This window comes from Streptomyces sp. NPDC031100 (assembly GCF_055570785.1).
This window is the reverse complement of the sequence record NZ_JBVIGN010000007.1, coordinates 219688-274817: the sequence shown is the minus strand read 5'-3', so window position 1 is coordinate 274817 and position 55130 is coordinate 219688. Positions and strand designations below refer to the sequence as shown.

Annotated in this window: 53 protein-coding genes, 5 pseudogenes and 1 riboswitch (1 of these 59 running past the window's edge); of the genes and pseudogenes, 30 read left to right on the top strand and 28 right to left on the bottom strand. The window is 72.0% G+C overall.

Annotated features, from left to right (window positions below; all coding sequences use genetic code 11):
- The 3 genes from ACZ5DS_RS21610 to qcrB form a co-directional block, all read left to right on the top strand.
- Nucleotides 1-451, top strand: the end of a protein-coding gene (locus ACZ5DS_RS21610; RefSeq protein WP_468240907.1) for a SpoIIE family protein phosphatase. 1997 nt of this gene lie to the left of the window's left edge; the window shows 451 of its 2448 coding nt (coding positions 1998-2448); its start codon lies off the left edge, out of view; its stop codon occupies nt 449-451.
- Nucleotides 452-532: 81 nt separating this feature from the next.
- On the top strand, nt 533-805 hold the full coding sequence (locus ACZ5DS_RS21605; RefSeq protein WP_468240904.1) for a hypothetical protein: 273 nt from the start codon (nt 533-535) through the stop codon (nt 803-805).
- On the top strand, nt 802-2295 hold the full coding sequence (gene qcrB / locus ACZ5DS_RS21600; protein WP_468240902.1) for a cytochrome bc1 complex cytochrome b subunit: 1494 nt from the start codon (nt 802-804) through the stop codon (nt 2293-2295). Before ACZ5DS_RS21605 ends, qcrB begins: the two co-directional genes overlap by 4 nt.
- On the opposite strand, the gene ctaF is transcribed toward qcrB, so the two are convergent.
- The 4 genes and pseudogenes from ctaF to ACZ5DS_RS21580 all read right to left on the bottom strand — a co-directional run bounded on the left by ctaF (nt 2231) and on the right by ACZ5DS_RS21580 (nt 4670).
- On the bottom strand, nt 2231-2614 hold the full coding sequence (gene ctaF / locus ACZ5DS_RS21595; protein ID WP_468240900.1) for an aa3-type cytochrome oxidase subunit IV: 384 nt from the start codon (nt 2612-2614) through the stop codon (nt 2231-2233). The two genes, qcrB and ctaF, sit on opposite strands and share 65 nt — an antisense overlap.
- Nucleotides 2611-4275, bottom strand: coding sequence for an aa3-type cytochrome oxidase subunit I (gene ctaD / locus ACZ5DS_RS21590; RefSeq protein ID WP_468241276.1), 1665 nt, complete (start codon nt 4273-4275; stop codon nt 2611-2613). Before ctaD (ACZ5DS_RS21590) ends, ctaF begins: the two co-directional genes overlap by 4 nt.
- Nucleotides 4276-4425: 150 nt before the next feature.
- Nucleotides 4426-4575: pseudogene (locus ACZ5DS_RS21585) on the bottom strand (dTDP-glucose 4,6-dehydratase); the annotation flags it as partial.
- Complete coding sequence (locus ACZ5DS_RS21580) at nt 4503-4670, bottom strand: hypothetical protein (protein ID WP_468241304.1); 168 nt, start codon at nt 4668-4670, stop codon at nt 4503-4505. The gene ACZ5DS_RS21580 and the pseudogene ACZ5DS_RS21585, both read right to left, overlap by 73 nt.
- A gap of 35 nt (nt 4671-4705) precedes the next feature.
- On the opposite strand from ACZ5DS_RS21580, the pseudogene ACZ5DS_RS21575 reads away from it, so the two are divergent.
- A pseudogene (locus tag ACZ5DS_RS21575) lies at nt 4706-4899 on the top strand (dTDP-glucose 4,6-dehydratase); the annotation flags it as partial.
- Nucleotides 4900-4952: 53 nt separating this feature from the next.
- Here ACZ5DS_RS21575 and ACZ5DS_RS21570 read toward each other — a convergent pair.
- Nucleotides 4953-5537, bottom strand: a complete 585-nt coding sequence (locus ACZ5DS_RS21570) for a hydrolase (RefSeq protein WP_468240897.1) — start codon at nt 5535-5537, stop codon at nt 4953-4955.
- A gap of 100 nt (nt 5538-5637) precedes the next feature.
- Nucleotides 5638-6075: a MarR family winged helix-turn-helix transcriptional regulator gene (locus tag ACZ5DS_RS21565; RefSeq protein ID WP_468240895.1), complete on the bottom strand. Its 438-nt coding sequence runs from the start codon at nt 6073-6075 to the stop codon at nt 5638-5640.
- A 101-nt stretch (nt 6076-6176) separates the two neighbouring features.
- Between ACZ5DS_RS21565 and ACZ5DS_RS21560 the strand changes: the two genes are divergently transcribed.
- Nucleotides 6177-6677, top strand: coding sequence for a metallophosphoesterase family protein (locus tag ACZ5DS_RS21560; RefSeq protein ID WP_468240893.1), 501 nt, complete (start codon nt 6177-6179; stop codon nt 6675-6677).
- Between the two features lie 22 nt (nt 6678-6699).
- Nucleotides 6700-7293 carry a GNAT family N-acetyltransferase gene (locus ACZ5DS_RS21555; protein WP_468240890.1) on the top strand — a complete coding sequence of 198 codons (594 nt, stop codon included), beginning with the start codon at nt 6700-6702 and terminating at the stop codon, nt 7291-7293.
- 19 nt (nt 7294-7312) lie between these two features.
- On the opposite strand, the gene ACZ5DS_RS21550 is transcribed toward ACZ5DS_RS21555, so the two are convergent.
- From ACZ5DS_RS21550 to ACZ5DS_RS21520, 7 genes are all read right to left on the bottom strand, one after another.
- Nucleotides 7313-7948, bottom strand: a complete 636-nt coding sequence (locus tag ACZ5DS_RS21550) for an SRPBCC family protein (protein ID WP_468240888.1) — start codon at nt 7946-7948, stop codon at nt 7313-7315.
- A 16-nt stretch (nt 7949-7964) separates the two neighbouring features.
- Nucleotides 7965-9071 carry an XdhC family protein gene (locus ACZ5DS_RS21545; protein WP_468240885.1) on the bottom strand — a complete coding sequence of 369 codons (1107 nt, stop codon included), beginning with the start codon at nt 9069-9071 and terminating at the stop codon, nt 7965-7967.
- Entirely contained in the window at nt 9064-10200 is a 1137-nt protein-coding gene (locus ACZ5DS_RS21540) for a vWA domain-containing protein (RefSeq protein ID WP_468240882.1), read from the bottom strand. Before ACZ5DS_RS21540 ends, ACZ5DS_RS21545 begins: the two co-directional genes overlap by 8 nt.
- 74 nt (nt 10201-10274) lie before the next feature.
- Nucleotides 10275-11150, bottom strand: a complete 876-nt coding sequence (locus tag ACZ5DS_RS21535; RefSeq protein WP_468240879.1) for an AAA family ATPase — start codon at nt 11148-11150, stop codon at nt 10275-10277.
- A 15-nt stretch (nt 11151-11165) separates the two neighbouring features.
- The gene (locus ACZ5DS_RS21530) at nt 11166-12020 is read right to left on the bottom strand and encodes an FAD binding domain-containing protein (protein ID WP_468240876.1); all 855 of its coding nucleotides are present in this window, start codon (nt 12018-12020) and stop codon (nt 11166-11168) included.
- Complete coding sequence (locus tag ACZ5DS_RS21525; RefSeq protein WP_468240873.1) at nt 12017-14380, bottom strand: xanthine dehydrogenase family protein molybdopterin-binding subunit; 2364 nt, start codon at nt 14378-14380, stop codon at nt 12017-12019. Before ACZ5DS_RS21525 ends, ACZ5DS_RS21530 begins: the two co-directional genes overlap by 4 nt.
- A complete protein-coding gene (locus ACZ5DS_RS21520; protein ID WP_468240871.1) occupies nt 14377-14859 on the bottom strand; it encodes a (2Fe-2S)-binding protein in 483 nt (160 codons plus the stop codon). Before ACZ5DS_RS21520 ends, ACZ5DS_RS21525 begins: the two co-directional genes overlap by 4 nt.
- A gap of 250 nt (nt 14860-15109) precedes the next feature.
- On the opposite strand from ACZ5DS_RS21520, the gene ACZ5DS_RS21515 reads away from it, so the two are divergent.
- The gene (locus ACZ5DS_RS21515; RefSeq protein WP_468240868.1) at nt 15110-17110 is read left to right on the top strand and encodes a GTP-binding protein; all 2001 of its coding nucleotides are present in this window, start codon (nt 15110-15112) and stop codon (nt 17108-17110) included.
- An 82-nt stretch (nt 17111-17192) separates the two neighbouring features.
- Nucleotides 17193-19049 (top strand): cellulase family glycosylhydrolase, encoded by a 1857-nt coding sequence (locus ACZ5DS_RS21510; RefSeq protein ID WP_468240866.1) that lies wholly within the window; start codon nt 17193-17195, stop codon nt 19047-19049.
- Between the two features lie 55 nt (nt 19050-19104).
- Here the strand turns inward: ACZ5DS_RS21510 and ACZ5DS_RS21505 are convergent, their stop codons facing one another.
- The gene (locus tag ACZ5DS_RS21505) at nt 19105-20358 is read right to left on the bottom strand and encodes a YncE family protein (RefSeq protein ID WP_468240863.1); all 1254 of its coding nucleotides are present in this window, start codon (nt 20356-20358) and stop codon (nt 19105-19107) included.
- 139 nt (nt 20359-20497) lie between these two features.
- On the opposite strand from ACZ5DS_RS21505, the gene ACZ5DS_RS21500 reads away from it, so the two are divergent.
- Nucleotides 20498-21160 carry a TetR/AcrR family transcriptional regulator gene (locus ACZ5DS_RS21500; protein ID WP_468240861.1) on the top strand — a complete coding sequence of 221 codons (663 nt, stop codon included), beginning with the start codon at nt 20498-20500 and terminating at the stop codon, nt 21158-21160.
- Between the two features lie 156 nt (nt 21161-21316).
- Complete coding sequence (locus ACZ5DS_RS21495) at nt 21317-22342, top strand: alcohol dehydrogenase (protein WP_468240859.1); 1026 nt, start codon at nt 21317-21319, stop codon at nt 22340-22342.
- A gap of 3 nt (nt 22343-22345) precedes the next feature.
- Here the strand turns inward: ACZ5DS_RS21495 and ACZ5DS_RS21490 are convergent, their stop codons facing one another.
- Nucleotides 22346-23506, bottom strand: coding sequence for a glycosyltransferase (locus tag ACZ5DS_RS21490; protein WP_468241274.1), 1161 nt, complete (start codon nt 23504-23506; stop codon nt 22346-22348).
- 259 nt (nt 23507-23765) lie between these two features.
- Here ACZ5DS_RS21490 and ACZ5DS_RS21485 point away from each other — a divergent pair.
- Nucleotides 23766-24844 (top strand): annotated as a pseudogene (locus ACZ5DS_RS21485) (alpha-galactosidase); the annotation flags it as partial.
- A 147-nt stretch (nt 24845-24991) separates the two neighbouring features.
- On the opposite strand, the gene ACZ5DS_RS21480 reads toward ACZ5DS_RS21485, so the two are convergent.
- Entirely contained in the window at nt 24992-25759 is a 768-nt protein-coding gene (locus tag ACZ5DS_RS21480; RefSeq protein ID WP_468240856.1) for a MerR family transcriptional regulator, read from the bottom strand.
- 297 nt (nt 25760-26056) lie between these two features.
- Between ACZ5DS_RS21480 and tsaA the strand changes: the two genes are divergently transcribed.
- From tsaA to ACZ5DS_RS21465, 3 genes are read left to right on the top strand one after another with little or no spacing between them, the layout of a single operon-like run.
- Nucleotides 26057-26473, top strand: a complete 417-nt coding sequence (gene tsaA / locus ACZ5DS_RS21475) for a tRNA (N6-threonylcarbamoyladenosine(37)-N6)-methyltransferase TrmO (RefSeq protein WP_468240854.1) — start codon at nt 26057-26059, stop codon at nt 26471-26473.
- A gap of 57 nt (nt 26474-26530) precedes the next feature.
- On the top strand, nt 26531-27466 hold the full coding sequence (locus tag ACZ5DS_RS21470) for a class I SAM-dependent methyltransferase (RefSeq protein WP_468240851.1): 936 nt from the start codon (nt 26531-26533) through the stop codon (nt 27464-27466).
- The gene (locus ACZ5DS_RS21465; RefSeq protein WP_468240849.1) at nt 27463-27996 is read left to right on the top strand and encodes a hypothetical protein; all 534 of its coding nucleotides are present in this window, start codon (nt 27463-27465) and stop codon (nt 27994-27996) included. The genes ACZ5DS_RS21470 and ACZ5DS_RS21465 overlap by 4 nt, the downstream gene beginning before the upstream one ends.
- On the opposite strand, the gene ACZ5DS_RS21460 is transcribed toward ACZ5DS_RS21465, so the two are convergent.
- Both ACZ5DS_RS21460 and ctaD (ACZ5DS_RS21455) read right to left on the bottom strand, forming a co-directional pair.
- Nucleotides 27993-28328, bottom strand: a complete 336-nt coding sequence (locus ACZ5DS_RS21460) for a hypothetical protein (RefSeq protein WP_468240846.1) — start codon at nt 28326-28328, stop codon at nt 27993-27995. The genes ACZ5DS_RS21465 and ACZ5DS_RS21460 overlap by 4 nt on opposite strands.
- Nucleotides 28325-30016 carry an aa3-type cytochrome oxidase subunit I gene (gene ctaD, locus ACZ5DS_RS21455; RefSeq protein WP_468241273.1) on the bottom strand — a complete coding sequence of 564 codons (1692 nt, stop codon included), beginning with the start codon at nt 30014-30016 and terminating at the stop codon, nt 28325-28327. Before ctaD (ACZ5DS_RS21455) ends, ACZ5DS_RS21460 begins: the two co-directional genes overlap by 4 nt.
- A 49-nt stretch (nt 30017-30065) precedes the next feature.
- Here ctaD (ACZ5DS_RS21455) and ACZ5DS_RS21450 point away from each other — a divergent pair, with 49 nt between their 5' ends.
- Together ACZ5DS_RS21450 and ACZ5DS_RS21445 are read left to right on the top strand one after the other, a co-directional pair.
- Nucleotides 30066-30629 carry an RNA polymerase sigma factor gene (locus ACZ5DS_RS21450; RefSeq protein ID WP_468240843.1) on the top strand — a complete coding sequence of 188 codons (564 nt, stop codon included), beginning with the start codon at nt 30066-30068 and terminating at the stop codon, nt 30627-30629.
- A complete protein-coding gene (locus tag ACZ5DS_RS21445) occupies nt 30622-31599 on the top strand; it encodes a CU044_5270 family protein (protein ID WP_468240840.1) in 978 nt (325 codons plus the stop codon). The genes ACZ5DS_RS21450 and ACZ5DS_RS21445 overlap by 8 nt, the downstream gene beginning before the upstream one ends.
- Nucleotides 31600-31611: 12 nt before the next feature.
- On the opposite strand, the gene ACZ5DS_RS21440 is transcribed toward ACZ5DS_RS21445, so the two are convergent.
- The 3 genes from ACZ5DS_RS21440 to ACZ5DS_RS21430 all read right to left on the bottom strand — a co-directional run bounded on the left by ACZ5DS_RS21440 (nt 31612) and on the right by ACZ5DS_RS21430 (nt 33919).
- Nucleotides 31612-32460 carry a bifunctional 5,10-methylenetetrahydrofolate dehydrogenase/5,10-methenyltetrahydrofolate cyclohydrolase gene (locus ACZ5DS_RS21440; protein ID WP_468240837.1) on the bottom strand — a complete coding sequence of 283 codons (849 nt, stop codon included), beginning with the start codon at nt 32458-32460 and terminating at the stop codon, nt 31612-31614.
- A gap of 22 nt (nt 32461-32482) precedes the next feature.
- Nucleotides 32483-32563: riboswitch (ZMP/ZTP riboswitch) on the bottom strand.
- Nucleotides 32564-32641: 78 nt separating this feature from the next.
- Nucleotides 32642-33139, bottom strand: a complete 498-nt coding sequence (locus ACZ5DS_RS21435; protein ID WP_468240835.1) for a hypothetical protein — start codon at nt 33137-33139, stop codon at nt 32642-32644.
- A gap of 414 nt (nt 33140-33553) precedes the next feature.
- Nucleotides 33554-33919 carry a nuclear transport factor 2 family protein gene (locus ACZ5DS_RS21430; RefSeq protein ID WP_468240832.1) on the bottom strand — a complete coding sequence of 122 codons (366 nt, stop codon included), beginning with the start codon at nt 33917-33919 and terminating at the stop codon, nt 33554-33556.
- Nucleotides 33920-34155: 236 nt separating this feature from the next.
- Here ACZ5DS_RS21430 and ACZ5DS_RS21425 point away from each other — a divergent pair, with 236 nt between their 5' ends.
- The 6 genes from ACZ5DS_RS21425 (at nt 34156) to ACZ5DS_RS21400 (ending at nt 39006) form a co-directional block, all read left to right on the top strand.
- Nucleotides 34156-35244 (top strand): S-(hydroxymethyl)mycothiol dehydrogenase, encoded by a 1089-nt coding sequence (locus tag ACZ5DS_RS21425; RefSeq protein WP_468240829.1) that lies wholly within the window; start codon nt 34156-34158, stop codon nt 35242-35244.
- A complete protein-coding gene (locus ACZ5DS_RS21420; RefSeq protein WP_468240827.1) occupies nt 35244-35873 on the top strand; it encodes an MBL fold metallo-hydrolase in 630 nt (209 codons plus the stop codon). The genes ACZ5DS_RS21425 and ACZ5DS_RS21420 overlap by 1 nt, the downstream gene beginning before the upstream one ends.
- Nucleotides 35874-35901: 28 nt before the next feature.
- Nucleotides 35902-36270, top strand: a complete 369-nt coding sequence (locus tag ACZ5DS_RS21415) for a DUF4180 domain-containing protein (RefSeq protein WP_468240825.1) — start codon at nt 35902-35904, stop codon at nt 36268-36270.
- A 95-nt stretch (nt 36271-36365) separates the two neighbouring features.
- On the top strand, nt 36366-37280 hold the full coding sequence (locus tag ACZ5DS_RS21410; RefSeq protein ID WP_468240822.1) for an SDR family oxidoreductase: 915 nt from the start codon (nt 36366-36368) through the stop codon (nt 37278-37280).
- Nucleotides 37281-37311: 31 nt separating this feature from the next.
- Entirely contained in the window at nt 37312-38100 is a 789-nt protein-coding gene (locus ACZ5DS_RS21405; protein ID WP_468240819.1) for an SDR family NAD(P)-dependent oxidoreductase, read from the top strand.
- A 210-nt stretch (nt 38101-38310) separates the two neighbouring features.
- The gene (locus ACZ5DS_RS21400; protein WP_468240816.1) at nt 38311-39006 is read left to right on the top strand and encodes a L,D-transpeptidase family protein; all 696 of its coding nucleotides are present in this window, start codon (nt 38311-38313) and stop codon (nt 39004-39006) included.
- Nucleotides 39007-39041: 35 nt separating this feature from the next.
- On the opposite strand, the pseudogene ACZ5DS_RS21395 reads toward ACZ5DS_RS21400, so the two are convergent.
- Nucleotides 39042-39800: pseudogene (locus ACZ5DS_RS21395) on the bottom strand (Gfo/Idh/MocA family protein); the annotation flags it as partial.
- Between ACZ5DS_RS21395 and ACZ5DS_RS21390 the strand changes: the two are divergent.
- Both ACZ5DS_RS21390 and ACZ5DS_RS21385 read left to right on the top strand, forming a co-directional pair.
- Nucleotides 39792-40395: pseudogene (locus ACZ5DS_RS21390) on the top strand (ROK family protein); the annotation flags it as partial. The pseudogenes ACZ5DS_RS21395 and ACZ5DS_RS21390 overlap by 9 nt on opposite strands.
- Before the next feature lie 99 nt (nt 40396-40494).
- Nucleotides 40495-40680, top strand: coding sequence for a hypothetical protein (locus tag ACZ5DS_RS21385; protein ID WP_468240814.1), 186 nt, complete (start codon nt 40495-40497; stop codon nt 40678-40680).
- A 20-nt stretch (nt 40681-40700) separates the two neighbouring features.
- Here the strand turns inward: ACZ5DS_RS21385 and ACZ5DS_RS21380 are convergent, their stop codons facing one another.
- The 3 genes from ACZ5DS_RS21380 to ACZ5DS_RS21370 form a co-directional block, all read right to left on the bottom strand.
- A complete protein-coding gene (locus ACZ5DS_RS21380; RefSeq protein WP_468240811.1) occupies nt 40701-42086 on the bottom strand; it encodes a S1 family peptidase in 1386 nt (461 codons plus the stop codon).
- Nucleotides 42087-42315: 229 nt separating this feature from the next.
- On the bottom strand, nt 42316-43146 hold the full coding sequence (locus ACZ5DS_RS21375; protein ID WP_468240809.1) for an SAM-dependent methyltransferase: 831 nt from the start codon (nt 43144-43146) through the stop codon (nt 42316-42318).
- 52 nt (nt 43147-43198) lie between these two features.
- Nucleotides 43199-44224: a DUF3800 domain-containing protein gene (locus tag ACZ5DS_RS21370; RefSeq protein ID WP_468240806.1), complete on the bottom strand. Its 1026-nt coding sequence runs from the start codon at nt 44222-44224 to the stop codon at nt 43199-43201.
- Between the two features lie 24 nt (nt 44225-44248).
- Here ACZ5DS_RS21370 and ACZ5DS_RS21365 point away from each other — a divergent pair, with 24 nt between their 5' ends.
- Both ACZ5DS_RS21365 and ACZ5DS_RS21360 read left to right on the top strand, forming a co-directional pair.
- Complete coding sequence (locus tag ACZ5DS_RS21365) at nt 44249-45430, top strand: MalY/PatB family protein (protein ID WP_468240804.1); 1182 nt, start codon at nt 44249-44251, stop codon at nt 45428-45430.
- A 45-nt stretch (nt 45431-45475) separates the two neighbouring features.
- Nucleotides 45476-45862 (top strand): PPOX class F420-dependent oxidoreductase, encoded by a 387-nt coding sequence (locus tag ACZ5DS_RS21360; protein ID WP_468240801.1) that lies wholly within the window; start codon nt 45476-45478, stop codon nt 45860-45862.
- A gap of 54 nt (nt 45863-45916) precedes the next feature.
- Here ACZ5DS_RS21360 and ACZ5DS_RS21355 read toward each other — a convergent pair whose 3' ends face one another.
- On the bottom strand, nt 45917-48679 hold the full coding sequence (locus tag ACZ5DS_RS21355) for an alpha/beta hydrolase (protein WP_468240799.1): 2763 nt from the start codon (nt 48677-48679) through the stop codon (nt 45917-45919).
- Nucleotides 48680-49011: 332 nt separating this feature from the next.
- On the opposite strand from ACZ5DS_RS21355, the gene ACZ5DS_RS21350 reads away from it, so the two are divergent.
- Together ACZ5DS_RS21350 and ACZ5DS_RS21345 are read left to right on the top strand one after the other, a co-directional pair.
- A complete protein-coding gene (locus ACZ5DS_RS21350) occupies nt 49012-50124 on the top strand; it encodes a hypothetical protein (RefSeq protein ID WP_468240796.1) in 1113 nt (370 codons plus the stop codon).
- A 183-nt stretch (nt 50125-50307) separates the two neighbouring features.
- Nucleotides 50308-50592, top strand: coding sequence for a hypothetical protein (locus tag ACZ5DS_RS21345; protein WP_468240794.1), 285 nt, complete (start codon nt 50308-50310; stop codon nt 50590-50592).
- Nucleotides 50593-50704: 112 nt separating this feature from the next.
- On the opposite strand, the gene ACZ5DS_RS21340 is transcribed toward ACZ5DS_RS21345, so the two are convergent.
- Nucleotides 50705-51118 carry a Zn-ribbon domain-containing OB-fold protein gene (locus tag ACZ5DS_RS21340; protein WP_468240791.1) on the bottom strand — a complete coding sequence of 138 codons (414 nt, stop codon included), beginning with the start codon at nt 51116-51118 and terminating at the stop codon, nt 50705-50707.
- Nucleotides 51119-51344: 226 nt separating this feature from the next.
- Complete coding sequence (locus ACZ5DS_RS21335) at nt 51345-52163, bottom strand: TetR family transcriptional regulator (RefSeq protein ID WP_468240789.1); 819 nt, start codon at nt 52161-52163, stop codon at nt 51345-51347.
- Nucleotides 52164-52358: 195 nt separating this feature from the next.
- Between ACZ5DS_RS21335 and ACZ5DS_RS21330 the strand changes: the two genes are divergently transcribed.
- Together ACZ5DS_RS21330 and ACZ5DS_RS21325 are read left to right on the top strand one after the other, a co-directional pair.
- Nucleotides 52359-53456: a substrate-binding domain-containing protein gene (locus ACZ5DS_RS21330; protein WP_468240787.1), complete on the top strand. Its 1098-nt coding sequence runs from the start codon at nt 52359-52361 to the stop codon at nt 53454-53456.
- Between the two features lie 168 nt (nt 53457-53624).
- Nucleotides 53625-54932: an ABC transporter substrate-binding protein gene (locus tag ACZ5DS_RS21325; protein ID WP_468240784.1), complete on the top strand. Its 1308-nt coding sequence runs from the start codon at nt 53625-53627 to the stop codon at nt 54930-54932.
- The last annotated feature ends 198 nt before the right edge of the window (nt 54933-55130 follow it).

Below are 55130 nucleotides of genomic sequence, written 5' to 3'. Positions count from 1 at the left end.
GCTCACCGGCGCCCACCGCGGCGACGACGTCGCCCTGCTGCTGATGCGCTACGACGGCATGGCCGTACTCCCGCTGCGCGAGACCTGGACCGTGTGGCGGGTCCCCGAAGCCGTCGGGCACGCCCGCCGCTTCACCCGGCGCACGCTGCGCACCTGGGGCGTGACGCCCGACACCATGGACACCGCCCTCCTGGTCGTCTCCGAGCTGGTCACCAACGCCCTGGTGCACACCGACGGCCAGGTCCGCCTCGACATGAGCCTGGTCAACCACCGGCTGCGGCTCGCCGTCACCGACGCCTCGCCGCGCAGCCCGGTCAAGCCCACCAGCATCGGCTGGGAGGCCACCGGAGGCCGCGGCATCCTGCTGGTGGAGGCGGTCTCGGCGGCCTGGGGGACCGTGCCGGTCAGCGGCGGCAAACAGGTGTGGGCCGACGTCGTGCCCGACGGCTGACCCGCCACTCGGGTACCGGTCGAGGACGTCTCCGGCAGGTCGGAAGGGCCCGCCCGACCGCCGTGCCTAGGGTCGGTTGCCGTGGCACACACCTTCGAGGAACTCGTGGAGAAGCAGCGCGCGGCCGACGCGGCGCAGCGCACGGTCGAGGAACTGCGCGACACGTACGGGCCGCCTGCCGAGCGGGGGATGACGGGCGCCCAGTCGGGCACCTACGAGACGGCCCTGCGCGCCTGGCGGGACCTGGCGCGCGATCTGCAGACCGCGGTGAGCGAGTACGCACGGGAGACGGGCCGGCCGCGCGCGGAGGTGGAGGCCGAGGTGGAGCGGGCGGCGGCGCAGGAGGACACGTGAGCCGAGCCGGCCGCCGCGCCGAGCGGCTCGCGGACGCGGCGGACGCCCGGCTGCCCGTCCTGGAGGGCGGGCGGCTGCTGCGCAAGGCGTTCCCCGAGCACTGGTCCTTCCTGCTCGGCGAACTCGCCCTCTACAGCCTCCTCGTGCTGATCGTGACCGGGGTGTGGCTGACGTTCTTCTTCCAGCCGGAGATGCGCGAGGTCGTCTACGCCGGCTCCTACGCGCCGCTGCGCGGCGTGCCGATGTCCGCGGCCTTCGACTCCACCCTGCGCATCAGCTTCGACGTGCGCGGCGGACTGCTGATCCGGCAGGCCCACCACTGGGCCGCGCTCGTGTTCGTCGCCGCCATCGGCCTGCACATGCTGCGGATCTTCTTCACCGGCGCCTTCCGCCGACCTCGCGAGCTGAACTGGGCGATCGGGCTCACCCTGTTCGTCCTCGCGCTCGCCGAGGGCTTCGCCGGCTACTCGCTCCCCGACGACCTGCTCTCCGGCACCGGCCTGCGCATCGCCCAGGGCATCATGCTGTCCCTGCCGGTGGTCGGGACGTACGTGGCCTTCTTCGTCTTCGGCGGCCAGTACCCGGGCCACGACATCATCACCCGCCTCTACCCGATGCACATCCTGCTGCTCCCGGGCGCGCTCATCGCCCTGGTGACGGTGCATCTGACCCTGGTGTTCCACCTGAAGCACACCCAGTGGCGCGGCCCTCGCCGCAGCAACCGCAACGCCCTCGGCAAGCCGGCCTTCCCGCACTTCACCGCCCTCACCGCGGGGCTGGCCCTGGCCGTCTCCGGCGTGCTCGTGCTGCTGTCCGGCCTCGCGCAGATCAACCCGATCTGGAACTACGGCCCCTACCGCCCCGACGTGGTCTCCACCGGCTCCCAGCCCGACTGGTACGTCGGCTTCCTGGAGGGCGCGCTGCGGCTGGTACCGCCGTGGGAGACCAACCTCGTCGGACACACCCTCATGTGGAACGTGCTGCTCCCGGCCGTCGTCCTGCCCGGCCTGCTGTTCACCGTGCTGTACGCCTACCCGTTCGTGGAGCAGCGCCTGACGGGGGAGCGGGACCGTGAGCAGCACCTGTGCGACCGGCCGCGCGAACGCCCCGTCCGCACCGGCCTCGGCGTGGCGGGCACCGTCTTCTACGCCGTGCTGCTGCTGGCCGGCGGCAACGACATCATCGCCCAGACCTTCCGCATCTCCGTCAACGTGCTGACCTGGGCGCTGCGCGTCGCCCTCGTCGTGGCGCCCGTCCTCGCCTTCCTGCTGACCCGCTGGGTGTGCCGGGCGCTGGCCGCGGCCGAGTGCGATCGGCTCGCCGCGGGCGTGTCCACCGGCGAGATCCGCCAGAGCCTGACCGGCGGCTACGGCAGCGACCACGAGCCCGTCGCGACGTTCCGGCCCGGCGCGCCGCGCAGGCCGCTCACCGGTCCACGTACTGGAAGACCATCCCGAACACACCGCGGGCCAGAACACCCAGGCCGATGAGGAACAGCCACAGCCCGTAGACCACACCGGTCGCCGCCACCGCGAACCCGAGCGCGGTGACGACCGGCCACAGACTCTCGTCCGGGAAGAACGCCACCGGCCCCGCGCCGTCCGCCACTTCCGCGTCCTTGCGGTCCTGGGCCCGCGTCCCCCGGCGCCGGTACTGGATCAGACAGAAGAACGCGACCAGCGCCGCCATCCCGAACGCGACGACCAGCACGGTCGTGCCCGTGTCGTCCTGGGACCACACGCCGTACAGCGCGGCCGACGAGCCGAAGAACACCGCCACCCCGCCGAACAGCATCGCCTCGGCCTTCATCGCAGTCCCTCCGCCTCGGCGATCCGCACGACCTCCGGATGGTGCAGGTCGAAGGCCGGCGACTCCGACCGCACCCGGGGCAGCGCCAGGAAGTTGTGCCGCGGCGGGGGACAGGACGTCGCCCACTCCAGTCCGCGGCCCCACCCCCACGGGTCGTCCCGGGTGACCTTCGCGGCCGTGGTGGTCGTGCGCCAGACGTTGTAGAGGAACGGCAGCGTGGAGACGCCGAGCAGGAACGCCCCCGCCGAGGACAGCGTGTTGAGCAGGGTGAAACCGTCCGAGGGCAGATAGTCCGCGTACCGGCGGGGCATCCCCTCCTCGCCGAGCCAGTGCTGTACCAGGAAGGTCAGCTGGAACGCCGGGAACAGCAGCCAGAAGTGCACCTTGCCGAGCCGCTCGTCCAGCATCTTCCCGGTGATCTTCGGCCACCAGAAGTAGAACCCGGCGAACATCGCGAACACCACCGTGCCGAACAGCACGTAGTGCAGATGCGCCACGATGAAGTACGAGTCGGTCAGATGGAAGTCCAGCGGCGGCGAGGCGATCAGCACCCCGCTGAGCCCGCCCAGCAGGAAGGACACCAGGAACCCCAGCGACCATAGCATCGGCGTCTCGAACGAGACGGACCCGCGGACCATCGTCCCGATCCAGGCGAAGAACTTGATGCCCGTGGGCACCGCGATCAGGAACGACATGATCGAGAAGAACGGCAGCAGCACCGCACCCGTCGCGAACATGTGGTGCGCCCACACCACCGCCGACAGCATGGTGATCGCGATCGTCGCCCCGATCATCGGCAGATAGCCGAACAGCGGTTTGCGGGAGAACACCGGGATGATCTCCGAGATGATCCCGAAGAACGGCAGCGCCACGATGTACACCTCTGGATGCCCGAAGAACCAGAACAGGTGCTGCCACAGCAGCGCGCCGCCGTTCGTCGCGTCGAAGACGTGCGAGCCGAACTTCCGGTCCGACTCCAGCGCCAGCAGCGCGGCGGTGAGGTCGGGGAACGCGGGCAGGATCAGGATCGAGGTGAACAGCACGTTCCAGGTGAACATGGGCATCCGGAACATCGTCATGCCCGGCGCGCGCAGGCACAGGATCGTGGCGATGAAGTTGACCGCGCCCAGCGTCGTCGACACACCGGCCACCACCAGCCCCATCACCCACAGGTCACCGCCCGCGCCCGGGGAGAAGTAGGCGCTGTTCAGCGGCGCGTACGCGAACCAGCCGAACGCGGCCGCGCCGCCCGGCACCAGGAACCCGGACACCACCATCAGCCCGCCGAACAGGTACATCCAGTACGACAGCGCGTTCAGCCGCGGGAAGGCCACGTCCGGCGCGCCGATCTGCAGCGGCATCACGGCGTTCGTGAACCCGGCGAACATCGGCGTCGCGAACAGCAGCATCATGATCGTGCCGTGGATCGTGAAGAACTGGTTGTAGCCCTGCATGCTCAGGAACTGCAGCCCCGGCCGGGCCAGTTCGGCGCGCATACCGAGCGCGAGCAGCCCGGCCAGCAGGAAGAAGCAGAAGGCTGTGACCATGTAGAGCCGGCCGATCACCTTGTGGTCGGTCGTGGAGACCCAGCGCAGCACGGCCCGGCCGGGCCGCGAAGCGGGAGCCGTGTACCGCGCGACGATCTCTCTGGTGTCCGGCATATCGGGTAGTTCCGTCATCGCCGGTGACGCTACCCCCGTACCGCGAAGGCCCGCCCACGCCACGCCCTGCGACGTTCGGATCCGGACGAGCGCCGTCAGGGTGGGACCGATCAAGGCTCCGGCCCCGTCCTCGGAGCCCACAGCAAGGTTGCGGTCCGGGACGTGCTCGACCCGGTCCCAGTCGACGCCGCACGCCGCGAGGAGCAGTCCGGTCAGGTCCCTGTTGGTCAGCTCGGTGCCGCCGCCGAGGTTGTAGACCTCACCGGGCCGGCCCTGGGTGCGCACGAGGTCGATGCCCCGTAGACCTCGTCGGTGGGGGCGGCGAAGTGCACCACCTGGTCGGCGTCCGCCATCAGCTTGTCGACCAGGGCGGCGTCGCCTATGTCGCCGTGCACGAAGTCGAGCCGATGAACCCGGCGGCGCCGGTGACGAGGAGGTTCATGAACGGACGTGCCACGACCTGCGCTACTCGGTCGAATGGAGCAAGGCCCGCGACGAACTCGGCTGCCGCCCGCGCCGCGACTTCACCACCGGCTCGCCGAAACGGTCGCCTGGTACCGCGACAACCGCGCCTGGTGGGAGCCACTGGTGCAGCGGGGCTCGCGCCGACTGCCCGCAGGGTGACCCGGCCCTGGTGCGGGCGAACGGCTGCCCGCGCCAGGGGCCGGACCAGCGGGTCAGTCGTGCGTCTTGGCCAGCAGCTCCAGGATCTCCGCAGTCGTGCCGCTCTCGCCGAGCCGTGGGAAGATCCGCTCGACGCTGCCCGCGTGTGCCTCGGGTACGCTGTCGGCCATGGCGTCCGTGGCGAGCGTGACGTGGTAGCCGTGGGCGTAGGCGTCGCGGGCGGTGGACTCGACGCCGATGCTGGTGGCGATCCCGGTCAGCACGATCTGGGTGATGCCTCGGCGGCGCAGCTGGACGTCGAGGTCGGTGCCGTGGAAGGCGCTCCAGTTGTGCTTGGTGACACGGATGTCGCCGGGGTGGCCCTGCAGCTCGTCGACGAGGACGTCCCAGCCCTCCGGGAAGGCCAGACCGCGCGGCTGCTGCTCGGTCCGGCCGGGGACGGCGTCCGCCCAGTCGGGCGCGAAGGAGACCCGGACCAGGACCACGGGGAGGTTCCGGGCCCGGAAAGCCTCGGCGAGCCGTGCCGTGCGGGCGACCACGTCGGTGGCGGCGTGCGGCTGGGTGGGCATGCCCACGATGCCCTGCTGGAGGTCGATCGCGACGAGGGCGGTACGGGGGTCGAGCGCGGTGACGGACATGGGGGGATCAGGCCTTTCGGGGTGGGTCGGCCGAGTGATCGGTCGAAGAGGAACTGATCGGTCGAAGAGGAACGCGGAGCACATCGACGGGTTGACCGGGTCACGGCTGCGAGAGTCGTTCCAGCAGCTCCAGCGCCTTCAGCACCGTCTGCCGCTCCTCCTCGGTGTAGCGGTCCTCGAAGGCACGGGCCAGCCACTCCTCGCGCAGCTGCTTGTTGCCCTCGACGCGGGACCGGCCGCTCTCGGTGAGGGTGACCAGCTGGCGGCGGCCGTCGTCGGGGTCCGGGGCACGCCGGATCAGGCCGTGCTGCTCCAGGGCGGCCAGCGTGGTCGCCATCGACTGCGGCCGCACCCCCTCCGCGGCGGCCAGGGCGCTGGCCGTGGCCGCCCCGTGCTTGCCGACCAGGGAGAGCGCCGACTCCTGCGAAGGGGTCAGATCGGAGTCCTGCGCGACCTCGCGGATACGGCGCCGCAGCCGGCTGAACACCACGCGCAGGTCGCGCGCCGTGCGGGCGGCGGAGTCGGACATCTGAACCATGCCGTCACCCTAGAACCACCAGGAAAGACTGTCCAGCCAAGACTGTTCAGTTTTACCTGAAGAATATCGGGTGCGCCTCCTGCGCTGCATAGGCTGGTGGCGTGCGCCTGCTCCTGATGTCCGACACCCACCTCCCCAAGCGCGCCAAGCGGCTCCCGGACCGACTGCTCGCCGAACTCCCGCACGCGGACGTCGTGTTCCACGCCGGCGACTGGGTCGACACCGCCACCCTCGACCTGCTGGAGAGCCGCAGCCGCCGGCTGATCGGCGTGTACGGCAACAACGACGGACCCGAGCTGCGCGCCCGGCTCCCCGAGGTGGCGTACGCCGAACTGGGCGGCCTGCGCTTCGGCGTGGTGCACGAGACCGGACCGGCACAGGGCCGCGAGGCCCGCTGCGCCGCCCGATTCCCGGACCTGGACGTGCTGGTCTTCGGCCACAGCCACATCCCCTGGGACACCGTCGCCCCCGGCGGGCTGCGGCTGCTCAACCCCGGCTCCCCGACCGACCGCCGCCGCCGGCCGCACTGCACCTACCTCACGGCGACCCTCGCCGACGGAGCCCTCACCGACGTCACCCTGCGGGAGCTGCCCCAGCGGTAGCGGCCTGTGGCACGATGCGGCGATGATCTCCGACTACGGCATACCCGACGTCGTACCCGCAGGCAGCCTGGCCGACCGCGGCCAGCCCGTTCTCGACCTGGCCGGCGGTCTGGAGCTGCGGCCCTGGCGGATCGACGACACCGACGCCGACGCGCTGCTCGCCGCCGGGCAGGACCCGGCGATCCGGCAGTGGAACCTGTTCTCCGTCGCCGACCGCGACGAGGCCCGCGCCCGGATCGGGCGCATGCACGAGCGCTGGCGGGCCGAGACCGGCGCCGTGTGGGCCATCGCCCGGCCCGGCGGCCCGCCCCTCGGGCTCACCGGACTCCACGCCGTCGACCTGGCCGGCGGCAGCGCCGACATCATGTACTGGGTGCTGCCCGAATCGCGCGGCGGCGGCATCGTCGTCGAGGCGGCCCGGCGGGTCAGCCGGTGGGCCCTGGACGACCTGGGCCTGCACCGTCTGCGGCTGTGCCACGCGGTCGCCAACCCGGCGTCCTGCCGCGTCGCGGAGAAGGCCGGATACGCCTTCGAGGGCACCACGCGCTCCTCGCTGCTGCATGCCGACGGCTGGCACGACGAGCATCTGCACGCCCTCGTCGCCGGGGACGCCTGATCCCTGCTCGGGGCCACGGCTACCGGCGGTGGGGCGCCCCGGCCCGCCTGCACCGTCGTACCCGCGCGGCGACCAGCACCAGCACGGCGACCGCCGCCAGCGCGCCGGCGGCCCGCTTGGCCACCGGGAGCGCGGCCGCACGCAGGAGGTCGAGCGGCTCGGCCTCCTCGTCGGTGGGCGGTTCGGGTTGCTCCGCGGCGGTCTGCGGGGGCCGTGCGGCCAGCCGCTCCGCCAGGCACGCCGAGAACTGCCCCACCAGCCGGTCACCCACCTCCGCCAGCACGCCGCGCCCGAACTGTGCCGGACGCCCGGTCACCGTCAGATCGGTCCGCACCGACACCGCCGTACCGCCGTCGCGCTCGCTCAGGGTGCCGGTGACCGTCGCCCGGGCCGTGCCCTGCCCCCGGGTCTCCCGGCCGTTCGCCAGGAGCACCATCCGGTGCGCCGCCTCGTCCTGCTCCTCGAAGACCGCGGTGCCCCGGTAGGCCACGGTGACCGGGCCGACCTTGACCTTCACCGAGCCGGTCACCGTCCTGCCGTCGTACTCCTCCACCACCGCGCCCGGCAGACAGGGCGCGACGCGTTCGATGTCGAGGAGCGCACGCCAGGCGTCGTCGACCGCGACGGGGACGGTGAACTCGTGGTGCAGCTCCATGACTTCCTCCTCGCACTCAGGGCGCGGCGGGCGGGTGGATCGCCCCGGCGGTCGTGGTCAGGGGCGCGCCGCTGCCGCCCCAGCGCAGGGCGATGATCTCGGCGGCGACGGACACGGCGACCTCCTCGGGCGTACGGGCGCCGAGGTCGAGGCCGAGCGGCGAACGCAGCCGGGACAGCTCGGTCTCGGTGAGTCCGGCCTCGGTCAGCCGCTTGCGCCGTTCGTCGTGGGTACGGCGGCTGCCCATGGCCCCGATGTAGGCGGCCGGCCGGCGCAGTGCCTCCTCGAGCAACGGCACGTCGAACTTCGGGTCGTGGGTGAGGACGCAGATCACCGTGCGCTCGTCGGTGTCGGTGCCCCCGAGGTAGCGGTGCGGCCATTCGACGACGACCTCGACGCCCGGCGGGAAGCGCTTGGGCGTGGCGAAGACCGGGCGGGCGTCGCACACGGTGACCCGGTAGCCGAGGAAGTCGCCGATGCGGGCCACCGCAGCCGCGTAGTCGATCGCGCCGAAGACCAGCATGCGCGGCGGCGGCGCGAACGACTGCAGGAACACCGTCACCGCGTCCTCACGGCGTTCCCCGTGCGGCCCGTAGTGCCTCAGGAGCGAGGCGCCGAGGGCGAGTTCGCCGCGCGCGTCGGCGGTGACCGCGACATCGAGCCCCGCCGTGCCGAGCGTGCCGGCCTCGGTGCCCTGCCACACGGCCAGCGTGGCCCCGCGCGGGGCGGGCCCGTCGACCACCGTGGCCACGGTCACCGGCTCGCCCGCCGCGACGGAGGCGGCGACCTCCCCGAACGCGGGGTCGGTCGCGGGCGTCACGGGCCGCACCAGCAGGGTGATCTCGCCGCCGCAGGTGAGACCCACCGCGAACGCGTCCTCGTCGCTGTACCCGAAGGTCGCAAGCCGCGCCTCGCCGCTCGCCACGACCTCCTGCGCGAGCTCGAACACCGCTCCTTCCACACAGCCGCCCGACACACTGCCCACGACCTCGTCGTCGGACCCCACCGCCATGGCGGCGCCGGGCCCGCGCGGCGCGCTGCGGCTGACCGCGACGACCGTGGCCAGACCGAACGGGACCTGGTCCGCGTACCAGCGCTCCAGCGCCGGCAGAATCTCACGCACGCTCCGCTCCTCTCCCGCGCACCACCAAGACCCCGTCGGTCTCCGCCCCGCGCACCACCGCCGCCAGCCGCTCCAGTGCCGCCAGGCTGTGCCCCTCGACGAACGCGTCCACGCTGGGCAGGGCAGCCGCCATCCCGGCGGCCAGCGGCGCGTAGCCGGGCCGGGCCTTGCGCGGATTGGCCCAGATCACCCGGTGCGCCAGCCCGTGCAGGCGGCGCATCTGCGCACCGAGGAGCTCCGGGTCACCGCGTTCCCAGCCGTCCGAGAGCAGCACGACGACGGCGCCGCGCGCCATGCCGCGCCGGCCCCAGCGGTTCAGGAACTCGCGCAGCAGCTCGCCGAGGCGGGTACCGCCGCGCCAGTCCGGCACGGCCGCCGCCAGGGCAGCCATCGCCAGGTCCGGGTCGCGGTGCGAGAGTTCCCGGGTCACCCGGGTCAGCCGGGTGCCGATCGTGAACACCTCCGTACGGCCCCTGCGCACCGCGGCATGCGCGAACCGCAGCAGCGCGTCGGCGTACGGCGCCATCGACCCGCTCACGTCCACGAGCAGTACGACCCGGCGGGGCCGGTCCACGCGCGCGTGCCGCCGCAGCCGGGCCGGCTCCCCGCCGCGCCGCAGCAGTTCCCGTACGGTGCGCCGCGGGTCGACGTCCCCGCGCCGGGCGGGCCGCCGCCGCGCCGAGCGCCGGGTCTGCCCGGACAGGGCGAACGCGGCCAGCAGCCGGCGGACATGGGCGCGCTCGACGGCGTCCAGCTCGCCGACGTCGCGGTGCCGCAGCACCTCGGCGGCACTGGCGAGAGCGGCCGTCGGCGGCCCCGGCTGCTCGTTCCCGCCCGGGGCACGGCTCCCGGCGGGAGCGTCCCGCGCGACGAGCCGCAGCCGGGGCGGAGGAGCGCGCCGCACCACCTGCCGGGCGGGCTCGCCCGACGGCCCGAAGTACGCGGCGAACACGCGCTCGTACCGCTCCAGGTCGTCATGCCCGCCGCACAGCGTCGCCTGCCCCGCCCAGTACACGTCCGCCCGCACACCGGGCCGCAGCACGTCCACGGCGCGCAGGAAGGCGTACGCCCGCTCGGTGCTCGCCTCGACCCCCGCAGCCCGCAGCGCCCGCACGAACCCGAGCAACACGGCGTCCGCCTCTGCCGTATCCCTCTGTCGGCCCGTGGGGCCGTTCCCGTTGCGTCCCGATCCGTTCATGACGGTCACGTCCCCCGCGCCGCCAGGACCGCCGCGAGGTCGAGCCCCCGCGCCCGGTCCGCGTCCTCCCGGTACTTCAGCACCGAGCCCAGCGTCGCCACGGCCAGCTCCGCGTCCACCTCGCTCGCCCCCAGCGCGTCCAGGGCCTCGGCCCAGTCGATCGTCTCGGCCACGCCCGGCGGCTTGAGGAGGTCCGCGCCGCGCAGCGCCTGCACCAGGGCGGTGACCTGCTCGGCCAGCCGTTGCGACACCTGTGGCAACCGGGTGCGCACGATGGCCAGTTCGCGGGCGAAGGAGGGATGGTCGAACCAGTGGTAGAGACACCGCCGTTTCAGCGCGTCGTGCACCTCCCGGGTCCGGTTCGAGGTCAGCACGACCACCGGCGGCTCCTCGGCCCGCAGCGTGCCGAGTTCCGGGATCGTGACGGAGTACTCGGACAGCAGCTCCAGCAGGAACGCCTCGAACTCGTCGTCCGCCCGGTCGATCTCGTCCACCAGCAGCACCGACGGCTGCGTCTGCAGGGCCTGCAGCAGCGGCCGGGCGATGAGGAAGCGCCGGTCGTACAGCTCGCTCTCCAGCCGGTCGGCATCCTGGACGCCGGCCGCCTCCGCGGCCCTCAGGTGCAGCAGCTGCCGTGGGAAGTCCCAGTCGTACAGCGCCTGCGAGGCGTCGATGCCCTCGTGGCACTGCAGGCGGATCAGCGGTGCGCCGAGCGCCTCGGCCAGCGCGGACGCGAGCGCGGTCTTCCCCACGCCCGCGTCGCCCTCGCAGAAGAGCGGCCGGTGCAGCCTCAGTGCCAGGAAGCAGGTGACGGCCAGCCCGTCGTCGACGAGGTACCCCGTCTCCTCCAGGCGGGCCCGCACCTGTTCCGGGTCGTCCATCCGGGTGATCGGCGCTCACCCCATTCCGGTGGCGGTCAGCACCGCCCGCCGGGTCAGCACCCGCGCGAGGTGCTCCCGGTACTCGGGCGAGGCCGACAGGTCCTGCGAGGGCCGGGTGCCCTCGGCCGCCGCCTCGGCGGCCCGTGCCACGGCCTCGGGACCGCCGGCACCGGACAGCGCCTCCTCGGCGGCCGTGGCCCGCAGCGGGGTCGAGCCCATGTTGGTGAGCCCGATGCGCGCCTCGGCGATGTGCCCGTCGGTGCGCCGCACCAGCGCCGCCACGCCGACGATCGCCCAGGCCTGCGCGACCCGGTGGAACTTCTCGTAGTGGAAGCCCCAGCCGTCCGTCTTCGGCACCCGCACCTCCACCAGGAGTTCGTCGGGCGCCAGCGCGGAGGTGAGGTAGTCGAGGAAGAACTCGCGCGCCGGGATGGTGCGCCGTCCGCCCGGCCCCGCGGCGACCATCTCGCCGTCCAGGGCCAGCACCACCGCGGGCAGGTCCCCGGCCGGGTCCGCATGCGCGAGCGAGCCGCCGAGGGTGCCCCGGTGCCGTACGGCGGGGTCGGCGACCGTGGCCGTCGCGGCCGCGAGCAGGCCCGCGTGCCGTCGGACCAGCGGGTCACGGACGACGTCGTGATGGGTGGTCAAGGCACCGATCACGAGCGTGTCGCCGTCCTCGCGGACCCCGCGCAGCTCCGGGATCCGCCCGACGTCCACGACCAGCTCCGGGAAGGCGAGCCGCAGCCGCAGCAGCGGCAGCAGGCTCTGCCCGCCGGCCAGCACCTTCGCCTCCTCACCCGCGTCGGCGAGCACGCGCACCGCCTCGTCGACGCTGCCCGGACGCGCGTACTCGAATGCCGGGGGAATCATGCCGACGCCTCCTTCACCGCGCGCCACACCCGCTCCGGCGTACAGGGCATCCGCACGTCGTGCACGCCCAGCGGCCGCAGCGCATCCACCACGGCGTTGACCACGGCGGGCGTCGACGCGATCGTCCCGGCCTCCCCGACTCCCTTGACCCCCATGGAGTTCGAGGCCGCCGGTGTCTCCGTCCGGTCGGTCACGAAGTCCGGCAGGTCCGCCGCCGACGGCACGAGATAGTCGGCCATGGTGCCGGAGACGAGGTTGCCCTCGTCGTCGTACACGGCCTCCTCGAACAGCGCCTGCGCGATGCCCTGCGCGAGCCCGCCGTGCACCTGGCCCTCGACGATCATCGGGTTGACGACCCGGCCGACGTCGTCCACGCAGACGTACGACCTGATCCGCGTCCGCCCGGTCTCCGTGTCCACCTCGACCGCGCACAGGTGGGTGCCGTGCGGGAAGGAGAAGTTCTCCGGGTCGACCAGCGTCTCGGCGTTGATGGACGGCTCGACGCCGTCGGGCAGGTCGTGCGAGGTGAACGTCTCGAAGGCGATCTCCTGGATGCTCTTGCGCGCCTCCGGGGAGCCCTTCACGGAGAACACGCCGTCCGTGAACTCCAGGTCCTGCTCGCTCGCCTCCAGCAGATGCGCGGCGACCTTCCGTGCCTTCTCGACCACCTTCGTCGCCGCCCGGTGCACGGCCTCACCGCCGACGGCCAGCGACCGCGAGCCGTAGGTGTCCATGCCCTGCGGGGCCGCCTTGGTGTCACCGTGCACCACCTCGACGTCCTCGAACGGCACGCCCAGCACATCGGCCGCGATCTGGCTCCAGCAGGTCTCGTGGCCCTGCCCGTGCGGGCTGGTACCGGTGACCACCTCGACCTTGCCGGTGGGCAGCATCCGGATGGTCGCCGCCTCCCAGCCGCCGGCCGCATACCGCAGGTCGCGCAGCACCCGGCTCGGCGCGAGCCCGCACATCTCGGTGTACGTCGACACGCCGATGCCGAGCCGCACGGGGTCACCGCGTTCGGTGCGCTTCTGCTGCTCGGCGCGCAGGTCGTCGTACCCGAACAGGGCGAGCGCCTTCTCGGTGGCCGCCTCGTAGTTGCCGCTGTCGTAGGTCAGCCCCGCGATCGAGGTGTACGGGAACTCCTCGTGCCGGATCCAGTTCCGGCGTCGCACCTCCACCGGGTCCAGGCCGAGTTCGGCGGCCAGCTCGTCCATGATCCGCTCGATGGCGAACGTGGCCTCCGGGCGTCCGGCGCCGCGGTAGGCGTCGGTGGGGGTGCGGGTGGTGAAGACGCCGGTGCAGTGGAACTCGTAGGCGTCCATCTTGTAGATCGCCGGGTACATGAAGGCGCCGAGGAGCGGGATGCCCGGGGTGACCAGCATCAGGTACGCGCCCATGTCGGAGAGCAGGTCCACCTTCAGGCCCAGCAGCTTGCCCTCGCGGGTCGCGGCGACCTCGATGTCCTGGATCATGCCGCGGCCGTGGTGGGTCGCGAGGTAGCCCTCGGAACGGGACTCGGTCCACTTCACCGGACGGCCGAGCCTGCGGGCGACCGCGAGCGTGAGGGCCTCCTCGCCGTACACCTGGAGCTTGGAGCCGAAGCCGCCGCCCACGTCCGGGGCGATCACGCGGAGCTTGTGCTCGGGGATCCCGGTGACCACCGCGAGCATGACCCGCAGGATGTGCGGGACCTGGGTCGCCGAGTAGACCGTGTACTCGCCGGAGGCGGCGAGCGGGGTGACGACGACCGCGCGCGGTTCGATGGCGTTGGGGATCAGCCGCTGCTGGTGGTAGCGGCGCTTCAGCGTGACCTCGGCGCGCTGCCGGACGGTCTCGAAGTTCTCGCCGGTGGCGAGCGGCCAGGTGTAGCAGCGGTTGGTGCCCTTGTCGGCGTGGACCAGCGGGGCGCCGTCCGCCAGCGCGGCCTCCAGGTCCAGCACCGGCGGCAGCGGGTCGTAGTCGATCTCGATCGCCTCCAGCGCGTCGGCGGCCGCGTACCGGTCGCGGGCTACGACCACTGCCACCGGGTCACCGGCGTAGCGGACCTCGTCGACGGCGATCGGCGGGTGCTCGGGGAGCACGATGTCCTCGGTGACCGGCCAGGCACAGGGCAGCGAGCCCAGCCCCCCGGCGAGGTCGGCGCCGCTGAACGCCGCGACGACACCGGGGCGTTCGAGGGCGGGGGAGACGTCGACGCGGGTGACGCGGGCGTGGGCCATCGGACTGCGCAGGACGGCCAGGTGCAGCAGACCGGCGACCTGGATGTTGTCGGTCCAGTTGGTCTGGCCCGTGATCAGGTGGGCGTCCTCCTTGCGCAGCCGGGAGCGGCCGACCTCGTGTGCGACGGCCTGATCGGTCATGCCGTGACCTCCTCGCCGACCTGCTGCCCGGAGGCGGCGAGCACCGCGCGGACGATGTTCTGGTAGCCCGTGCACCGGCAGAGAGTGCCCTCCAGGGCCTGCCGGACCTCGTCGGAGGTGGGGTGCGGGTTCTCGCGCAGCAGATCGCGCGCGGCCATGATCATGCCGGGGGTGCAGTAGCCGCACTGCAGACCGTGCCGCTCGTGGAACGCGTGCTGCAGCGCCGTCCACTCGCCGTCCTTGGCCAGCCCCTGGACGGTGGTCACCGTGCCCCCGTCCGCCTGGACGGCCAGGACCGAGCAGCTCTTGACGGTGGCCCCGTCCAGGTCGACCGTGCACGCGCCGCAGTTCGAGGTGTCGCAGCCGATCGGGGTGCCGGTCAGGCCGAGGCGGTCGCGCAGGTAGTGGGCCAGCAGCAGACGGGGTTCCACGTCGTCCTCGTAGGTCGTGCCGTCCACGTTCACCTTGATGTGGGTCATATGCCCTCCAGACCGTGCGGCAGGAGCGAAATCAGCCAGATCGACGTGATGTACGTCACTCTATGGCCGCGCCCTGGAGGCGGCGAGCGCTGCGACAGCGCCTTTGTTGAACATTAATCCATTGCTGTCGGGTGAGCGGCCCTGCTGCACTGCTCCTGACCCGACGTCACCCAGAGAGGACCAGCAATGCGCGCTGCGTGCATGTCCACCCAGGAAGGAATCCCACCCATGCCGAAGGACATCACGCTCAGTGCATCTGCTCAATCTCGGAATTCTCGCGCATGTCGACGCCGGTAAGACCAGCCTGACCGAACGGCTGCTGCACGCGGCCGGGGTGACCGACGAGATCGGCAGCGTCGACGCAGGCAGCACCCGGACGGACACCCTCGCGCTGGAGCGGCAGCGCGGCATCACCATCAAGTCGGCGGTCGTGTCGTTCCCGCTGGACTCGGTGACCGTCAACCTCATCGACACCCCCGGTCACCCGGACTTCATCGCCGAGGTGGAGCGGGTCCTCGGTGTCCTGGACGGCGCCGTCCTGGTCGTCTCGGCCGTCGAGGGCGTCCAGGCGCAGACCAGGGTGCTGATGCGGACCCTGCGCCGGCTGCGCATCCCCACGCTCGTCTTCGTCAACAAGATCGACCGGCGGGGCGCCCGCGAGCAGGCCGTGCTGCGCGAGCTGGCCCGCAGGCTGGCCGTACCGCTCGTCCCCATGGGGGCGGCCGCCGGGCTCGGTACCCGGGACGCCCGCTTCGTTCCCGGACTCGGCCCGTCCGCCCTGGACGCCCTCGCCGACCATGACGACGACCTGCTCCGCGCCTACGTCGCCGGAGGCGTCTGCGACGACCGCCTCCGCACCGCCCTCGCCGCCCAGACCCGGCGTGCCCTGGTCCACCCGGTCTACTTCGGGTCCGCCATCACCGGCGCCGGCGTGGCCGAGCTGGTCACCGGCATCGAACGCCTGCTGCCCACCGCCGACGGCGACCCGGACGGCCCGCTGTCCGGCACGGTGTTCAAGGTCGAGCGGGGCCCGGCGGGGGAGAAGATCGCCTATGCACGGATCTTCTCCGGCACCCTGCGCGTACGTGACCGTATCCCGTTCGGGGACGGCCGCACGGAGGGCGCAGAGGGCACGGCCGGGTCTGCGGAGGGCAGGATCACCGCGCTCAGCGTCTTCGACCGGGGCACCGATGTCCGGCAGGACGCCGTCGGGTCCGGCCGGATCGCCAAGGTGTGGGGCTTCGGCGGCGTTCGGATCGGCGACGCCCTCGGTGCGCCGGGTCGTGCGTACAAGCACCACTTCGCGCCGCCGACCCTGGAGACGGTGGTCGTCCCGGGGCCCGGCACGGACCGGCGGTCCCTGCACCTCGCGCTCACCCAGCTGGCCGAACAGGACCCGCTCATCGGCGTCCGCCACGACGAGCTGCGCAAGGAGACCTCCGTCTCCCTCTACGGCGAGGTCCAGAAGGAGGTCGTCCAGGCCACCCTCGCCGACGAGTACGGCCTGGACGTCACCTTCCGGGAGACCACCACCCTGTGCATCGAACGGCCGGTCGGCACCGGGCAGGCCGTGGAGTTCAACAAGAAGGACCCCAATCCCTTCCTCGCGACCGTCGGCCTGCGCGTCGACCCCGCCCCGACCGGGTCCGGCGTGCAGTTCCGGCTGGAGGTGGAGCTGGGCTCCATGCCGTACGCCTTCTTCAGAGCCGTCGAGGACACCGTCCGCGAGTCGCTCGGCCAGGGGCTGTACGGCTGGCAGGTCACCGACTGCACGGTCGCCATGACCCACTCCGGCTACTCGCCCCGGCAGAGCCACGCCCACCAGGGCTTCGACAAGAGCATGTCGAGCACCGGCTACGACTTCCGCGGTCTGACCCCGCTCGTCCTGGTCGAGGCGCTGCGCCGGGCGGGCACGCTGGTGTACGAGCCGATGCACCGCTTCCGCCTCGAAGCCCCGGCGGACACGCTGGGCGCCCTGCTGCCGGTGCTCGCCCGGCTGGGCGCGGTCCCGGAGACCACCGGGGCGCACGACACGGCCGGTGTCCTGGAGGGTGCCGTGCCCGCCGCCCGGGTCCATGAACTGGAGCAGCGGCTGCCGGGGCTGACCCGGGGCGAGGGCGAGCTGGAGACCGCCTTCGACCACTACGCGCCGGTCACCCGGGGCCCGTCGCCCGAGCGGCCGCGCACCGACCACAACCCGCTCAACCGGAAGGAGTACCTGCTGAACGTGACCCGCCGGGTGGGCGACTGAGGCGCACGTTCTGACTGAGAGTCAACTTACTTCCAAGTCAGTAGTATTGACGCTGCCTGGACGGCCCCGGACTGTGGTGTACATGTCCACCATCAGGGCGCGTCTGCTCCTTGTCCCGGTCGTCCTCTGCGGACTCCTGACGGTGGCGGGCACCCCGCCCGCCACCGCTGCCACCCCCTCCGACTCCCTCTGGTTCGACGGCACTGCCCTCACCGTCCAGAACGGCCGCTTCACCGACGGGCAGGGCCGCGAGATCGTGCTGCGCGGCTACAACGTCTCCGGCGAGACCAAGCTGGAGGAGAACGGCGGCCTGCCCTTCGCCTCGGTCGCCGACGCCCGCAAGTCCGCGACCGCGCTGCGCGCCCTCGGCGGCGGCAACGCGGTCCGCTTCCTGCTCTCCTGGGCCCACGCCGAGCCGGTACGCGGCCAGGTGGACACCGCCTACCTGGCCGCCGTCACCGAGCAGATGCGCGCCTTCCTGGACGCGGGCATCCGGGTCTACCCCGACTTCCACCAGGACCTCTCCTCCCGGTACCTGTTCAACACCGGCAGCTGGTACACGGGCGACGGCGCACCCAAATGGGCGGTGGACGCGGGCAGTTATCCCAAGGAGTCCTGCGGGATCTGCCTCTTCTGGGGTCAGAACATCACCCAGAACGCGGCCGTACAGAAGGCGCAGTACGACTTCTGGCACAACGCCTACGGCGTCCAGGACGCCTTCCTGGCCACGGCCCAGTCGGCCATGACGTACCTCCGACAGCACTTCACCGACAGCGAGTTCGCGGGCGTCGTCGGCTTCGACCCGTACAACGAGCCGTACGCGGGCAGCTACGACTCCGGGCAGACCTCCCGCACCTGGGAACGCGACCTGCTCTGGCCGTTCTACGGGAAGTTCCGTGCCCGTATGGACGCGGCCGGCTGGCAGGACAAGCCCGCCTTCGTCGAGCCCAACCTCTTCTGGAACGCGAATATCTCCACCCAGAAGCAGGAGGGCGGCCTGCTGGACGCGGGCACCCTCGGCTCCCGCTACGTCTTCACCACCCACTTCTACGACCAGAAGGCCATCTCCGGCATCCTGATGTGGGGCAAGGCGGCCGACGGCCAGTACGCCTCCGACTTCGGCGCCGTCCGCGACCGCGCCTCGGCCGCCGGGACCGCCGCCGTGGTCAGCGAGTTCGGACACCCGCTGTCCGGCACGGTGTCCGACAAAGCACCCACCGTTCTCAAGGCGATGTACCAGGCCCTCGACTCCCGTGTTCCCGGAGCGCGTTGGTGGACCGACCCGACCGCCTCCGGCCCGGTGCTGTCCGGCTCCCAGTGGCAGTGGGACCTCTACAACGGCCGCCACCACGAGCTGATGAACGGCAACCCCGACAAGGTCCGCACCTCCGGCGACGCCTGGAACGACGAGGACCTCTCCGCCATGAAACTCGACGACTCCGGGAACGTGACGCTCCGTCAGGACCCCCGGCTGCTCGACCGGATCTATCCGAACGCCACCGCCGGCCCCGCCCTCGCCTTCACCTACGAGGACCGCTCCCGGGACGGCTCCACCACGCTGACCTGGAACCCGGTGCCGAGTTCACTGCCGAGCGTGGCACGGCTGGTGGGCTCGGGTCAGTACGGGCTGCTCGTGTGGCGCTCCGGCGGTGGCACCGCGCCTACCGAACTGCACCTGCCGGCCTCGTTCCCGGCGTCGGCGACGACCGTGGTCTCCGACCTCGGCACGGCCTACGCACCGCCCGCCTACAGCGCCTCCACCCCGGTCGGCGTGGCCCCCGAACCGGGCGGCACCGGCAGCCGACGGCTGCTGCTCACCGACACCGACTCCGGCGTCCTGCACTACGCCCTGGTGACCAACGGGGCCACGGCACCCGCGGCGGACCTGCTGGCCGCGGCCCGGTCCGAGCTGGCCGCCTGGGCGACGGCGCACTTCTGACAGCGCAACAGCCTCCGGAGTGAGTGGGGCACCCCGGAGGCCGCAGGACAACAGCTCAACTTGCGCTCGGACCGGTCCAGTCGGCCTGCACATGCCCCAGCCGGACGCGCTGCGGATGGTCGCCGACCGGGATGGACGCCACCTTCCGGCCCGTGGCGAAGTCGATCGCCGTGACCTGGTCGGCGCCGCTCTCGGAGACGATGCAGTCCCTGCCGTCGCCGCTGACCGTGGCCCAGTACGGCTTCGACGTGGTGATCAGCGGGCCCTCCTGGAGGGTGGCGCGGTCGACCACCGTGGCGTAGTCGTCCATGGTGCCCGCGACACACAGCTTGGTGCCCTCGGGGTTCATCGAAAGGCCGTGGTGGCGCGAGTCGTTGACCCAGGTGGTGCGGTCCTCGCTGGTCGCCGGGTTCTTCGGCAGCGTCTTCACCCGGGTGATCCTGTCGGCGGCGAGGTCGTACTCCAGGAACCCGTTGAAGAACGACACCTGGAAGTACAGCTTCGACTCGTCGGGGGAGAAGACGGCCGGCCGCACCGCGTCGGAGAAGTCCTTCAGGCCGATCGCGTCCAGCCGCTGGCGCATGTCGACGACCTTGACCTGCTTGTAGGTCGTCGCGTCCACGACCGTGATGTGCCGGTCGCCCTTCGTCCAGTCCCAGGCCGGGTCGTCCAGGGCGGTGTTGACGTCCCCGATGGCCATGTTCCAGATGTACTTGCCGTCCTTGGTGAAGATGTTCTCGTGCGGCTTGTCGCCGGTGGCGAACGACCCGAGCTGCTTGCCGGTGGTGATGTCCAGCACGTGCACGGTGTTGGCGGTCGAGGCGGAGACCGCCACCCGGGTGCCGTCCGGCGAGACCGCCATGTGGTCGGCGCGGTAACCGGACACCGGGAAACGCCAGTTGACCTTGTTGCTGGCCAGGTCGATCGAGACGACGTCCGCGAAACTCGGGCGGGAGACCACGACCGACCTGCCGTCCGGGGTGGAGTACATGTCGTCGGCGAACTGGTCGTGGCCCTCGCCGACGCTGTTGCGGATCGCCATGAAGTAGATCCACTTGATGGGGTCCGCGTTGATCTCCGCCATCCGCTGGTCCTTGTCCGGGATGACGTTGATCCGGCCGATCTTCGCGAAGTCGCCGGAGGACTTGATGACATCGGCGGTGCCGTCCCAGTTGTTGCCCACGAACAGCACCTCGCGCAGATCCGGGGCGTCGGATGCGGCGGCGGAGGCGGCGGTCGCAGGGCCTGCGACGGTCAGGACGAGGGCGGCGGCCACGGAGCACAGGTGCCTGGTTCTGGAGGCAGGCATGACTGCTCTCTTTCCTCGGGGAAATCTGAACACGGGCGCATTCACAGTGAACTTACTGAAAAGTAAGGAGGGGGCGACCTTCTCGACAAGATGTGTGCACGACAAGATTGGGCCACCGGTGGGTGACGGAGGGGGAAGCGTGACGGGCAGGCTCAGGGCGCCGACGGGCCGCTACGGCGGCAGGTCCGCCGAGGAACGGCAGGCCGAACGGCGCCGCCGCTTCCTTGACGCGGCGCTGCAGTTGTTCGGCGCCGCACCGGGCTACCGCGCGACGACTGTCGCCGCACTGAGCCAGGCCGCGGGCCTGTCCACCCGCCAGTTCTACGAGGAGTTCCGCACCCTGGAGGACGTCCTCGCCGCGCTGCACCTGGAGGTCAACGGCTGGGCGGAAAGGGCGGTGCTGGACGTGCTCGCGGCGGCCGAGGGGCTGCCGCTCGCCGAGCGGGTCGCCGTCCTGTTCCGCGCCTACGCCCGCGACGTCACCTCCGACCCGCGCCGCATCCGCATAACCTTCGTGGAGATCATCGGCGTCAGCCCCCGCCTGGAGGAGCAGCGGCTCGCCCGCCGCGCCCGCTGGGTCGACCTGATCCGCTCCGAGGCCGACGCGGCGGTGACCCGCGGGGAGGCGGCACCGCGCGACTACCGGCTCGCGGCCACGGCCTTCATCGGCAGCGTCAACGGCCTGCTGCACGACTGGAGCGCAGGCTGGGTGGACGCGAGCCTGGACGAGGTCGTCGACGAGCTCGTCCGCCAACTGCTCGGCATCCTCAGGCCGGAGGGCTGGCGTCCCGAGGCCGGGTGACCGTCCGGCTCCGGGCCGGGGATCCCCAGGTCACCGGCTGCATCACCGCACGACGCGTACCGTTCGACGCGCGCGATCCGCCCTGAGCTGGTCTGCTGGATCGAGGGGCATTCATGCCCGTTCGAACCCGTTCGCACCCGTTCTCCGGAGAATCGCATGAGTACCTATCGAGTCGCGCAGGTGACCGCCCCGAACGGCACGTTCGAGCTGGTCGAGCGAGAGGTGCCGCAGCCCGGGCCCGGCCAGGTGCGGATCGCCGTGGAGGCGTGCGGGATCTGCCACAGTGACGCGCTCTTCGTGAGCGGCGGACTACCGGGCGTGACGTTCCCGGAGGTGCCCGGGCACGAGATCGCCGGGCACATCGAGGAGCTGGGCCAGGGAACGCACGACCGCGGGTGGCGGGTCGGTGACCGGGTGGCCGTCGGCTGGTTCGGCGGCAGCTGCGGCCACTGCACGCCCTGCCGGCAGGGCGACTTCATCGTGTGCCCGAACCTGACGGTTCCGGGCTGGGCGTACGACGGAGGCTTCGGTGAGAAGGTGATCGCACCCGTCGACGCCCTGGCCCGGATCCCCGACGGCCTGGCGGCGGCCGATGCGGGGCCCATGGCCTGTGCCGGCGTGACCACGTTCAACGGGCTGCGGCGCAGCTCGGCGCGGCCGGGGGACGTGGTCGCGGTGCTCGGCCTCGGCGGTCTCGGGCACCTCGGGGTGCAGTACGCGGTCGCGATGGGCTTCGAGACCGTGGGGATCGCCCGCGGCCCCGAGAAGGCCGACTTCGCCAAGCAGCTCGGTGCGCACCACTACATCGACAGCACGTCCGGCACTCTGGTCGCCGAGGCGCTGCAGTCGCTCGGCGGCGCCAAGGTCGTCCTGGCCACGGCCGGGAACTCCGAGGCGATCACGGCCACCGTGGACGGCCTGACTCCCCGCGGCGAGCTGGTGGTCATCGGAGCGGACACCGAGCCGCTCGGCATCACCCCGGTCCAGCTGCTCATGACCGCCCGCGTCGTCCGCGGCCACCCGTCGGGCACCTCCCAGGACGTGGAGGACACCATGGCGTTCAGCGCCCTGCACAACATCCGCCCGATGACCGAGCACGTACCGCTGGAGCGAGCGGACGAGGCCTACCAGAAGATGCTGGCAGGCAGGGCGCGCTTCCGGATGGTGCTGACCTACGGCTGAATGTCAGCCACTCAGCGCGTCCACCGCGTCCAGTACCGGCGTCGCCCGAAGGAGGGCCGCGGACAGGGCGTCGACGGTCACCCGACGCAGTGGTACGGCGGTCGGCGCGACGCCCAGCGACACCAGTCGGGCGGCCCAGAATCCCTCGTCGAACTGGATCGGCACCGGCACCGCCGGCACCCCGGCGCGCAGTCCCGCCGCGGTCGTGCCCGCGCCGGCGTGGTGGACCACGGCGGCTGTCCGCGGGAACAGCGCGGAGTGCGGCACCTCGCCGATGCTCAGCATGTCGTTGCCGTCGGCCGTGAGTCCGCCCCAGCCGCGCTGGATCACCCCGCGCAGCCCGGCGCGCCGCAGCGCCGCCACGACCAGCGTGCTCAGCCGGTCCGGGTCCGGGACGGTGGCGCTGCCCAGCCCGACGAACACCGGCGGCGGGCCCGCGTCGAGGAAGTCCCGTAGTTCCTGCGGGAGTCGGGGCTCGGCGTCGTACGGCCACCAGTAGCCGCACACGCCCAGGCCCGGCCGCCAGTCCCGGGGCCTCGGCACCACCAGCGGGCTGAAGCCGTGATGTACCGGCCACAGCCGCCGCTCCCGGGCGCGCCGTGCGGCGCCGGTGCGGAGCGGGGGCAGCCCGAGGCGGGCGCGGACCCCGGGCACGGTGGCGGCGAAGACCCGCTCCACGGCGAGGTTCACGCCCTGGCCGGAGAGCCGGTTGCCGGATGCTCCCCACGAGCCGCCGCCGAGCACCGGAGGGGCGAACTCCCGGGTGGGGGAGAGAGGTTGCAGATAGACGCCCATGCTCGGCAGGCGCAGTCCCTCGGCGACGGCGTGCCCGAGCGGTGCCAGCGAGGCCGACAGCAGCAGCACGTCGCTCTCCCGTGCCGCTGCCACCAGGTCGTCGGTCATCCTCCCGACCAGCCGTCGGGCCATCTCGACCACCCGAACCAGCTTTCCGGTGTCGCTGGTGCTGCGGTGCAGGCCCCGGCCCCGCGGTGACTCCAGCTCCGCGCGCGGATCGACCGGCAGCGCGTGGAACCGCACCCCGGAGCCCGCCACCAGCGGCTCGAAGCAGCCGTGCGTGACCAGGGTGACCTCGTGGCCGGCCCGGCCGAGCCGGTGCCCGAGGCCGGTGTAGGGGGCCACGTCGCCCCGGGATCCCGCCGTCATGATCGCAACCCGCACGACGGCCAGTATGACGGAACCGCGGCCCGCGCAGGTCCAACACCCGGCCCCGGCCGACGACTTCACGCCTGCAGCAGCCGTTGACTTCACCCCCGGGTGGCTCTACGGTCGGCCCGCAACATGTTCGGTTCGCCGGTCATTGTTCGAAATCCCGATCGGATGTGCAGTCCGGCCCGCACGCGGAGGAGCCGAAGTACCCCCGCCCATCCTTGCCAGACGCTGCAGAACCACTGCCGGACGCGCCCTGGTCCTCGCCCTGACCGCAGCCGCGGCCCTTCTGTTCGCCCAGCCCGGCCCCGCCCAGGCGGCGACGACCCGCCAGATCTCCGTCCCCGCCGCCCCGATGGGCTGGGCTTCCTGGAACAGCTTCGCCTCGAAGATCGACTACAACGTCATCAGGCAGCAGGTGGACGCGTTCGTCGCGGCGGGCCTCCCCGCCGCCGGATACCAGTACATCAACATCGACGAGGGCTGGTGGCAGGGCACCCGGGATGCTGACGGAAACATCACCGTCGACACCGCCGAGTGGCCCGGCGGCATGAGCGCCATCGCCGACTACATCCACAGCAAGGGCCTGAAGGCCGGCATCTACACCGACGCCGGCAAGAACGGTTGCGGCTACTACTACCCGACGGGCCGCCCGGCCGCGGCGAACACCGGCGCGGCGACCACGTACAAGGCGATCAGCTCCGCCGTCACCACCGGCCGCCCGCTGACCCTCTCGATCTGCAACTGGGGCAAGCAGAACCCCTGGAACTGGGTGCCGGGCCTCGCCCCCATGTGGCGCACCAGTACGGACATCTAACGACCCCGACATGCTGATGGTCGGCATGCCCGGCTTCACCGCGGGGCAGAACCGCACCCGCATGTCCCTGTGGGCGATCTCCGGCGCCCCGCTCCTGGCCGGCAACGACCTCACCGCCATGTCGAGCGAGACGGCCGCCATCCTCAAGAACCCGGACGTCGTCGCCGTCGACGATGCTCAAGTTGACAGGAACGGAGGCGGCGAGCAGCAGCTACAGTCCGACGTCCACCGGGAAGTACACCGGCGTGAGCGCGGCGAGCACCGGCCTGGAGGTGGTCGACCTCGCCTACACCAACACGGCGTCCACCGCCGTCACCGGCACACTCCAGGTCAACGGGCAGACCCCGACCACCCTGGATACCCTCACGGTGAGACCCCTCCCCGGCACCAAGGGCGCCCTGCTCGTCGGAGGACAGTCCGGCCGCTGCGCCGACATCTACAACAACACGATCGCCAACGGCACCCAGGCCGCCCTGTGGGACTGCAACGGCGGCGACAACCAGAAGTGGTCGCTGACCTGACATCCGCCCGGGCCCGTGCCAGGTTGTGATCAACCGAGTCCTTGCCGGAGGTCGTTGATCCAGATCACCAAGGAGCGGAGGTGGAGGCCGGCAAGGCAGCTTTCGGCGTCTTGTCGTACCGAGTCGCGATGCCCGGCCAGGCCTTTAGCTCTGGCTCAGGCGGGTGTCGGCGTAGGCTGCCATGGCGTCACGCTGGTAGTCAGCCAGGCCCGGTGCGATCCGCTCGTAGTTCGCCTTGAACCGCTCGTCGTCGACGTACATCTGGCCGAGGTTGCGGTAGGCCGCCGCGTCCGGGGTCCAGAAGTTGCAGAGCCAGTGGTACTGCCGGTCGACCTCGTCCAGAACAGCCGGGTCGTCGGCCGGGACGCCCGCGATCATGAACTCTGCCATCCGGATCATCGCCGCAGTCACCTCCTTCTGCATCCGCTCGGTGTCCTCCGGCCTCAGTGTCGCGGCGAACTTCTGGGACTTGTCGTACTCCTGCGGCCACCGTTCGCGCGCCTCGGCGTCGTACTGCGTGGTGTCGAAACCCTCGAACAGGTTCTCGGGGCGGTTGATCGTGGGCATGGTCGGCCCTCCTTGCGTCGTTTCGAGCTCGGAGATGGTGCGCCTGACCGTGGCGATGACCGCCCCGAGCCGGTCCTGCTCGACGAGCAGTTGCTCAAGGTGACCGCGCAACGCCTCCACCTGGTCGGTCTGGCGACCGAGGATCTCGGTGATCTGCGGCAGTGGGAGGTCGAGTCTGCGCAGGATCAGGATCTGCTGCAGCCGCAGCAACTGATCCACCTCGTAGTAGCGGTAGCCGTTCGTACCGACGTGGTCAGGCGCCAGCAGGCCGATCTCGTCGTAGTACCGCAGAGTCCGCGAGGTGATCCCGCACATCCGGGCGACCTCTGCGATCGGCCAGGCCATAGCGTGTTCCATCTCGCTCGCGTGGGCCGGGCTCTCCGGCCCACGTCCTCGACGGTAGAAGTTGACGCTACGGCAAGGTCAAGCCGGTGGCTCCCGAAGATCCGTGGCAGACACCTCCCCGTCCGGTTGACCGCCGGCCCAACCCAATCAGGGGCGCCGGTACATCGCGTGCGGGTCATCATGCCTTCCAGGGGTCGTAGATTGCTCGCAGCGTAGAGGTCAGCTGTGACAGTCGCTCCGACTCGCGGATCATGAGCGGAGCCACAGCCGGATCGCGGCAGCCGGGAGGAGCCCGTGGTGCAGGAGCAGTCGTTCGTCGTCGCCTCGATCGGTCGGGTGGAGTCGCCGTTGCGGCGTCTGGAGGATGCGCCCCGCCAAGGCGACGAGGAGGCGCCGGAGGCGGATCTGGTGTTCGCCCCGGCGGTCGCCGCTGGGCTGGAGGGCATCGGGGTGGGGGCGCGGCTGCTGGTGCTGACCTGGCTGGACCGTGCGGAGCGCGACATCTTGACGGTGCGACCGCGCGGGGACGTCGCCCGGCCCGCGACGGGTGTGTTCGCGACCCGGTCCCCGGATCGGCCGAATCCGCTGGGTCTGCACCAGGTCGAAGTCCTGGCCCGGGACGGTCTGCGGTTGCGGGTCAGCGGCCTTGAGGCGTTGGACGGAACGCCGGTGGTGGACGTGAAGCCGGTTCTGGGTCCGGTCGGTGAACGGTGACCGCCGGGGGCAGCCGGCCCGCCGGGCTTGGCAGGGGAGGCCGTAGGGTTCTGCCTCGTGCACCAGCTTGAGATTTCCGACCTGATCACGGCGGTGGAACCACGCAGCGGTCACCGGCTCCCGGTCCGGCGCGCCGAGGTGATCCAGCAGCTCCGCGAGAGCGGAGACGAGCGCGCGGTCCGGATTGTCGCAGAGCTGCCCACGGACCAGGACGGCGTACTCGACCCGCACGCCGTGGACCGCCTGCTCATCAGCGTGCACACCGAGCTCCAGCGCCTGAGCGAGGAGCTACGGATCGGCGAACGCCTGGTGCACCTGCTCGGCCCGCTCTTCACCGCGATTCGGTCGACTACCGGGCAGCCCGGGCCGTACCGCCTGGTCGACGTCGGTTGCGGCCTGGGCTACCTGGTCCGCTGGCTGGCGGCTACCGACGCCCTCGGCGCGGACGTCGAGCTGGTCGGGGTCGACCTCGACGCCACGCTGGTCGGCGAAGCGGACCGCCTGGCCCACGCAGAGGGGCTCACCTGCCGTTTCGTCCGTGGAAATGCCTTCGACCTGCCGGAGGCCGCGACCGTCTACGTCTCCACCGGCGTGCTGCACCATTTCCGTGGTCCCGCTCTGGCCGAGTTCTTCCAGGCCCAGGCCGCCTCACCGGCGCAGGCCTTCTGCCACTTCGACATCGCCGCAACCCGTCTCGCGCCCCTTGGCGCCTGGATCTTCCATCGTGCCCGGATGCGCAACCCGCTCGGCCGCCACGACGGTGTCGTCTCCGCAGTGCGCGCGCACAGCGACGAGACGCTGTTGCGCGCCGCTGCGGTACCCGGCATCCGCGCACTGCTGTACGAGCCGCGTGGTGCGTTGAACCCGTTCTGCACCACGTTGCGCCCGATCATCGGGGTGCGCCCGCAACTGGAGGCGCCGCTTCGCCGAGCCCTCGGGCGGGACGCACGCCGCTTGGTCGGCCCCGAGCACCTTGCCGGGACCACCCGATGACGCCCGCGATACCGCTTGTACTCCTCGGCCTGGTCGACGCAGCGTTCAGCGGCTTCCGCGCCTATGCCGGCAGCGACGCCCGCATCCGTAAACAACGGGCCACCGCCCGAGCCGCCCTGCGTGGGCTGGCCGTCGGGGCCGTCCTGCTGCTCGCCCCCACGCTGACCGCCGCCCTCCTGCTGCTGACCACACGCGACCCGGCACAGACCTACAACACTCTGACTGCCGGCGGCCTCGGCTACCTGCTCCCGCTCACCGTCTACGCGACCGCCGTACTGCTGTTGCTCGCCGCCTACTTCGCCCTGCCGTTTCGCGCCAGCACCCTCGCGATAGTGGTCGGTCTCGGCCCGCTGACCCTGCTGCGCCCGCTGGCCATTGCCGCCGCCTGCCTCGGCGCGGTGCTGAACGGCGGCGGTGGGTCCGCCCTGCTGGTCGGCACGATCGCAGGCGCCGCCGTCCTGTGCGTCGAACCTGCGGTGCACCGACGCTGGTACCACCACGTGCAGGAGAGTGAACAGAGCCACACCTAGGCGGCGGCGAGCACCAGCAGACTCGTCGCCGCCAGCAGAGCGCAGCCCAGCACGCACCAGGCCACCAGCCGCTGCCGCAGTGCCCGGTACCTGGCCTCGTAGGTGTGCCGCAACTCCTCGGCGCGGTCGGCGGTGCGCCGCCACGAGGTGCGGGCCAGGGACAGGTACTCCGTCTCGAAGTGCCGCTCCAGGTCCTCCCGTTGGGTGTCGGTGAGCCAGCCGAGGCGGGAGGCCGCACGGGTCGCCGCCGCACGGCCCTCCTCCCGTGCGGCCGCGAGCAGCAGATGGCCCTCGATCTCCTGGACCAGGGCCCGCTCGTCCCCGGTGCTCATCGAGCGGTCAACTCCCGTTCCCTGGGCGCCACCTGCGGATGGCGCAGGTCGAACGCCGGCGACTCGCTGCGGATCTGCGGGAGCGAGCGGAAGTTGTGCCGCGGGGGCGGGCAGGAGGTCGCCCACTCGAGCGACCGGCCGTAGCCCCACGGGTCGTCCACGCCGACCGGCTCGCCGTACTTGGCGGTCTTCCACACGTTGTAGAAGAACGGAAGCAGGGAGGAGCCGAGCAGGAACGAGAAGATCGTCGAGACCGTGTTGAGCGTGGTGAGCCCCTCGACCGCCAGATAGTCGGGGATCCGGCGCTGCATGCCGTTCACACCCAGCCAGTGCTGCACGAGGAACGTGCCGTGGAAGCCGATGAACAGCGTCCAGAAGGTGATCTTGCCGAGGCGCTCGTCCAGCATCTTGCCGGTCCACTTCGGCCACCAGAAGTGGAAGCCCGCGAACATCGCGAACACGACCGTGCCGAAGATGACGTAGTGGAAGTGGGCCACCACGAAATAGGTGTCGGAGGTAGGGAAGTCCAGCGGCGGCGAGGCGAGCATCACCCCGGTCAGCCCGCCGAAGACGAACGTCACCAGGAAGCCCATCACCCAGAGCATCGGCGTCTCGAAGGAGAGGCTGCCGCGCCACATCGTGCCGATCCAGTTGAAGAACTTCACACCGGTCGGTACGGCGATCAGGAACGTCATGAAGGAGAAGAACGGCAGCAGCACACCACCGGTGACGTACATGTGGTGCGCCCACACCGTCACGGACAGACCCGCGATCGCGATGGTCGCCGCGATCAGACCCATGTAGCCGAACATCGGCTTGCGGGAGAAGACCGGGATGACCTCGGAGATGATGCCGAAGAACGGCAGCGCGATGATGTACACCTCTGGATGGCCGAAGAACCAGAAGAGGTGTTGCCACAGCAGGGCTCCGCCGTTGGCGGCGTCGAACACATGGGCGCCGAACTTGCGGTCCGCCTCCAGGGCGAACAGCGCGGCCGCCAGGACCGGGAAGGCGAGCAGGACCAGCACACCGGTCAGCAGCACGTTCCACACGAAGATCGGCATGCGGAACATGGTCATGCCGGGGGCACGCATGCAGATGATCGTGGTGATGAAGTTGACCGAGCCGAGGATGGTGCCGAAGCCGGAGAAGGCCAGACCCATGATCCACATGTCGGCGCCGATGCCCGGGCTGCGGACCGCGTCCGACAGCGGGGAGTAGGCGAACCAGCCGAAGTCGGCCGCACCCTGCGGGGTGAGGAAGCCGCCCACCGCGACGAGCGAGCCGAACAGGTACAGCCAGTAGGCGAACATGTTCAGCCGCGGGAACGCCACGTCCGGCGCGCCGATCTGCAGCGGCATGATCCAGTTCGCGAAACCGGCGAACAGCGGCGTCGCGAACATCAGCAGCATCACGGTGCCGTGCATCGTGAACGCCTGGTTGAACTGCTCGTTCGACATGATCTGCAGGCCCGGACGGGCCAGCTCGGCGCGCATCAGCAGCGCCATCACGCCACCGACCAGGAAGAACGCGAACGCTGTGACCAAGTAGAGCGTTCCGATCGTCTTGTGATCGGTGGTCGTCAGCCACCGCACGGCCCTGATGGCCCTGATGTTTTGGATCCTCTTCACGCCCCGCCTGTGTCCGCGCCCGGCCCCCGGGTCACACTCGGACGACGCGAGGAGCATCACGGAAGAAGGGTGTGACGATCCGGGGGGTGCCGGACACGAACCGAACATGAGCAACGACGAGATCTTCGCCGCTGCCTATCGCGAGCACTACTGGGCGGTCAGCCGCTATGTCGCCAGACGACTTCAGGGGCGGGCCGACGAGGTGGAGGAAGTGGTGGCGGAGGTGTTCACGGTGGCCTGGCGCCGCCGGGCCGACCTGCCCGCGACGCCGCTGCCCTGGCTGTACGGCGTGGCACGCAACTGCCTGGCCAACGCGGTACGCGGCTACGGACGGCGGCGCCGGCTGGTGGACCGGCTGGGCAACGACGAGGCCGCGCACGGCCGGCACATCGTGGACAGCCCCGACGCGGAGGCCCCCGGCGCCTGGGTGCACGACGCCCTGGCCCGGCTGCCCCCGGCGGACCGGGAGGTGCTGCGCCTCGCGGCGTGGGAGGAACTCGGCGCCGACGAGATCGCGGTCGCGCTGGGCTGCGGCAGACGGGCGGCGGCCATGCGCCTGCACCGGGCCCGGCGCCGCCTCAGAGCCGAGATCGACCGGATGCGGCCCGCTGTGGCAGCCGCGCCCGCCTCCGCCGACGCGACCGCCTGCAAGGACGACCGACATGGCTGACGAACTCGAACTCCTGCGCCGCGCCAACCCGGTGCCCACCGACGGCCCCCACTTCGGCGACGGGCCGCTGGACCACCGCGCCGAGCGGCGGCTGGAGCGGCTGCTGCACGAGGACCGCCCACGGCGCCGTATCGCCCCTCGGACCCGGCTGCTGTGGGGCCTCGCCGCCACCGCCGTCGTCCTGGTGACCGCCCTCACCGCGCTGCTCGGCGGCCCTGGCACCCCGCCCGCCCTCGCCGCGCCCCGCCCGCTGACCGTCCGGGCCCACTCCACGCCCGTACCCCTGAAGGAGCTGGTCGGCCTTGCCGCGGCGGCCGCCCAGGACGGCTCGCCGAGTCTGCGCAAAGGCACGCACGTGCAGTCGTGGAGCCTCAGCATGACCGACGGCAAGCCCCCCGTCACCCTTCCCGAGGAGCGGGTCGTGCGCTGGCGGGAGGACGACAGCCGCACGGAGCTGGTCGTCGCGACCGACCCGCGCCGTCCGGGCCGGCCGGTCGTCACCGACGAGGGCGGTGACCCGCGCGTGGTGGCGGACGGCCACGTCCTCGGCCGGACCACCTACCCGCCGAGCTGGAGCGACGCCCCGCCCGAGGCACGCCCGCCGCACGATCCGGCCGCCCTGCGCGCCTACCTTGCCGAGACCGTCGGCACCGACTCTCTACGCACCCCCGAACTCCTGGACGCCGTCAAGGAGTTGCTGGACCACTGGACCCTCGGCGCCCACGAGTCGGCGGCCCTCGTCCGGGTCCTGGCGGACGCCGAGGGGCTGCGGCCCGTCGGGCAGGTGACGGACCGGCTCGGCCGCCCGGGGCAGGCATACGCGTACGGGGGTGGGGGCGTCCGGCGCATGCTGATCCTCGATCCCCGCACCGGCGCCGTCCTCGGCCTGGAGACCACCTTCACCCGGGACGAGCCCGAGTACGCAGTCCAGGCCGGGGACGTCATGGAGTACAGCGCCTGGATGCGCTGACGAGTGCGCTGATCACACCCCGAGCTGCCGGGCGGCGGCGTCGACGGTCTGCTCCAGTAGCGTGGCGATCGTCATCGGGCCGACGCCGCCCGGCACCGGCGTGATCAGCGAGGCCCGCTCCACGGCCGATGCGAAGTCGACGTCGCCGATGTTGCCCGGGTTGTAGCCCGCGTCGACGACGACCGCGCCCGGCTTGATGTCCTGGCCCCGAATGAGGCGCGGTCGGCCGACGGCGGCCACCACGATGTCCGCCTCGCGGACCGCGGCAGGCAGGTCCCGGGTGCGCGAGTGGCAGTACGTCACGGTCGCGTCCCTGGCCAGCAGCAGCATGCCCACCGGCTTGCCGAGGATCGCGCTGCGGCCCACCACCACGGCCCGCTTCCCGGCGGGATCGACGTCGTACTCGTCGAGCAGCCGGATGATGCCGCCGGGCGTGCAGGAGACGAAGCCCGGCAGGCCGAAGCTCATCGTCGCGAACGAGGCGAAGGTGACGCCGTCCACGTCCTTCTCCGGCGCGATCGCCTCGAACGCGGCCCGCTCGTCGATGTGGTCGCCCACCGGGTGCTGGAGCAGGATGCCGTGCACGGCCGGGTCGGCGGACAACTCCCGCAGGGTGCCGACGAGTTCGGCGGTGGTCGTGGCGGCGGGCAGCGCCACGTGACGGGACTCGATGCCGGCCTTGCGGCAACGGTTCTGCTTCATGCGGACGTAGGTGACGGACGCCGGGTCCTCGCCGACCAGGACCGTGGCCAGACAGGGCGCGCTGCCCGTCCGCTCGGTGAGATCGGCAGCCTTCTTCGCGGTCTCCTCGACGATGCGGCGGGCGAGGGCGGTGCCGTCCATGAGGCGGGCCTGTGTCATCTGCACTCCTGAGCTGGTTGACCTTCATCGCCCAGGCGCGCGGCATCGACCACGGGCCGCTCCCCGGTGGTACTCCACCTCAGCGCCAGTCACGGCCCTCCCACAGCCTAGCCGAGAGTCCGGGCGGTGCTCAGGGCCTGTCCGGCGGATCATGCCGGAGACGCGGGACCTGGCACGCCCATCAGCCGGCCGCACCAGGCCCGCTCACCTGCGCCGACTTGGCGCCGCTTCCTTTCTCCGACCTGTTCCGTCGGACAGGCCCTGGGCCGCGTCCGCGGGCCCCGGGCACCATGGGGCCCGCCCCGGCGAGGAAGGCGTCCGCCTGGGCGGCCGGCCGGTCCGCGCCGATGGCCCCGGCCCGGCGGACGATCTCCGCCGCCAGCGCCACGGCGCCTGCCTCCTCACCCGCGTCCCGGGCCGGCACGGCCAGCAGCAGCTGCTGGGAGCGGGTGCCGGGCACCGTTCCGGCCCGGGCGCCCAGCGCGGTGGCCCGGCGCCGGCGCTCCCCGGCCGGCTCGTGGGCGCCGGCGTCACGGTCGTGGTCGCCGAGGTGCCGGAGCGCCTCGCGGGCCGGCAGACCGTCCGCGCCGCCCTCCCCGGCCCGCAGCGCCGCCGCGTAGAGCGTGGCTGCGGTCGCCCGCTCGGCGAAGTGGTTGTCCGTGACCAGCCTGCGGTACATCGATGCGCAGCCCCGCCGCACCTCCCCAGCGATCGGCGATGCTCAACTCACGTGCTGCAGCGAGGAGTTCATCGATGGACCGGCACGTGGCACACCGCCCAGGTCCGCCGGGACATCCTCCGACGGCCTGAAGCACTGGCAGTACGAGGTGCTGTCGGCGACCGCCGGCGGGTGCGGGTACGGCTCACCGAGGCCGGGCACGCCGCCTTCGAGGCGCATGCGGCAGCGGAGGACGCGGGTGAGGGCGCGCTGCTCGCAGCACTGACCGTAGAAGAACGGCGGACGCTTGCCGACCTGCTGCGGACACTGGTCCTGGCCGCCGAGGGCGCGTCCCCCGCGCCCGCCCCAGGGCCGCCCGGGCCGAGAAGGTCCAGGTCAGCCGGGAGGTGACCTGGACCCTCGCGACCTTCCTTCCTACTCGTCCCATGCCTGGATCAGGATCTGTTCGGCGATCTTCCCGTTCCGCAGAGTGATCATGGACTCGGCGAGGACACGGGTGCCGTCCGCGTACTCGCAGGACTCGGAGTAAGCGGCGTGGTCACCCTGGATGACGCACTGGTCCAGCTTGTGCGTCATGTCGCGGCTGTAGATGTCGTCGAGCAGCTCGGCTATCTCGCGCCGGCCGTGCAGGACCTTGGGCTGGCTGGGCTGGGTGTTGCGGTCGATGATGCGGATCTCCGCGTCGTCCGCGTAGAGGGCCAGCAGGGTGTTGCCCGTGTTCCCCTCTATGCCCCGACGCAGTGTCTCGGTGTCGAAGGTGGAGCCTGTCGCGGTGCCCATGGTTGACCTCCTTCAGGCGCCCGCGGCCCGGCGGGAGCAGACCGCACGCGCCCCACCTCCGAGACTCCTCCGCCCCGGCTGCAACGGCAAGCGCGGCCGACGCGGGCGCGTCGAACACCGGGCGGATCAGGAACGACGGCCGAAAGAGCCACGGCCGCCGTCGTGGTCCGTGCCGCTATCGATCTCCCGCGCGTAGGGTCGGCTCAGAAGGCACATCGAGGAAAAGAGGCCAGGCCATGGCGCAGGAAGTCCGCGGCGTGATCGCACCGGGGAAGGACGAGCCCGTACGGGTCGAGACGATCGTGGTCCCGGACCCGGGGCCCGGTGAAGCCGTCGTACGCGTCCAGGCCTGCGGTGTCTGTCACACCGACCTGCACTACAAACAGGGCGGAATTTCGGACGAGTTCCCCTTCCTGCTCGGCCACGAGGCCGCCGGCGTCGTGGAGTCGGTCGGCGACGGCGTGACCGATGTGGCACCCGGGGACTTCGTCATCCTCAACTGGCGTGCCGTGTGCGGGAATTGCCGGGCCTGTCTGCGCGGCCGCCCCTGGTACTGCTTCAACACCCACAACGCGAAGCAGAAGATGACCCTCGCCGCCACCGGGCAGGAACTCTCCCCGGCGCTCGGCATCGGCGCCTTCGCGGAGAAGACGCTGGTTGCGGCCGGACAGTGCACCAAGGTCGATCCGGCGGTCTCCCCGGCCGTGGCCGGGCTGCTCGGCTGCGGGGTGATGGCCGGCATCGGCGCCGCGATCAACACCGGCAACGTCGGCCGCGGCGACTCCGTCGCCGTCATCGGCTGCGGCGGCGTCGGGGACGCGGCCGTCGTCGGCGCGAACCTCGCCGGCGCGGCGCGGATCATCGCCGTGGACATCGACGACCGCAAGCTGGACAAGGCCCGCACACTGGGCGCCACCCACACGATCAACTCCAAGGAGACCGACCCGGTCGAGGCGATCCGCGAGCTGACCGGCGGCTTCGGCGCCGACGTCGTCATCGAGGCGGTCGGCCGCCCGGAGACGTACCGGCAGGCCTTCTACGCCCGCGACCTGGCCGGCACCGTCGTCCTCGTCGGCGTCCCCACTCCCGAGATGAAGCTCGACCTGCCGCTGCTGGACGTCTTCGGCCGGGGCGGCGCGCTCAAGTCCAGCTGGTACGGCGACTGCCTGCCCTCCCGGGACTTCCCCATGCTCATCGACCTGCACCTCCAGGGCCGCCTGCCGCTGGACGCCTTCGTCAGCGAAACGATCCAACTCGACGAGGTGGAGAAGGCGTTCGAGCGGATGCACCACGGCGACGTGCTGCGCTCGGTGGTGGTGCTGTGATGACCACGCGCATCGAACGCCTCGTCACCACCGGGCAGTTCACCCTCGACGGCGGCACCTGGGACGTCGAGAACAACGTGTGGATCGTCGGCGACGAACGCGAAGTGATCGTCATCGACGCCGCCCACGACGCCGAGGCCATCGCCGAGGCCGTGGACGACCGCCGGCTGACCGCCATCGTGTGCACCCACGCCCACAACGACCACATCAATGCCGCCCCCGCCCTCGCGGACCTGACCGGCGCCACGATCTGGCTGCACCCCGACGACCTGCCCCTGTGGAAGCTGACCCACCCGGACCGCGAGCCCGACCGGCACCTGGCCGACGGCCAGGTCCTGGAGACCGCCGGCGCCGACCTCACCGTCCTGCACACCCCCGGCCACTCCCTCGGCGCGGTCTGCCTGCACGACCCCGGGCTCGGCGTCGTCTTCACCGGCGACACCCTCTTCAAGGGCGGCCCGGGCGCCACCGGACGCTCGTACTCCCACTTCCCGACGATCATCGAGTCCATTCGCGACCGGCTCCTCACCCTCCCGCCGGAGACCAAGGTCCTCACCGGACACGGCGATGCCACCACCATCGGCGCGGAGGCCCCCCACCTGGAGGAGTGGATCAAACGCGGGCACTGACCCGGAGCCCGGCCGTACGATCACGGACATGACCACCAACACGCTCGAAACGCTCCACGACGTGCGCATTCTGCGCTGCGCTTCCGAAGGACCCGCCCTCGACGGCGAGGGCGCGGCCCTCGATCTGATCGGTGACGCGATGGGCCAGGGTGCGGAACTCGTCGTGGTGCCGGTGGAGCGTGTGGCGGACGAGTTCTTCCGGCTGCGGTCGGGCGTCGCCGGTGCGGTCGTGCAGAAGTTCGTGAACTACCGGCTGCGGCTCGCCGTCGTCGGCGACATCTCCCGGCACGTCGACGCCGGCGACGCGCTGCGGGACTTCGTGTACGAGGCGAACCGGGGCGGCGGGCTCTGGTTCGTCCCCGGCTACCAGGACCTGGACGAGAAGCTGCGCCGCTGAGAGAGGCGACGGCCGTTGAAAAAGGCGACAGGAGATGTCCGGCTTTCCCGTGACAGTGGATGACGATGAGAGTCGTACCGCACGGGAGGTCGGACATGTCAGGGCCACTGGAGGGCAAGGTTGCGCTGGTCGCCGGGGCGACGCGGGGCGCGGGACGGGGCATCGCCGTGGAACTCGGCGCGGCCGGCGCCACCGTCTACGTCACCGGGCGCAGCACCCGCGCCCACCGCTCCGAGTACGACCGCCCGGAGACCATCGAGGACACCGCCGACCTCGTCTCGGCGGCCGGCGGACACGGCATCGCCGTCCCCGTCGACCACCTGGACACCTCCGCGGTACGGGCCCTGGTCGACCGCATCGCGGACGAGCAGGGCCGTCTGGACGTCCTCGTCAACGACATCTGGGGCGGCGAGAAACTCTTCGAGTGGGACACGCCGGTGTGGGAGCACGACCTCGACAACGGGCTCCGGCTGCTCCGGCTCGCCGTCGAGACGCACGCCGTCACCAGCCACTTCGCCCTCCCGCTGCTGTTGCGCCGGCCTGGCGGCCTGGTCGTGGAGGTCACCGACGGCACCGCCGAGTACAACCGCGACACCTACCGCGTGAACTTCTTCTACGACCTCGCCAAGGCCTCCGTCCTGCGCATGGCCTTCGCCCTCGGGCACGAACTCGGCCCGCGCGGCGCCACCGCCGTCGCGCTGACCCCCGGCTGGCTGCGCTCGGAGATCATGCTCGACGCCTACGGCGTCCGCGAGGACAACTGGCGCGACGCTCTGCACCGCCAACCCCACTTCGCCATCTCCGAGACCCCGCACTTCGTCGGCCGCGCCGTCGCCGCGCTCGCCGCCGACCCCGACGTGGCGCGCCACAACGGCAAGTCCCTCTCCAGCGGCGGCCTGGCCCAGGTGTACGGGTTCACCGACCTCGACGGCAGCCGCCCCGACGCCTGGCGCTACCTGGTCGAGGTACAGGACGCGGGCAAGCCGGCGGACGTGACCGGATACCGGTGAAACCGGGCCCGCGTGGCTCTACGGTCACCCCATGACCGATCTCAGGCGCTTCGCAGGACACGGAGTTCTCGTCACCGGCGCGGCCCGCGGTATCGGCGCCGCCACCGCCCGGCGGCTCGCCGAGGAGGGCGCGCGGGTCCTGGTGACCGACCGGGACGGCGCCGAGGCGGAGCGGACGGCGGCGGAACTGCGCCGACTCGGGCTGAACGCCGAGGCGTTCGCGTGCGATGTGGGGGACCGGGCGTCCGTGGAGGCGGCCGTCGCCCGCGCCGTCGCCGCCTTCGGCTCGCTCGACGTGCTGGTCACCTGTGCCGCCCACTGCACCCCGGACGTGCCGCTGTTCGAGGACGACCCCGACGAGGCGTGGGCCCGGGACCTCGACATCACCCTCACCGGCGCCTATCGCTGCTGCCGTGCCGCCCTGCCCCACCTCGCGGCCTCCGGACGCGGCGCCATCGTGTGCATCGGCTCGGTCAACGGCCTCCAGGACTTCGGCAACCACGGCTACAGCGCCGCCAAGGCCGGCCTCGGCTCCCTGACCCGGACCCTCGCCGGACACGCCGCCGCCCGGGGCGTCCGGGTGAACCTCGTGGCACCGGGCACGGTCCGCACCTCGGCCTGGGAAGGGCGCGAGGACGAACTCGACGCCGTCCGCGGTCTGTACCCGCTCGGCCGGGTCGGCGAACCGGCGGACATCGCGGCCGCGGTCGCCTTCCTCGCCTCCCGCGACGCCGCCTGGATCACCGGCACCACCCTCGTGGTCGACGGCGGCCTGACCGCCGTGCACACCGGGTTCCGCACGGCCCTGCGGCAGCCCTGACCCGTCGGCCGGAGACCGCCGCGAGCACATCCGGACCGCCGCCATCCGGTGTGCCGGGCAGCAACGAAGTTCACCGTTTCGTCACAGCGTGGCCGGAACTACAACCGTCCGGCCGGAGGGCGGGTCTAGTAGGCGAAGACCGCGGGAATCGCGAAGGGAACCACCCGGGGGAGGCCCCTGGGCAAAAGGGGAGAAGGGGAAGAGGGCGACATGGGGGACATACGCAGACGAGGTGTCGTCGCGCTGGGTGTCACCGGACTGGTGGCGCCGCTCACGCTGGCGTTCACCGCGGCACCGGCGCAGGCCGCGAGCTGCACCACGCAGGCCGGGCCGTACCAGAAGCAGGTGGAGAAGTTCCTCGGCCGCCCGGTCGACGGAAAGCAGTCCTCCGCCGACTGCCAGGCCATCCGGGCCTTCCAGACCAAGCACGGCATCACGCCCGCCATCGGCTACGCGGGTCCCGTCACCTGGGGCGTGATGGACCTGATGAACAAGCAGAAGGCCGTCGGGAACAACCCGAACAGGGACGGCAAGTGCCCGGTGAACAAGGGCCGTATCGCCTGCGTGAACCTCACGCTCCAGCTGAGCTGGATCCAGGACGGCGACAGGCTCGTCTACGGCCCCGTGCCGGTGCGCACCGGCCGTGACGGGTACGAGACCCGCACCGGTCTGAAGAAGATCTACTGGCGGGACATCGACCACGTCTCGGACATCTACCACGTGCCGATGCCCTACAGCCAGTTCTTCGACGGCGGCCAGGCCTTCCACTCCGTCAACCTCAGCATGTGGAACCCCCCGGGCTCCCACGGCTGCGTCAACATGACCACCAAGGACGCCAAGAAGTACTGGTCGCTGCTGAAGAAGGGCGACGACGTCTTCGTGTACGGCCGCAAGCCGGGCACCTGAGCCGATTCGGGCACCCGGCCCCGAGCCCCGAGGGCTCAGCTCTCCGGCGCGTCCCCGAAGTCGGGGATCTCCAGCCGGACCCCGCCCTGCCGGGCGGACTCGTGCGCGATGATGCCCGGCAGCGTGCAACGGGCGGCCACCCATGCGTTCACCGGCGGCAGCGTGCGCGTGGTGACCGCGGTGACGAAGTCGTCCACCAGGATGTGGTGGCTGCCCTCGTGCCCGTTGTGGAGCCGGTCGAACGCGCGCGGCAGCCGGGCGCGGTCGTGCACCGGCGCCGATGAGGGGTAGCCGACCCTCCGGAACTCGTTCGTGCGGAATGATCCGCCGCCCGCCACCTCGAACAACGCGGTCGCGTTGGACACGTCGTTGTCGAACTGACTGACCGAACGATCGTGGACGTAGTCGCCCTCGGCATAGAAGAGCCGGCCGAAGGCACCCTCGGCGATCTGGTTGCGGGCGTGCACGGTCGCCGGGTTGTACTGGCTGGTCTCGCCCATCATGTACGTCAGCCCGGTCGCCCGGACCGCGTCGATGATCGCGGAGATCTCCTGAGTGGTGATCGCCATCGGCACCGCCGAGTACACGTGCTTGCCCGCGTTCAGGCCCTTGAGAACCAGCGGGCCGTGCGTCCAGCGCTGCGTGAAGATCGCCACCGCGTCGACCGCGGGCGACTCCAGCATGGCCTCGTACGACGGGAAGGTCCCGGCGAGCCCCTGCGCGGCGGCAAGCTGCTCGGCCCGCTCGGGCAGCAGATCGGTGACACGGACGTGGCCGACGCCGGGGTGGGCCTGGATGTGGCCGCCCTGGTCGAGGCGAGACCTGGTTCGGCGCCGGACGCGGCCTCGACCGCTTCGTCGTCCTGACCATCGGCGCCGGCATCGGCTACGGGCTGGTCCTCGGCGGCAAGCGGGTGCCCCACGCCGAGGAGGACCGCGGCTTCGGCCGGCACTGGATCATCGACCCCAGCGGCCCGCTCGGCCCCGACGGACGCCGCGGCACCGCCACGTCCCTGCTCTCCATCCCGGCATCCGCTACCAGGTCCGCGCCGCCACCGGCCAGGACGTCACCTACGAGGAGATCCTCGAAGCGGCCACCGCGGGCGAGCCCATGGCCGCAACGGTGATCGGCGAGGCCGCCCGCGCCCTCGGCACGCTCGTCGCGCAGATCGCCGACTTCGCGATGCCGCAGAAGATCCTGCTGGCCGGCGAGGGCGTCGGCCTCATGGATGTGGCGGGGAACACGGTGCGGGAGACCATCACCGCACACCGGCACCCGCCGGCCGCGCCGGTCGACCTGGAGACCAAGGTCTCCGACTTCCACGACCGGGCGCGCGGCGCGGCGGTGTTGGCGATCCAGGTCCTCGTGCTCGGCGCGACGCGGACCTGAACTCCCGCCCCCGCTTGACACATTGACGTGATGAGTAACACGGTCCGAAATGTCCGTATCGGGACCAGTTGCTCACAGCGCCTTCACCTCGAGCGGCATATGCTTCACAGCATGTCCACCACTGTTGAAGCCGCCTCCGAGCGATCGGCCGCGGAGGTCAACGAGGAGATCCGGGCCCTGTGGCGCCGGTCGGGCGGGACACTGACCACCGAGCAGCGCGCGGAGTACCAGCGCCTCGTGATGGAGTGGGCCGCAGCGGCCCCGGCGTCGCCCAAGGCGGCCTGAACGCCCGGCGGATCTCCCCGTCAGCCCCACGTCGCCGAGTAGTAGCGCTGGTACGCCCGGCGGTCCTGCTCGGACCGGATGTACCGGGTCGCGACGAGCGCGATCAGACTCCCCGCGATGACCAGCAGCCCGGGACCGACGTTCCGGGTGTCCGTGAGCCGCGCCAGCAGCGTCTCGCCCTGCGCCGAGCCCGTGACGGGCGCCGAGGAGCCCGGCGAGGCCGCACTCGGCGCCACCGCGCCCTGCGTGGCCGCTGCGGACGGCGCGGGGGAGGACGACGCGCCCTGGGCGCCGCCCGCGTTCTGCGCCGACACGATGAGCCGGACGTTCAGCGCCGCCAGTGCCTTGGTCACCGGCTGGAAGAACGTCGTCCCGCCCACCTTGCAGTCGCCGCTGCCGCCCGAGGTCACACCGAGCGCGACACCCTCGGAGAACAGCGGGCCGCCGCTGTCGCCCGGCTCGGCGCACACGTTGGTCTCGATGAGGCCGGTGACGGTGCCCTCGGGGTAGTTCACGGTCGCGTTCAGCCCGGTCACCTGGCCGTCGTGCAGCCCGCTCGTGCTCCCGCTGCGGAACACCCGCTGCCCGACCGCCGGATCGGCCACACCAGTGATACGTACGCCCTTGCCGCCGCCGATCGCAACCACGTCGGCACCCTCACCCGCCTTGCCGGAGTTGTACTGCACGAGCGAGAAGTCGCTTCCCGGGAAGGCGCTGTTGACCGTGTTGCCCAGCTGCTGGTTGCCCTGGTTGTCGGCGAACCAGATGGAACCGGACGGCCCGCAGTGCCCGGCGGTGAGGATGAAGTCCTGCTGCCCGTTGGTGACGTTGAACCCCGCCGAGCAGCGGCCGCCCGTCGACAGGATCGGCTGCGCGCCGTTCAGCCGCGTCGTGAACGTGCCCTTCGCGCGCTCCATGTGCACGAAACCGCCGATGCGCGAGGCGACGTGAGTCATCCGGGACCAGTCGGAGGCCGACACCGTACGGTCGGCCTGCACCACGACCCGGTTGGTCCGGTAGTCCACCGACCACGCGGTGCCTGCCACGCGGGGCGCCGAACGCAGCGTGGCGGTGGCCGATTTCAGCTCGTTCATGCTGTGCGACACGACCTTCGCCTCGGCGCCCGCCTGCCGCACCGTCCGCGCCGCCTCGGCGTCGGTCACCGCCACGACCGGACGGCCGTCGCCGCCGATCCAGCTGCCCGCCGTCCGCGCCGTGCCGAGCCGCGCCACCAGCGCGGCGCCGGTGTCACCGGCCGTCCCGGCCGAACTGAACGGCCTGGCGGACGCCGGGGGAGTCTCGCTCGCCATGGCCGCCTGTGCGACCATCGCGCCTCCCAGGAGGAGTCCGCCGACCGCCGCCAGCCGCGTCACTCGCCGGACGACCCGTCGTCGTGCGTGCCTCATGCATGGCTCCCGAACACCGAACGCGCAATGCCCCTACCGGCACCGCGGGGCCCTCCGGTCGTCGAGCGCCCGACCGTGAGTACGTGGCCCGGTGCGGTGGCGTTCACCGACGGCGGCGATCTTCTCGGCTCACGCGCGAAGCCGGCTCGCCTGCACCCGCCTGCTGTCGCCTCCGTCGGCTCCCGCGGGCAGGCCGCAGCTCGCCCGCCGCCGGCCCCCGCGCCCCCTGTCAGGCCTTGCGTGCCACCCCGCCGAACATGGCGACCTCCTCCGGCTCCGCCCCCTCGGTGTTCTCCGGGCGCCAGCGCGAGCAGGACACCACGCCCGGCTCCAGCAGCTCGAGACCTTCGAAGAACCGGGCCACGTCCTCGGGGGTGCGCTGGGTCAGCTTCGGAGTGCCGTGCTGGTTCCAGAACGCGACCGCCTCGTCCACGTCCGGCATCGACGGGCTGGTGATGGTGTGCGACAGCACCAGGTGGCTGCCGGACGGCAGCCGGTCCGTCAACTGCCGTACCAGGCCGTACGGGTCCTCGTCGTCGCCGATGAAGATGACCACGCCGAGCAGCATCAGGGCCACGGGCCGGCTGAAGTCCAGCGTCTTCGCCGCGTGTTCGAGGATCGCGTCGACGTTGCGCAGATCCTCGTCCAGATAGTCGGTACGGCCCTCGGGCGTGCTGGTGAGCAGGGCGCGGGCGTGCGCGAGGACGAGCGGGTCGTTGTCGACGTACACGATCCGCGCGTCCGGCGCGATGCGCTGGGCCACCTCGTGGGTGTTGTCGGCGGTGGGCAGCCCGGTGCCGATGTCCAGGAACTGCCGTATGCCGACCTCGCCGACCAGATGGCGCACGGCCCGGCCCAGGAACAGCCGGTCGGCGCGGGCGTACTCCCCGATTCCCGGGTGCAGTTGGCGGATCTGGTCGCCGGCCGCGCGGTCGACCTCGTAGTTGTCCTTGCCGCCGAGCCAGTAGTTCCAGATCCGGGCCGTGTGCGGCCGGCTGGTGTTGATACGGGCGCGCAGGGACGCGGCCACGTCGTTGGTGGCTGCCGGGTTGTCGGTCACGTGGGTTCAGCTCCTGGATGCCTGACGAGAGGTGCATCATTCAAGACGCAATCTAGACGCCCGAGTTGATCTCCGCGGCCCGTCCGGGGGATTGGGCACGCGGACCCAGCCGCGACCAGCTGCGCGCGTCGCCCCACACCGACTCCGCGCCCACGAACGGGCGCAGCCGCACGGTCAGCGCCCCGTCCCCGCGGCCGCCCAGCGCGTCGGAGGCGATCCGGCGGGCGATCCCGGCGAGGAAGTCGGCGATCTGCACCCGGGCGTCCAGCCGCGAGTGCACCAGCCGCACCCCGGCGAGGCCGATCCCCTCCCGCCGCGCCCGCTCCTCGATCCAGGCGATCCGCTCGGGGGTCAGCATGTTCTGCCGGTCATGCACCAGGCGTACGGCCCGCCCGTCCGTGCTCCAGTAGCCGGCGGTCCGCACGATCGCGGGCAGCAGCGGATTGAGCACCGGAATCAGGGGCGGCGTCTCGGCCAGCCGGGCCCGGTAGGCCTCCGCGCGCGGCCGGGCCCCGGCCAGCCGTAGCAGCGTGCGCCCCGCCTCGGTGGCGGCATGCGCCCGGCCCAGCTCCGCCACCGTCCGGAAGAAGGACTCAGCCGGGGGCTCCCCGGCGCTCCTGACCCGCAGCAGCCGGTTCGACACCTCCAGGAACTCCCGCCACCCCCGGTCCCCCAGGGCGTCCGGCCCCTGATCGAACAGCCTGCGGGCCTCGGCCGCGTCCCCGAGCAGCAGGTCCACCACCCGGTCCACCACGAAGAACGCCTTCTCCGTCAGATGGACATACGCGTGCCCGAACACCGGCCCGTCCTCGTCCAGCAGCCACTCCAGGACCGCCCGGTGCTTCTCCCGCAGCAGATGGTTGGCCTTGTACTCCTGTGCGGGCGACCGGATCCGGCGCCGGATCTCCCGTACGCACTCCTCGGCCCGCTCCGCCGGCAGCGTCACGCTCGCGTGCGCGAAGACGTCCGTGTTCCCGCCGGTCAGGTTCTCCCCGTCCGAGCCCGATTCGTCGCAGGCGACCTCCAGGAAGCGGCCCTCCGCCACCCCGCCCGCCCGGCTCGCCCCGTTTCCGCTCACACCACAGCCCCCTATCTTGAGCCCATGACCAGCATCCCGCACGACACACCCGGCGAACCCGATCCGCTGCGCGCCCTCGGCCTGGAGCAGCTGCGATGTCGTACGAGCATGAAGTGGCGCGCCTACCCCGAGGACGTGCTGCCGCTGTGGGTGGCCGAGATGGACGTACCGCTCGCCGAACCGGTCGTCCGCGCCGTCACCGACGCGCTCGCCCTCGGAGACACCGGCTACCCCGCGGGCACCGCCTACGCCGAGGCGCTGGCCGGCTTCGCCGCCAAGCGCTGGAACTGGGACGGGATCGCCGTGCAGCGCACCGCGATCGTTCCGGACGTGATGCTCGGTGTGGTCGAAATGCTCAAACTGGTCACCGGACCTGGCGATCCCGTGATCGTCAACGCGCCGGTGTATCCGCCGTTCTACCAGTTCGTCACCCACATGGACCGCCGCGTGGTGGAGGCCCCGCTCGGCGCCGACCTGCGCATCGACCTCGATCTGCTGGCGGAGACGTTCCGGGAGGCGACCGCAGGCGGCGGCCGGGCCGCCTTCCTGCTGTGCAGCCCGCACAACCCCACCGGCACCGTGCACACCGCCGCCGAACTGGCCGCCGTCGCCGACCTCGCCGAACGGTACGGCGTCCGGGTCGTCGCGGACGAGATCCACGCCCCGCTCGTGGCCCCCGGTGTCCCCTTCGTGCCGTATCTGAGCGTGCCCGGCGCCGAGCGCGGACTGTCGCTGATGTCCGCGTCCAAGGGCTGGAACCTGGCCGGGCTCAAGGCCGCGCTCGCCCTGTTCGGCCCCGGGGCCGAAGCCGACCTCGTCCGGCTGCCCGAGGAGGTCAGCCACGGCCCCAGCCACCTCGGCGTCATCGCCCACACGGCCGCCCTGAACGACGGCACCGACTGGCTGGACGCCCTGCTGGCCGGTATCGACGCCAACCGCCGGCTGCTCACCGCCCTGCTCGCCGAGCACCTGCCCGCGATCCGCCCCTGCCCCGCCGAGGCCACCTATCTGGCCTGGCTCGACTGCCGCGCCCTCGGCCTCGGCGACGACCCCGCCGCGGTGTTCCTCGACCGCGGCCGGGTCGCCCTCAGTTCCGGCCTGCCCTTCGGCACCGGCGGCGCCGGGCACGTACGCCTGAACCTGGCGACCTCCCCGGAGATCCTCACCGAGGGGGTGCGGCGCATGGCGGCGGCGGTGGTGGTCTGACCCTCGGCCGCCGGTCCCCGTACACGCACTCCTAGACTGCCGGGCATGGACGACTCACGGCCGGCCCGGCTCGGCTCCGGCAAGTACCTGCTGGTCACCAGCTACCGCAAGGACGGCACCCCCGTTGCCACCCCGGTGTGGGTGGTGGCAGACGGGGACGCCCTGGGCGTGTGGACGGCCGCCGACAGCTGGAAGGTCAAGCGGATCCGCCGCCGCGCCGACGTCCTCGTCGGCCCCTGCGACCTGCGCGGCAATCCCACCGGTGAGCAGTTCCCGGCCACCGCCGAGATCGCCGACGCGGCCACCACCGCCCGCTACCGCACCCTCATCGCCCGCAAGTACGGCCTCCTCGGCCGTCTCACCCTGTGGGGCAGCCGGCTGCGGCGCGGCCCGGACGGCACGGTCGGGATCCGGGTGACGCTGAAGCCCTGAGGAGACTGCTGCTTCCTCAGGGCTTCAGACGGCTGCGAAAGGGCTCGGGGGCGGCTACGACGCGTCGAGCACCGTGCCGTTCAACTCCAGCCCGCCGGGCCGCGGTTCACCGGTCTGCTCGTCGATCTGCCGGAACCGCACCGACTCGGCGGACTCCCTGACCCGGTCCTTGACCGTCGGAATGCTCACATCCGAACCGGTCTCGCCCGCCGGGACGTTCACCCACAGGTAGAGACCGCCCCGCAGCTTGGACAGCGGCCGCTCCGGGTCCGGCGAGGCGCCGGCCGTGTCCCGCAGCCAGCGCGCGGTCACGTCCTTGGTGGACAGCTCCGGCCCGGCCGGCGCCACGGCGACGAAAGACGCGGCGATGTCCAGATCGACGGCCTCCGACAGCGACACGCGCCACTTCAGGGCCTGCCCCTCGGTCACCTTGTCGGCGACCGGAGTGACGGTCACCTTGGGCGCCGGGTCGTCGTCGTGCACGGTGATCCCGCCCCGGTACGAGCCGACGACCGCACCCCGGACCGCCTTGACGAGGATGTCGTGCTGCACGTCGGCGCCGTAGCGCGTGTTGCCCTTCACCTCGACGGGCACGTCGATGTCGTGACCGCCCGGGTGCACGGTGACCAGCTTGTCCTTGGCCTTGCCGGTGGCCGGGTCGACGACGTACACCCGGACCTGCCCGCTGCCGCGGCCGGACACCTGGACCGGAACCCGGTAGGTGCGCACGCCGGAGTCGCCCTCGTCCACGGTCGTCCGGCCGACGTCCACCCGGGGCAGATCAGCGGCCTTCACCGCCGGCAGACCGGGCCGCCAACCCCACGCGTCCATCAGCCAGGCCCGCCCGGAGCCCGAACGCGGGGTCAGCTCAAGGGACGTGACCTTGTGCAGGTCGAGCCCGGCGCGGGTGGCGGCCGTCACCGGCACCCGGATCTCGCGCGCCCAGTAGGAGGCGGTGCGCTCGCTGCCGGGCAGTCCGTCGACCGCCACCTTGCCGAGGACCGCCTTGCGGCCGGAGGCGTCGGCGACGGACACGTCCAGGCGCGTGCCCCGGGAGTTCGGCGGCACGAACAGCCGCAGCGCCAGCGCCTTCTCGCCGGCCAGCGAGACCGGGTCCTTCACCCGCACCCGTGCCGGGGTTCCGGCGTGGGTCCAGCGCAGCGCGACGGCCTGCCGGCCGGTCTCGCGGTCCGTCTCCCACTGCGCGAAGTGCGGCGAGCTCCCCTTGGCGCCCTGGCCGAGGCACGCCTTGACCGGGCGGGGATCGACCGCCGCGCACAGCGTGCCGCCGGTCACCGACACCCCGCCGTCCGGCAGGAACCCGGCGCCCCGGCGCCCGCCCACCGCATGGGTGAGGACCCGCGCCGGGTCCGCCGACCGCGCCCGCCTGCCGGAGCCGTCCAGCAGCGGCCGTACCTTGTCGTCACCGGCGAGGAACAGCCGCGCGGCGGCCGCGATGTAGGTCGAGCCGGCCCGGTGCTGCTGGTCGGCGGTCAGCCGGGTGGCGGCACGCTTGCCGCACACCTTGTCGGGATGCTGCGGGTCGTCCGAGAAGTCGTCCTCGGCAGGCGCGGCGGCCTGACCCGGCGTCCACTCGGAGTTGAAGAAGTTGTGGTTGGCGCCGATGACGTACACCGCGCTGTGCAGGGCGGTGCCGCGGCTGACCGCGCGCGTGCCGTCGACGTACACCTCGCCCTGGAGGTCGGAGACGTCACCGTCGCAGCCCGGCAGGATCGTCGCGGACGGGACGTCCGGCACCGGGTTCTGCCCGAAGACGGTGGGGCCGATGAGGACCAGGCCACGGATGGTCCAGCGCACCGGACCGCGGTAGCCGTCCTGGTCGGCGGGCGGCGGGTACAGGCTGTCCAGCGCGGCCCGGTTCACGCCCTCGCCGCCGCGCGAGTGGCCGACCAGCAGGACGCGGGACAGGTCGGCGCGGGGTGCGTCGCGTACGACGGCCGGTGCCTTCTCGGGGTGCGCGGCCCACTCGGCCCACCGGGCGAGGTGCAGCCGCACCAGGGACGAGCGCGCCTGCGCGCCGCCGTCCTCGGCCGCGAAGTCCTGGCCGTTGATGCCGTTCGCGGAGATCGACACGGTCACATAGCCCTGAGAGGCCAGCAGCTTCTGGTCGCGCAGATAACCCCGGTGGCTCGGCACCGGCTTCGCCCCGGCCTTGCACGGCCAGTCACCGGTGATGTCCTGCCCCTTGAAGCAGGTGAAGTGACGACCGTGCAGGAACAGCGCGAGCGGGCGCGGGCCGCGGGCGCCGGTGGGAGCGACGACGACCGCCTGCATCTCCACGGGCGCGGCGAAGCCCGGCAGCTTCACCGGGTCGAGCCGGTACTCGCCGGTCTTGGTGCGGTACGAACCCGGCTTGCCCGGGTCCACGGAGTTGGCCGGCAGCGGTGCCGGCGGCCGGACCGCCGACGTGCTCGAGGCGGAGCCCTTGGCGTCCAGCCTCCGTCCGCCGGACCAGACCTGCAGCCCCCGCAGCTCCTCGGCACGCTGCCCGTCGAGCCCCAAGCGGAAGGTGCGCCCGTCCTTGCCCGCCTGCGGAATCCCCAACAGCCGCCCGCCGGACCGGAATTCGACGCGTGCGTCGCCCATGGGCACCGGCCGGTCCGACCGCCACACCAGCTGCGGCGCCGACCGGCCACCGGTGATCCCCCACCCCGGCGGCAGCGTCCCGTCCGACGTGGCAGTCAACGCCCCTGTCCCTGGCGATGGTTGGCCTTGCGCGACTGCCGCCCCTGGGGACGCTCCCGCCACCGCGAGCAACGCGGCGGCGGTGACCCATATGCGCCGGGCACGGACCACAGTTCCTCCTCTGACCCCGACCTCGGGCGTCCCGGACGTCCCGGGCGCCCCTCGTCCCCGGAGGACGGGAAGGAGACGGTGTGGGTTGCCTGTGAAGGGCAAGTGTTCGATCACATCGGGGGGTCAGCGGTCAGAAGCGGCCAACCACCCCCACCGGCCTGCGGTTTGCCGAACCGCTCCGCTGCTCGGACGCGGTGGTCTCCTCGTCGGTCGTGAGACGGCGCGGCCGCGAGGCCTGCCGCGGCCGGGAGGCCACCGCACCGGGAGGAATAACGCGTTGCCCGGTGGCTGCCGAGCTGCGACGATGCGCCTGTTTCCCAGACGGAGGACATTTGTTCGTTTTCGTATGCGCGGGGTGCGGCGCCGAAGTGACCGCCCCGCTGTCCCAGGTCGCCCTGCCGGCTCACGCGCATCAGAAGTACGGGAACGGGATTCAGCTTCCCGTACTCATGGAACCGGGCACCTTCGCCGTGGACCCGGAGCCCTGGGGGCGGCCGTGGCGGAGGTGGGACGGGATCGACGCGGACGAGGCGGCGGCCCGCGGCGTGTACGCGCCGGTCCACGCCCTGTCCGACGCGGAGCCCGGAGCGATCGTGATCGCGCCCGGTGACACCCGCGGCACCGTGCTGATCCCGGAGAACTGCGGCGGCTACTGCTGCGGCCTCGACGGGGCCGACGGCCCCAACATGGCCTGCGAACGGTGCGGGCGGGTGGTGGCGACACGGGTCGACGACTGCTCGCTCTGGCAGGCGGTGTGGCTCGCCCCGGACGCCGTACGCCGCCTCCCTGTCGACGGCGCCGATGCCGCACCGGTCTCCTGGGCGGCGCTGGTGACGGAGGGTCAGGGCACGCCCCCGTTCGAGCCGATCGCCTCGTGGGGCCCGCGGCCGCCGTCGAACCGGTGGTGGTGGTCGTGGAGCCCGCGGTGGGAGGCGGCGGCCGGTCGGGCGCTGGCCCACCTGCTGGCCGCCTCGGAGGGCCGGCCGGTGAGCGTCCCGGACGGCCTGACCGCGCAGGTGTTCCGCCGCGCCCTCGACGCGCTGCTGCCCCCGGGTCCGCCGGCGCGGCGGGCCACGCCGGCCGGACCGGGACTGCCCGCCCCCGACGCGGACGCCGGCATCCTGCTCGTGCCGAGCCATCCCCAGACCGGGAAGACATGGGCGCCGGCCTTCCCGGCCGCAGCCTCGGCGTACCTGGTGCCGCTGCCCGCCGGCGTGTGGCTGCGTCTGGCCCACCCTGAGCCGCACCTGCCCGTCCCCGCGTCAGGCGGCCTGCCCGACGGCGTGCTCCGCGACGACCCGCTCGCGCCGCATCCCCCGTACATGTTCCGCGTCGACCCCGGGGTGTTCCTGCACACGCTGGCCCGGCTGCCGGCCGTCCGCAGTCCGTGGCTGCGCAGGATCCACCAGGACGTGGCGCAGCACCGACACAGCCGTCTGTTCTAGCCCCGGCCGTCGGCGCCAGGTTCTCTCTCGAACCACCGGCCGAAAAGATGCGGCATCGGCGCGACCCGCGGCGGTCGTCGCGTTCATCCACCTGGGGGATGCCGGGATGCAGTGCGTGCACGTTTCCGTACGGTCGGTTGCAGGGCCGGGATGTGCCTTGGCCTGCACGTCAGGAGGTTCGTCATGCGTCGCACCAACTCGACACTCGCCACACTCGCCGCCGGGGTGCTCGCGCTCACCGTTCCCGGCTCGGCCTTCGCCGCGAACGGGTTCCTCAGGATCGACGGAGTCGATCACATCAACCCGAGGGGCTGCTTCGAGATCCCTCGACTGTCAACCGTGCTCAATTTCACGGACATACCCGCCCTGGTCCACAACGTTCCGGGCTGCGCGGGCGGGGTCGTCCAGATCATCCCTCCCGGGCTGGCTGTGCAGGTGCCCGGAACGCACAGCATCTTCATCGGCTGAATCTTCGTGCGCGCTGGGTGAACTCGGCGGCGGTCGTACAGCTCCGTACGCACCTTGGGTCGGTGCCGCCGAGCGCGAGGTGTGCCTCCGCCCGGTGCCTGGCCGCCCCCGCTCAGGTCCAGGCGCGGTACGGCTCGTCGAGCAGCTGGAAGACCGGCTCGCTCCGCACCGGGTCCTTGGCCGTCGACAGCCGTACCCGGTCCCCGCTGTGGATACCGACGGGCGGTCCCATGACGCGGCCCCGTACGACGAACCCCTCGGCCATCTCGATCAGCGACACATTCCGGGCCGCGGGCGTGTTGCGGTGCACCACGGTGGAGTGGCGCACCGTCCCCGTGCCCTCGCTGCGCTCCGTGCGCAGCTCGCTGCCCTGGCACACCGGACACAGCAGCCGGTGGTACATCGCGGTGCCGCACCAGGTGCAGCGCTGGAAGAGGATGGCGTCCCCGGAGTCCGCTGCGGGGACGAGAACGCCCGCCGCGGAGCCGGCCGCCGACTGCGAGGTGCTTGCTGAGTGGTGGTACACGCTGGTCAACTCCCTGCGCTCGGCCGGATACCCGCGCGCTCGGCGTGAACCGTGCACGCGTGTGCCCGGTTGCCGTGCCACCGTGCACGCCGACAGAGTATGGCACTCAGTGTCACTCGTAAAGGCACTCCGTACCCCCAATCTGCGGAGGTGCCCTGTCGGCCTCCCGTCCCGGTCCCGGCTTTGGCGGGATCGAGATCGGGACCGGGCGCGGGCGCGGGTGCGGTCAGGCGCGGCCGAGCGCCGACTCGAACTCCTGCACCACCCGCCATAGCGGTGCATCCCGGCGGGTGACGAGGACGACCACGTCGTCGGGGTGTGCGATGTCGAGGGGGGCGACGCCGGGGCGCGCGGCCTCCTCGGAGCCGGGGCGCCCGGCCTCCCGGGTGTCGGGGTGCCCGGCCTGATCGGCGTCCGGTCCGGAGCCGGCCGGGCCGGCCTGCGGACGTCCCGAGCGGTCGAAGGTGGCCAGGACGTACCCCAGGGCGTGGTCCACCGCCGCGCCCGCGTCGCCCTTGCCGTCCGAACGCAGCCAGGAGCGCAGGGCGTTGTTGTGCGCGGCCACGACCGCGGCCGCGATCACATCGGCGTGCAGCGTCCCGTCGGGCCGCCCGGCGAACCGCCCGCGCAGGTACTCGGCGAGCGCGCGCTCGTAGCGCCACACCACCGACAGTTCGTAGGCGCGCAGCCCCGGCACCTTCTTGGTGAGCCGGTAGCGCTGCACGGAGAAGGTCGGGTTCTCCGCGTACATCCGCAGCACCAGCCGGGCCGCGTCACACACCCGCCGCACCGGCTCGGCCTGCTCGTCGCTCGCGGCGAGGAACGCCGTCATGTCGGCCAGGCAGCGCTCGTGGTCGGGGAAGACCACGTCCTCCTTCGAGGGGAAGTAGCGGAAGAACGAGCGGCGGCCGACCCCGGCCAGCGCCACGATGTCGTCCACGGTGGTCTGCTCGTACCCGCGTTCCAGGAAGAGCTGGAAGGCCGCCGCGACCAGGGCGTCCCGCATCGACGGCTTCGCGGCAGGCGCCGCGCTGCTGGAGCTCATGAACGGGAACGTAGCACCCGAACCGGATTCCTGACACTCAGTGCAGCGCGAGAGGCCTCATGGGGGAACTGAGTGCTCTGAGGCGCACAGATGACGCCTTTTCGAACATCGGATCGATCGAATTGATTGGAAACGATCGATACGATTGTGGGCGTAGAGTAAGCGATTCGGGATCACTGTTCCAGGGGGAGCCCCATGCGACTGCACGTCGACCAGCGCCACGAGCGGGTGCTCGAACTCGTCCGGGAGCGGGGCAGCCTCCGCGTCGCCGAACTGGCGGCCGAACTCGGCGTCTCCGCGGTCACGTTGCGGCGCGACGTGGAGACCCTGGCGGCGCAGGGCCGGGTGCAGCGGCTGCACGGGGCGGTGGTCTGGCCGGGCGACACCGCCGCCGCCCCCGAGCCGCGGCCGAATTCCGCCGAGGGTGCCGTGATCGGAATGATCGTGCCCACCACGAACTACATCTTCGCCGACATCGTGCGCGGCGCCCGCGAGGCCGTGGGCGCGCAGGGCGGGCGGCTCGTCCTCGGCGTCTCCGGCTATATCGACACCGAGGACTCCGTCCAGGCGGAGCACCTGGTCGCGGGCGGTGCGCAGGGGCTGCTGGTGGCGCCCAGCTGGTTCGGCGGCGTCCCCGAGGACGGGCAGGAGAAGTGGCTGATGGAGTGCGAGGTGCCCACCGTCCTGGTCGAGCGCTCCGCCCCGCCCGGCAACCCCGCCGCCGACCTCGACCGGGTCCGCACCGACCGCGCCCACGGCGCCGCCGTAGCCGTCGGCCACTTCGCCGCACTCGGGCACCGCAGGATCACCGCCGTCCTGCAGGAGGGCCCGCACGCCGTCCAGATCAGCGCCGGCTTCCAGGCCGCCGTACGCGCGCGCGGCATCGACGTCGACGCGGGCGCCCCGAGCGTGCGCGAGCACGGCGACTACGACGCCTCCGTCGACTACCTCGTCCGGGCGGTGCGCGAACGCGGCGTCACCGCCGCTCTGGTGCACAGTGACGAGGACGCCATCGTGCTCGTGCCCCGACTCCAGGCGTGCGGGGTGCGGGTCCCCGACGACCTCGCGCTCATCGCCTACGACGACGAGGTCGCCGGCCTCGCCGACGTGCCGCTGACCGCCATCGCCCCGCCCAAGCGCTCGGTGGGCGAACTCGCCGCGAAGCTCCTGCTGCGCCGCCTCGCCGAGCGGGCCACGGGGCAGCGGCCAGGTCCTCGGCAACACCTCGAGCTGCTCCCGGAGTTGCACATCCGCTCCTCGTGCGGGGGAGAGGCGCCTGCCGGCGACTTCTGACCCCACCACCGGGGAGCAGTGTGCGACCCGGGAGAAGGGCGAGAGCGAAGCGATCGAATAGCGATCGTTTTGATTATTTCGCGCGAACGCTCTTGACGTTGATCGTGTGCACGCAAAAGATGTCCTGCGACCGCCTCTTCCCGTACGAGGTCTCGTAGGAGCCGTGCCATGACGCGTACGTCACGATCGTTCCGCACCGCCGCCACAGCCGCCGTCGCCGCCCTGGGCCTGTTCGCCACCGCCTGCGGCGGCAGCGGCGGTTCGACCGACGCCGCGTCCGACGGCAAGCCGGTGACCATCGACTACTGGACCTGGACGCTCGGCGCCAAGTCGACCGTCGACGCGTTCAACAGGACCCACAAGGACCTCAAGGTCAGATTCACCGAGATCCCCAGCGGCACCGAGGGCTACAGCAAGCTCGCCAACGCCGTGAAGGCGGGCAACGCGCCCGACGTCGCCACGATCGAGTACCAGATGGTCCCCGAGTTCGCGAGCCAGGGCCATCTGATCGATCTGACCAAGTACGCCGGTGAAACGGTCAAGACGAAGTGCCCCAAGCCCGTGCAGTCGCTGGTGACCTTCGGCGGCCGCACCTGGACCGTCCCGTACGACGTGGCACCCCAGCTGTTCTACTACCGCACCGACCTGTTCAAGAAGTACGGCATCGCCGTCCCCAGGACCTGGGACGAGTTCGCGTCGGCCGCCGAGAAGGTCAGGAAGCAGGACAACAACGTCCGCCTGGCCTCCTTCCCGAAGAACGACCCCGCCCTGCTGGCCGCACTCGCCTGGCAGGCCGGTGGCAAGTGGTTCGGCACCCGGGGCGACGCCTGGACGACGGGCGTGAACGACGCCGCCACCAAGAAGGTCGCCGCCTACTGGGACGGCCTGGTCAAGGGCGGCCTGGTGCAGACCTTCACCGGCTACGGCCCCGAGGAGACCAAGGCCCGCGCCCAGGGCAGGACGCTCTCCTTCCTCGGTGCCTCCTGGTCGGCCGGCGGCATGACGACCGCCCTGCCCGACCTCAAGGGCAAGTGGGCCGCCGCCCCCCTGCCCAACTGGGGCACCGCGGCCGCCGGCAACTACGGCGGCAGCTCCTACGGCGTCCTCAAGGGCAGCAAGCACGCCGAGGCCGCCACCGAGTTCATCACCTGGCTCACCACGGACAAGGCCGGCGTCGAGGCCCGGCTCGCCGACCAGACCTCGCCGAGCAGCGCGCTGCCCGCCAACGCGGACCTGCGCAAGGTCGCCGCGGCCGAGTTCGACACCTCCTACTTCAACGGCCAGGACCTCAACACCCTCGCCTCCCAGCAGGCCGACACCATCGTCCCCGGCTGGACCTGGGGCCCCGACCAGCTGGACGTCTACACCGCCATCCAGGACACCAGCGCCAAGTCCGGCTTCGCCGCGGGCATCGAGGCGGGCGAGCAGAAAGCCCGGTCCGGCATCAAGGACCGCGGCCTCACGCTCGCCGAGTGACCCCCTGAGGGGAGGGGGCGGGGGGGGGGGGGGGGGGGGGGGGGGGGGGGGGGGGGGGAGGTGGGGGAGGGGGGGGGGGGGGGGGGGGGGGGGGGGGGGGGGGGTGGGGGGGAGGGGGGAGGGGGGGGGGGGGGGGGAGGGGGGGGGGGGGGGGGGGAAGGGGGGGGGGGGGGGGGGGGGGGGGGGGTGTGCGGGCGG

Coding starts and splice junctions, on each gene's coding strand:
- ACZ5DS_RS21345 (WP_468240794.1), top strand. CDS start 50,308: ATGCGTCGCACCAACTCGACACTCGCCACACTCGCCGCCGGGGTGCTC.
- ACZ5DS_RS21405 (WP_468240819.1), top strand. CDS start 37,312: ATGACCGATCTCAGGCGCTTCGCAGGACACGGAGTTCTCGTCACCGGC.
- ACZ5DS_RS21570 (WP_468240897.1), bottom strand. CDS start 5,537: ATGTCCGTCACCGCGCTCGACCCCCGTACCGCCCTCGTCGCGATCGAC.
- ACZ5DS_RS21410 (WP_468240822.1), top strand. CDS start 36,366: ATGTCAGGGCCACTGGAGGGCAAGGTTGCGCTGGTCGCCGGGGCGACG.
- ACZ5DS_RS21335 (WP_468240789.1), bottom strand. CDS start 52,163: ATGAGCTCCAGCAGCGCGGCGCCTGCCGCGAAGCCGTCGATGCGGGAC.
- ACZ5DS_RS21450 (WP_468240843.1), top strand. CDS start 30,066: ATGAGCAACGACGAGATCTTCGCCGCTGCCTATCGCGAGCACTACTGG.
- ACZ5DS_RS21495 (WP_468240859.1), top strand. CDS start 21,317: ATGAGTACCTATCGAGTCGCGCAGGTGACCGCCCCGAACGGCACGTTC.
- ctaD (WP_468241276.1), bottom strand. CDS start 4,275: ATGCCGGACACCAGAGAGATCGTCGCGCGGTACACGGCTCCCGCTTCG.
- ACZ5DS_RS21465 (WP_468240849.1), top strand. CDS start 27,463: ATGACGCCCGCGATACCGCTTGTACTCCTCGGCCTGGTCGACGCAGCG.
- ACZ5DS_RS21385 (WP_468240814.1), top strand. CDS start 40,495: ATGCTTCACAGCATGTCCACCACTGTTGAAGCCGCCTCCGAGCGATCG.
- ACZ5DS_RS21435 (WP_468240835.1), bottom strand. CDS start 33,139: ATGTACCGCAGGCTGGTCACGGACAACCACTTCGCCGAGCGGGCGACC.
- ACZ5DS_RS21415 (WP_468240825.1), top strand. CDS start 35,902: ATGACCACCAACACGCTCGAAACGCTCCACGACGTGCGCATTCTGCGC.
- ACZ5DS_RS21535 (WP_468240879.1), bottom strand. CDS start 11,150: ATGGACGACCCGGAACAGGTGCGGGCCCGCCTGGAGGAGACGGGGTAC.
- ACZ5DS_RS21440 (WP_468240837.1), bottom strand. CDS start 32,460: ATGACACAGGCCCGCCTCATGGACGGCACCGCCCTCGCCCGCCGCATC.
- ACZ5DS_RS21400 (WP_468240816.1), top strand. CDS start 38,311: ATGGGGGACATACGCAGACGAGGTGTCGTCGCGCTGGGTGTCACCGGA.
- ACZ5DS_RS21505 (WP_468240863.1), bottom strand. CDS start 20,358: ATGCCTGCCTCCAGAACCAGGCACCTGTGCTCCGTGGCCGCCGCCCTC.
- ACZ5DS_RS21445 (WP_468240840.1), top strand. CDS start 30,622: ATGGCTGACGAACTCGAACTCCTGCGCCGCGCCAACCCGGTGCCCACC.
- ctaF (WP_468240900.1), bottom strand. CDS start 2,614: ATGAAGGCCGAGGCGATGCTGTTCGGCGGGGTGGCGGTGTTCTTCGGC.
- ACZ5DS_RS21365 (WP_468240804.1), top strand. CDS start 44,249: ATGACCAGCATCCCGCACGACACACCCGGCGAACCCGATCCGCTGCGC.
- ACZ5DS_RS21510 (WP_468240866.1), top strand. CDS start 17,193: ATGTCCACCATCAGGGCGCGTCTGCTCCTTGTCCCGGTCGTCCTCTGC.
- ACZ5DS_RS21480 (WP_468240856.1), bottom strand. CDS start 25,759: ATGGCCTGGCCGATCGCAGAGGTCGCCCGGATGTGCGGGATCACCTCG.
- ACZ5DS_RS21425 (WP_468240829.1), top strand. CDS start 34,156: ATGGCGCAGGAAGTCCGCGGCGTGATCGCACCGGGGAAGGACGAGCCC.
- ACZ5DS_RS21555 (WP_468240890.1), top strand. CDS start 6,700: ATGATCTCCGACTACGGCATACCCGACGTCGTACCCGCAGGCAGCCTG.
- ACZ5DS_RS21530 (WP_468240876.1), bottom strand. CDS start 12,020: ATGATTCCCCCGGCATTCGAGTACGCGCGTCCGGGCAGCGTCGACGAG.
- ACZ5DS_RS21565 (WP_468240895.1), bottom strand. CDS start 6,075: ATGGTTCAGATGTCCGACTCCGCCGCCCGCACGGCGCGCGACCTGCGC.
- ACZ5DS_RS21490 (WP_468241274.1), bottom strand. CDS start 23,506: ATGACGGCGGGATCCCGGGGCGACGTGGCCCCCTACACCGGCCTCGGG.
- ACZ5DS_RS21430 (WP_468240832.1), bottom strand. CDS start 33,919: ATGGGCACCGCGACAGGCTCCACCTTCGACACCGAGACACTGCGTCGG.
- ACZ5DS_RS21325 (WP_468240784.1), top strand. CDS start 53,625: ATGACGCGTACGTCACGATCGTTCCGCACCGCCGCCACAGCCGCCGTC.
- ACZ5DS_RS21460 (WP_468240846.1), bottom strand. CDS start 28,328: ATGAGCACCGGGGACGAGCGGGCCCTGGTCCAGGAGATCGAGGGCCAT.
- ACZ5DS_RS21420 (WP_468240827.1), top strand. CDS start 35,244: ATGACCACGCGCATCGAACGCCTCGTCACCACCGGGCAGTTCACCCTC.
- ACZ5DS_RS21380 (WP_468240811.1), bottom strand. CDS start 42,086: ATGAGGCACGCACGACGACGGGTCGTCCGGCGAGTGACGCGGCTGGCG.
- ACZ5DS_RS21360 (WP_468240801.1), top strand. CDS start 45,476: ATGGACGACTCACGGCCGGCCCGGCTCGGCTCCGGCAAGTACCTGCTG.
- ACZ5DS_RS21330 (WP_468240787.1), top strand. CDS start 52,359: ATGCGACTGCACGTCGACCAGCGCCACGAGCGGGTGCTCGAACTCGTC.
- ACZ5DS_RS21550 (WP_468240888.1), bottom strand. CDS start 7,948: ATGGAGCTGCACCACGAGTTCACCGTCCCCGTCGCGGTCGACGACGCC.
- ACZ5DS_RS21525 (WP_468240873.1), bottom strand. CDS start 14,380: ATGACCGATCAGGCCGTCGCACACGAGGTCGGCCGCTCCCGGCTGCGC.
- ACZ5DS_RS21520 (WP_468240871.1), bottom strand. CDS start 14,859: ATGACCCACATCAAGGTGAACGTGGACGGCACGACCTACGAGGACGAC.
- ctaD (WP_468241273.1), bottom strand. CDS start 30,016: ATGCTCCTCGCGTCGTCCGAGTGTGACCCGGGGGCCGGGCGCGGACAC.